Source organism: Candidatus Poriferisodalis sp. (genome assembly GCF_965208925.1).
In the GTDB taxonomy this organism is placed as follows: Bacteria; Actinomycetota; Acidimicrobiia; order Acidimicrobiales; family Poriferisodalaceae; genus Poriferisodalis.
Genome location: NZ_OZ242364.1, coordinates 2757962 through 2814801, shown reverse-complemented (window position 1 = coordinate 2814801; position 56840 = coordinate 2757962). Strand labels below are relative to the sequence as shown.

The window sequence follows — 56840 nt, the reverse complement described above, 5'->3', positions numbered from 1 at the left end:
CGCAGCTCACGCAGCTTCTGGTTCGACAGCGCCTTGGTGGGTGCGGTGTAGGCCACACGCTTGCCGGCTTCCAGGGTCGCCGCGATCCCGTACTCCGCAACGAGCGTCTTGCCCGACGAGGTCGGCGCAGCGACCAGCACCGAGTCGCCTCGATCCAGCGCGGCGAACGCTTCGGTCTGAAAGCCGTCTGGCGAGATGCCGCGCGCACTCAGGAGTTCCGCGAACAGCGGTGGTGCTGTCGGTTCGCTGTAGCTCACGACGTCGGGCCGGCTCGGGCGGCGCCTTGATCGCTGTCGGGCGACGACCGGCGGAATCGGCGCCGCAGCGGTGGCTCGCCGCTGCGGCGTCGAAGAAGCAGGTATCCCACCAGGATCGACAGCTCGTAGAACACGTACAGCGGCACCGACAGGGCCGCGAGCGTGATCGGGTCGCCCGACGGCGTGATGATCGCTGCGCCGGCCACGATGCCGACGATCGCATAGCGGCGGGCCCGATTCAGCTGCCGCGGTTCGACGATGCCGGCGAGCTGGGCGAAGATCAGCACGATCGGGAACTCGAACCCGATGCCGAAGGCCAGCATCATGAATGTCACCAGGCCGAGGTAGGAACCGGGCCCGAGCAGCGGGTCGACCGCGTCGCCGCTGACGGCGATCAGGAAGTCCAGCGCCCGTTCGAACGTGAAGTACGCCAGAACCGCACCGGCCGAGAACAGCACGAAGCCCGCAATCACGAATGGGATCGCCCACCGTTTCTCCCGGCGATCCAGCGCAGGCGTGATGAAGCGCCACAGGTGCCACAGCAGCACCGGCATAGCCAGCACCACGCCCAGGTACGCCGACACCTTGATCCGGGTGCGGAATCCCTCCAGCGGCGCGGTGATCACCAAACTGCACGGGCGGTCGATCTCCTGGGCCTCCAGCACATTGCAGTACGGCGGCAGGAATACCTCGCGCAGCAGCCAGTCATAGGCGATGAGCCCGACGACCATGCCGAGCCCGATGGCCACGATGCTCCAGATGAGTCGGTTCCGCAGCTCGGCGACGTGATCCCAGAAACCCATCACCGCCGGCCGGGGCCGACGGCGCCACCGGAGCCTCACGCAGAGCCGTCGCTGGTCGCGCCCTCGCCAGCCGGGCCGACATCGGGCTGGCGGTTCTGGGTGTCGTCACCCTCCGGCTCAGCCACCGGTACTTCAGCGTCGGTGCGGGCGGGCGGCGATGCGGGTTCGACTGTCGGCGGCGAGATCGTGGCATCCATTTCCTGGCGGACGGTGGTCGAGAAGTCGCGCACCTGCCGGAAGGCGCGACCGATGCCCCGGATGGCGCCCGGCAGCCGTTTGGGGCCGAGCACGATCAAGGCCACGAGCACGATGATCAGCACCTCGTTGGGCTGCAGGCTCACGGCTCGATGGTAGAACCCCGGCCCTGCGTGGCGGTTCTGCTCCGTCTACGCGCAGGCCGATCCGTATGCGGCGATCGTTGCCCCATCAGAAGGGCAGCACCCGGCGAGCGGCCCACCGCACCGCCATGCCGAGCACCCGCTCGGCAGTGGCCTGGCGCAGCGACGGCACGTCGAGGCTGTCGATGGCAGCGCGCGCTCGCATGACGTCGGCGCGCACTGCCGCTGCGGCGTCTGCGATGGACGCCAAGCTTTGCGCTGTCGCCCGCAGCTCCATCGCCAGCCGCCGGATCAAGACGATGCTGACCGCGGCGAGCACGCCAAAGGCAACGATGGGCAGCAGCCATATCGCCGGCACAAGTGGCACGATAGAGGTGTGCCCCCTCAGCCATTGCCGTCACTGCGCACGCCTCCGATCGCGTTCGCGCACCGCGGCGGGCGAGCGCACGGTGCCGACAATGCCCTCGACACGTTCGCCCTGGCCCTGGACATGGGAGCAACCGGCCTCGAGACCGACATCTGGCTGAGCCAGGACGGTCACCCCATGCTCGACCATGACGGCGTCATCTGGCACCGCGGCGTCCGGCGTCCCTTCAGCTCGGTGAGGCGCGAGCGAATCGGTGCCGACATTCCCACGCTCGTGGACATGTACCAGGCGTGCGGCACCGACTTCGAGCTGTCGGTCGATCTCAAAGACCCTGCCGCGGCAGACGCTGTGATCGCTGCCGCCCGCGCCGTCAGTGCCGAGGACCGCCTCTGGCTGTGCCACGGCGACTGGGATGTCCTGGTCGACCTGCGCGGGCGGACTTGTGCCCACGTCGTCGATTCGACTCGTGTGCGGCGCATGAAGGAGGGCCCGGAGCGTCGAGCTGCCGCTATGGCCACCGCCGGTATCGATGCGGTCAACCTTCCGGCCAAGGACTGGACAGGAGGCCTCGCGGCCCTCTTCCACCGATTCGAGCGTCTGTGCTTCGGCTGGGACGTGCAGCACACCCGCCTGGCGACTGCGCTGCGGGACATGGGCCTCGACGGCTTGTATGGCGATCACGTCGACCGCCTGCTTGCAGGCCTCCAATCATCGAAGACACCGGACTGCTCAGCCCCTGCGGGCGATATCTGCGAAACACAGCCCGCCTGAGAGGCTGAGCCGATAGGCGAAGCCGTGGCCCGAGCGGCCCGTGAGCGCAGCGAACATGAGCGGGAAGCAACAGGTGCGACAGCGAGAAGGCTCACCTGTCCGCGCGGCCTTTGAGGTTGATCGGTACCGAACACAGCGCTCGAGAGCTACAAGCCGCCGAGTCGCGTCGGCGGCCAGAAGCGCGCAAATGCCCTGCCGACGATCTCGCTTTCCGGGATGGCGCCGAAGACACGGCTGTCCTGGCTTGAGCGACGGTTGTCCCCCATGACGAACACGTATCCGGCGGGCACCAGCACCGGGCCGAAGTCGCGCGTGTACACGTCTGCGGAGAGGTAATGCTCATCCACAGGCGACCCGTCGATGATGAGCCGGCCGTTCACTGCTTCCACCTGCTGGCCACCGACGGCAACGACTCGCTTGATGAGCTCTGCCGTCTGCGCCGGCTGCATCGAGGACGGGGTCCGGAACACCACGACGTCACCGGGTTCGGGATCCCCGATGCGGTAGCTGAGCTTCGAGACCAGCAATCGGTCCCCGATCTCGAGTACCGGTTCCATCGACTCGGACGGGATGTAGAAGGCGGCGATGAGAAACGTCCGCATCAGCAGCGCGAGCGTCACCGCTGCCAGCAGCACCCAGACCCACGACAGCAGGCCGCGCGTGCGCCGGCTCATGGCCCGTCGGATACGCGGCGGCCGTGCGCGCTCAAGCCCGCTGCCCTCAGGATCCGGGTCGATCGGTTCGCCGAGATGCTCCGCTGGCCTATTGGGGTCCGGACCGCTGGGCTCGGGCTCAGCAGGCCCCGGCTCAGTCGGCTCAGGGGGCAGACTCACGATTCTGCCGCCAGCCACGCCGCCGCCGCGCCAAGCCATCGGCAAGCCTGGCTGTCACGTTCCAGCGGGCGACCCATCGAAGTGACCTGCAGGTTCATCCGAACCAGCGCATCGGCCACGCCGACCGGCTCCTCCCAGACCGCCCGCTCGCCCAGCGAGGTGATCCAACCGGCATCGCCGGGCGCTGCAGCCGCACCGGCGGGCACCGGTACGACCGTGCGCCGCGGCGACAGCGCCACCACTGTCCGGGTGTGATGGCTGACACCTCGGTGGCGTTCCCGGTTGTCGTCCGATGACGCCCGCGCAGCCAGAGCCGTCGCTGCGCCGAGGCCATCCAGCACGGCGGCGTGGCCGGCCAGGTCCAACCCCGAGAAACCGAGCGGGCTCGCTGTGCCGAGATGTCCGGGCCCAGACGACACGATCACCCGGTTGATGCGCCGCGATGCGAGTGCTGCGACGCCTCCCGCAACCGTGACCGCTTCCATGGGCGCGCCGAATGCCTGCCCGGCGCTGACAGCGGTCGCGATCGCGCCTTTCTCCAAACACGCAGCAGCGAGATCGCTGAGCACAAACGGGAGAGCACCCCCGTCAGTCATGACATAGCCCGGTGCCTCGCCGGTCACATCATGGGTCGCAGCGGCCAGCGCCAGCGCGTGGCTGTGCAGTACGCACAGGACCACCCGGACCCCTGCCAACGACGGCAGTTCGCCGAGGTTCTCATCGTCGCCTGAGCGTGGGCCAGCTTCCTCATGCGCATCGACCGGAAGCTGCTCTGCCAGGTAGCGAGCCTTCATGACACGTCCCGCGCTCGGAGCACCCCCATGCGGCGAACTGAGATTGGTATGCACCACGTGGGCTCCGCCGGTGCCCAAGCCCAGTTCGACTGCCGTGACGTTCACGAGCAGTTCGTCGCCGGCCTCGATCAGGCCGCACAGATCGGTCAGCGCATATGCCGTGCTTCCATCGTGCAGGGTCATGCGCTGCAGGCCCGGCCGGACATCACGCACCTCGGTGGCTCGCAGGCGCGCGAAGCGCGGCATCCGCTGCCTTCAGCCAGCCGGGAGCCGGCGCAAACGGACCGCCGTGCGCCTCACAGCGACTCGATCAGCTTGTCGACACGCTCGTCGTGAGAACGGAATGGGTCCTTGCACAAGACGGTCCGCTGAGCCTGGTCGTTGAGCTTCAGATGCACCCAGTCCACGGTGTAGTCGCGGCGCCGAGCCTTGGCCTCACGTACGAATGCCCCACGCAGCCGGGCTCTCGTCGTCTGGGGCGCTTCCTCGGTCGCCCGACGCACATCGGCGTCATCGAGGATTCGCTCGACCAAGCCGCGCCGCTGCATCACATAGAAGACGCCTCGCGTCGAATGTACGTGGTGGTACTGCAGATCCAGCAGTGCAATGTGCGGGTCGTCGAAGCCGACCTCGGCGCGGTCGGCGTAGCTGGTGAGCAGCTTGTGCTTGATGACCCAGTCCACCTCGCGGTCGAGCTGCAGCGGGTCGTCGCCGATCGCGGTCATGGCGTACTCCCACATCTGCAGCGCACGTGATTCCTCCGCGGTGAGGTCGTTCGTCTCGGCAAAGCGCAGGGCCCGTTCCAAGTACTCCGACTGGATGTCGAAGGCGCTCACCTCACGTCCGTTGGCCAAGCGCACCTTGCGTCTGCAGGTGATGTCGTGGCTGATCTCGCGGATCGCCCGGATCGGATTCTCCAGCGTCATGTCCCGCAGCACCACGGCGGGATCCTCGAGCATGCGCAGCATGAGCGCAGCCGAGCCGATCTTGAGAAACGATGTGTACTCGCTCATGTTCGAGTCGCCGACGATGACGTGCAGGCGCCTGAAGCGCTCTGCATCGGCGTGTGGCTCGTCGCGGGTGTTGATGATCGGCCGGCTGCGGGTGGTCGCGCTCGACACGCTCTCCCAGATGTGCTCCGCTCGCTGGGTGATGCAATACCGGGCGCCCTTGGCCGTGTTGAGCACCTTGCCTGCGCCGGCGTAGATCTGCCTGGTCACCAGGAACGGGATCAGCACCTCGGCGTAGTTCGAGAAGTCGTCGGCACGGCTGGTCAGGTAGTTCTCGTGGCACCCGTAGCTGTTGCCGGCCGAGTCGGTGTTGTTCTTGAACAGAAAGATCGTGCCGTTGAACGCCTCCTCCGCCAGTCGCTCGGTGGCGCTGGCGACGAGCTGTTCGAGGATCCGCTCGCCCGCACGGTCGTGACACACCACGTCATAGACGGAATCGCATTCCGGCGTGGCGTACTCGGGATGGCTGCCGACATCGAGGTACAGGCGCGCCCCGTTCGCCAGGAACACGTTGCTGGAACGCCCCCACGACACCACCCGGCGGAACAGGTAGCGCGCCACCTCGTCGGGGCTGAGGCGCCGTTGCCCTCGCAGCGTGCACGTGACGCCGTACTCGTTCTCGACACCCATGATGCGCCGCTGCACGGCGCTCACCGTAGTTCCGATCTAGGAATCTTCCTGATCGGAGCTTTCGTCGGGCTGATCTGCGCTGTCGCCCAGAGCGGCTGCCACCTCTTCGTCGGGAAGACGCCGGAAGCACCGGCGACGATGGGTTGCCTCCTCGAAGTTCGACTCGAGCAAGGCCACCTCGAGATCCGGTGCAGCGATCTCACGCTCGGGCCCAGCGAGCGCCGCACGAGCCAGCTGGATGGCAGCGGCGGCGTCGAGTTCAGGGTCGTAGCCTTCGGCCACCCGCTCACGGACCGCGTCGGCATCGCCCCCGATGCAGCAGTAGGCCTCTTCGTCCATGACGGTCCCGTCGTACTGGATCCGGTAGAGCTGGTTGACCTCGTCGCCGATCCCCACCTCCACCACCACGATCTCGACCTCGAGCGGCTTGAGCTCATGGGTGAAGAACTGTCCAAGCATCTGCGCGTACTGGTTGGCGAGACTGCGAGCTTCCACGTCTGAACGTGAGTACTGGTAGCCCTTCAGCTCAGCGTGGCGGACACCAGCGATGCGCAGCTGGTCGAACTCGATGTAGCGGCCGACACCGCCGAAGGCGATCCGGTCGTAGATCTCCGACACCTTGCGCAGGGTCGCGCTGGCGTTCTCTGCTACCAGGGCGATGCCGCCGCCGTATTCCAGCGTTACCAGCGAGCGTCCCCGGGCGATTCCCTTGCGGGCGTAGTCAGCCCGGTCTTGCATGAGCTGTTCGGGACTGACGTACATCCCGGGCATGCTCATGGCAGCACCTCGCTGCGGCTGCCTCCGGCGGGACTGGGATCGCCGCCGGCCGAATCGAATCGGGCCGCTCCTCCGCTCCCGCCGCCGGAGAGCTCGGCGGCCAGATCAGCGAATACTGCTCCTGACTCGGTGTCGCTGAGCTGACGGAAGCCCTCGCTCCCGATGGCCGCCAACACCGGGTAGATGCCGCGCACGGGATCGGGACCGCCGGTGGCGCTGTCCTCGTCGGCGGCGTGCCACAACGCCTGCACGCTGAGCGTCAGTGCCTCCGGCTCGCCCATGTCGTCGCGGAAGCCGAGCTTCAGGACCGTTCCCGCGTGCAGGCTGCCCGAGCCGGCCGTGGCGTAGTCCTGCTCCTCGTAGCGGCCGCCGGTCACGTCGTACTGGAAGAGCCTGCCTCGCCCGTCGGTGGGGTCGAATCCGGCGAAGATCGGCACCACCGGGAGGCCGCGCATCGCCTGGGGCAGGTGTGCTCGCAGCATCTCGGCCAGCTGGTTCGCCTTGCCCTCCAGGCTCAGCGGCTTGCCTTCGATCTTCTCGTAGTACTCGAGCTGCAGCTGGAAGAGGCGAACCATCTGCACGGCAGGGCCTGCAGCCCCGGCGATGGCGACCGCCGAATAGGAATCGGCAGGGAAGACCTTGCGCATGTCGCGGTGACTGATGAGGTTCCCGCTGGTGGCCCGCCGGTCTCCGGCCACGACCACCCCATCGGAGCTGCGCACAGCCAGCACGGTGGTGGCGTGAGAGCCCTCGAGGGCGCCGAAACCTCCCTCAGCGGCGGGAGCCTGCGCGAGCCCGGCAAATGGCTCACTGCCCGTACGCCGCAGCAGTTCCAGGAAGCTCGCCCCCGGATCGTCCCCTGGGGCGAAGAAGGGCATGGGGGTCACTCGCCGCCCTTCTGCACGTAGTTCTTCACGAACTCCTCGGCATTGGTCTCGAGCACATCGTCGATCTCGTCGAGCAGGTCGTCGAGCTCCGCCTTCAATTCGGTCGCGCCTTCAGACGAAGTGTCCTGCGGTGCGGGACTCTCGGTCTCCCTCGGAGCCGACCGTCGCATCTGCTCGCGTTCTGCCATCTCGGGCCTCCTCCGGTGTCGATTGCTTGGGTCTCGAATGCGTGAGAGTTCCGATTGCCGCCTGCGTTCGAAGCCGAACTTGGCGGCTAATTGCCCAGCCGGCGCAGCAACTCGGCTGCGTCCCGGCACTCGTCCAACAAGCTACCCACGTGCGCGCGGGTTCCTCGCAGCGGTTCGAGCATCGGCACGCGCCGCAGCGGATCGGTGCCGATGTCGAACACCATCGAGTCCCAGTTGGCGGCCACGATCTCGTCTCCGAACTTGTCGAGACAGCGGCCCCGGAAGTACGCACGTGTTGTCGGCGGCGGTACCGACACCGCCTCGTCCACCTCATCGTCAGTCGTGATCCGTTCAAGACCGACACGTCGGGCCAGCGACTTCGACGGCCGCAGGTCGTGATACTGCAGGTCCAAGGCGGCGAGCTTCGGATCATCCCAGTCAAGGCCGTGCCGCTCGGCGAAAGCCTCGTACAGGCGCAGCTTGGCAACCCAGTCCAACTGCGTCGCGAGGCTCATCGGATCCGACTCCAGCATGGCAAGGACAGCCTCCCAGCGATCCAGGATGTCATTGCCGATGTCGTCGCCGCCGACGGGATCCAGACCATGGCTCTGCGCATACTTGCGGGCCAACTCCAGATACTCCCATTGGACCTCGAGGGCTCGCATGCGACGGCCGTCGACCATTTCGATCAACCCCGACAGAGCAGTGTCGAAGCTCACTTGGCGCAGCGCCGCGACCGGCACGAGAGGCGTCAAGGGCTCGGGCACGAAGTCGTCGTCGATCATCGCCAGCACCAGCGAGGTCGTGCCCAGCTTGAGATAGGTCTGAAGCTCGCTCATGTTGGCGTCGCCGATGATGACGTGCAGGCGCCGGTACTTGCGCGTGTCGGCGTGCGGCTCGTCGCGGGTATTGACAATGGGTCGCTTGAGCGTGGTCTCGAGCCCGACTTCCTCCTCGAAGAAATCGGCGCGCTGGCTGATCTGGAACGGCCGGTCCCCGAACGGTGCCGGAGAGCGGTCATCCATCGGAACCTCGATGCCCAGCTTGCCGGCGCCGCAGAAGATCTGGCGGGTCACGAAGAACGGCAGGATGTGCGTCACCACCCGGCCAAAGGGCACATCGCGGTCGAGCAGGTAGTTCTCGTGACAGCCGTAGCTGTTGCCCTTGCCGTCGCTGTTGTTCTTGTGGATGACCAACTCTTCGTCGTCCGGCAAGAGGTTGTTGGCAGCCTGCATGGACCGGATCAGGATCTCCTCCGCTGCCCGGTCGTAGACGACGCACTGGCGTGCGTCCGAGCACTCCGGAGTCGACAGCTCGGGATGCGCGTGGTCGACGTAATAGCGGGCGCCGTTGGTCAGCACGGCGTTGACCAGGTGCGTTTCGATCTCAGGCGCCAGCGCGTCGAACTCGTTGAAGCCCCTCGCATCAGCGCCAGGCTGCTCGTCTTCGAAATCCCAGCTGACGCGCTGGCACAAGAAGCCGTTGACGTAGGCATTGATGATCATCGACGACGCAGCCACGGGATTGGAGTCGCCGGTGCAGCGATGGATGATGCCGAACTCAGTCTCGATGCCAACGACCTTGTGAACCGCCACCGCGCGAGACCCTAGCTCTCAAGCCTGCGAACCCCGCAGAGCAGCACCTGGCACCGGTGGAGGGCGCAGTGCTCTACAGGTACTGGCTGGTCTGGACTCGTTCGATGGCTCGGCCGCCCAGCGCGTCGCTCTCGTCGGGATCGACGAGCGTCCGGATGAACACGATCCGCTCGCCCTTCTTGCCGGAGATCTTCGCCCAGTCATCGGGATTCGTCGTGTTGGGCAGGTCTTCGTGCTCACGGAACTCTTGGCGGATCGAGCCCATGAGGTCGTCCAACCGGATGCCGTTGCTGCCGGTGGCAAGCGACCGCTTGATGGCGTTCTTCTTGGACCGGCGCACGATGTTCTCGATCATCGCCCCCGACGCGAAGTCCTTGAAGTACATGACTTCCTTGTCGCCGTTCTGGTAGGTGACCTCGAGGAAGCGGTTGAGGTCATCGGGGCGGTACATCTCGTCGACGGTCCGCTCGATCATGATCCGGACTGCCTTGTGGGGATCGCCGCCGCCCAAGTCGGCAACTTCCATCGGGTCGATCGGCAGCGTCGGCGTGAGGTATGTGCTGAAGATCGACAGCGCCGCCTGCTCGTCTGGCCGGTTGATCTTGATCTTCACATCGAGGCGGCCAGGACGCAGGATTGCCGGGTCGATGAGATCCTCCCGGTTCGAGGCGCCGATCACGATCACATTGCGCAGACCCTCGACGCCGTCGATCTCGGCCAGCAGCTGCGGCACGACTGTCGACTCCATGTCGGAGCTGATACCGCTGCCACGCGTGCGGAACAGCGACTCCATCTCGTCGAAGAACACGATCACCGGCCAGCCTTCGGAAGCTTTCTCCCTGGCCCGCTCGAAGATGCGACGGATCTGGCGCTCGGTTTCGCCCACGTACTTGTTGAGCAGCTCAGGACCCTTGATGTTGATGAAGAAGCTGCGTGCGCCCTGCTGTCCGGAGACTTCCCCCACCTTGGCCGCCAGCGAGTTGGCGACCGCCTTCGCTATCAGCGTCTTGCCGCATCCGGGCGGTCCGTAGAGCAGGATGCCCTTCGGTGCCGGCAGGTCGTAAGTGCGGAACAGGTCCTGGTGGAGGTACGGCAGCTCCACCGCATCGGTGATGAGCTCGATCTGGGTATCCAGCCCGCCGATGTCTTCGTAGGTGACGTCCGGCACTTCTTCGAGCAGCAGATCGTCCACCTCGGGCCGCGGCAGGCGCTCGAGCACGATGTTGGAGCGCACATCGAGCAGCAGGTTGTCGCCTGACCGCAGCGGCTCGTCCCGCAAGTCGCCGGCTAGCTCCACGATGCGTTCCTCGTCGGCGCGGCCCGTGACCAGCGCTCGGAAACCGTCGGCGAGCACCTCGTTCAGCGTCACCACCTCGCCGGACGTCTCAGGCCCGCGAGCCAGCACGATGTTGTACGACTCGTTCAGCACCACCTCGCTGCCTTCGACCAGCTCGGTCTCGGCCAGGTCGGGGTGCAGAGCGACGCGCATCTTGCGCCCGCTGGCGTGCACATCCGCTGTGCCGTCGTCGTTGCGGGACAGGAACGTGCCGTAGGCCGACGGTGGCTGGGTCAGCTTGTCGACCTCTTCGCGCAGGGCCGCGATGTGCTCTCGCGCCTCGCGAAGCGTGTAGGTCAGCTTCTCGTTCTGCGACACCGCGGCCGACAGCTGGCCCTTCGCCTCCAGCAGGCGTTCTTCGAGCGTGCTGACCCGCGCTGGCGTGTCGGCCAGCTTGCGCCGGAGCAGCGCGACCTCTTCCTCGAGCGTGCGCATGCGACTGCGGAGCACGCCCGCATCGGTTGCGCTGGTGCGCTGGGTCTCCTCGTCGCCCTGGTCCATGCGCGGCCGACACTACTCTGACGCTGCTGGCAAGACGCGACGCGCAGCACGGTTACCAGCGCTGCCGCCGGGGAGTGCCATTGGGTGCCGTGCAGGACGCGCGCCGACTCGGTAGATTTCATAGTTGGCTCCGTTCCCCCTTCGGGCCGTCCCAGAGGAAGGGTCGTTACACGATGAAGGTCTGGATCGATCAGGATCTGTGTACCGGTGACGGGCTCTGCGAAGAGATCGCGCCCGATGTCTTCACGCTTCTCGACGACGGGCTTGCCTACGTGAAGGAAGGCGACAAGGTCTTCGCTGAACCGGGCGGTGTCGAAGGTCTTGCAGAGTTTCCCGACTCGCAGCTCGACGCAGTGATCGAGTCCGCAGAGGAATGCCCCGGGGAGTGCATCTTCATCGAGGCGTAAGCCGAGATGAAGCGACAAGCACAGATCGAAGCGTGAGCTTCGGTGAAGCGACAAGCACAGATCAAGGCGTAAGCCTCAGCGCAGCGCGCACGCTCCGTTCGGCACCCGGCGCAGCTTCGCAGGCTGCGCCCTCACCAGCGTGCGACCCAGATAATCGATCCGGGCATCGACCCCCGACGAGGCGAGGAAACCCAACAGCTCTTCGCGGCTGAGCGCGAACCCGATATCTGATGGGCCGCTCGTGGTAGCGAAGGCAACGCCGACAACGCTTCCCTGCGGGTCAACGAGCGGCGCGCCCGACTGTCCGGCGCGCACATTGACGGCGAGCACGTATACCCGTCGCCGCATTCCGTCACCCCAAAGCCCGCTTGCGCTCACGTAGTGTTCGATACGGGCAGGTGACGCCTCGAGTGCGGAGCCTTCGGGGTAGCCCAGTACTGCCGCCACCCCTCCCAGCCGTGCACGTTCAATGCTCAGCGGAGACACCGCGGCATCGGTTCTGAGCAAGGCGAGATCGCGTTCTTCTGAGTATCCGACCACTTCCACCGGATGTGCCGCAGCCGTGACGGCGCCGCTTGAGGACACATCGACCTCGACCTTCGAGGCCCCTGCGATGACGTGGGCCGCCCCCACCAGCAACCCCGGCGCAACGGCGAACGCCGTGCCATTCGATACGGCTCCGCAGCCGATCGCTCGCAACGGCATCACACCTCGAGTGGCCTCGGCGAGGACATCATCATCGAGCGCGGGCGCCGCCGGAGGCGCACCCAGCCACAACGGACCGTCGGTGCCTTCGATGAAGGACACAGGTTCGGGAGGCGCACCTGCTCGTCCGGCATCATCCGGGTCGGGCGCGCACGCCGCTGACGCGCCAGCCAATGCCACCGCACAGAGCACCAACCGCATCGGTGCTGTGACCCGACGTTGCGGTCGCGACTGGTGCCCGCAGGCCGAGCCGCTGAGTGAGGCCCAGGCTCCTGTCACGCCTCGGTCAATCGGGCGTGCGTGAGAAAGCCGGTGTGGGCGACCATGCGGTGATCGGGTCGCACGGATGCCCCCTTGACGTGCCAGCTCCGGTGCATGACCTCGATGGTCTCGATGAGCGCCCACGGTCCGTCGTCCAGCGTCCGACGCAGCTGCTGCACCTGCGTCACTGACGGGTTGTACGCCACCAGGATCCCTCCGCGCCGCATCCGTTCGGGCAAGTGCACCGCGACACGCCAAGGCTCGGGGATGTCGAGTACGGCTCGGTCGTACCAGTGCTCGGAGGAAGCCGTCGCTCCGGCAGCCCCCTTCCCGGCATCGCACTGCGATGGAGTGATGTGCGGCGGATCGACCGAATCGTAGGCATCGCGGAGCTGAACGTCATAGCGAGCCAGCGCCTCGGCGCCGGCAATGCTCTCGACGTTCTGGACAGCTCGCTCAGCAAAGTCCTCCCGCAGCTCGTAGCCGGTGACACAGGCGCCGCAGCGGAGCAGCGTCGCCGACAGGGCACCTGAGCCCACACCGGTTTCGAAGACCGTCATTCCGGCTCGAATGTCAGCCAGCATCCAGATCGCACCGAGATCCTTGGGATAGATCACTTGCGCTCCGCGCGGCATCTTCAGCACCTGATCAGCGAGCGTCGGGCGCAGCGCCACGAAGCGGGCACCCGATCCGCTGCGGAACTCCGAGCCTTCGGGCGTGCCGATGATCTGGTCGTGCGGCACGACGCCAGCATGAGTGTGAAACTCGCCGCCAGCGCGCAGTGCCACGAGATACCGACGCTGCCGACTGTCGACCATCAGCACCGGCTCGCCTGGTTGCAGCTCTCCGGGTTGCAGCTCTCCGGGCTGAAGCTCGCCGTCCTCCAGTTCGTCAGGTTGCTTCACGCCACCTCCGCCGCCGAACTGCCGCCGTCGCCATCCGGTGGCACGTGACGGATCATGATCTGCTCGCCCGGTGCCAACTCGCCGCGATAGACCACTTCGCGCTCGCGCTTGGACCATCGAACAAACAACCGCAACCCGCTTGCCATGATCGCCGCAGCCAGCCATACCCCGTTTCCGGCCCGCGCCCGTCGCCACAGCGCATCGGTGGCTCGGGCCGGCATGCGCCTCAGCCTCTGCGCCATGGGGGTCAGCCCCTTACACCCGGACGATTTCGACAAGCGTGCTGCGTCGACGGCCCCTGCGACGGCCGAACAGGAATGCCGCCAACACGAGGCCGGTACCGACGGCGGCAGCTACTGCCACAGCGGCGCTGGACACCTGCTCGGCTGCGTCACCCGCACCGCCGATGAGCTGCCGCACGCGATCAGAGATGTCCGATGGTGTGATGCGCTCGTCATCTGTGCTCGATCCCGCCCCGATGCCCCTGTTGCTGTCAGCCATCGTCATCCCCTGCCGCATTGTCATCGGCCCGCCGTGCGATCGGATCCGGCGCAGCGGAATCGGTGCGTTTCGGCCGGATAGCGCGGATCAGCAGCGCAATCGCCAGCAGCAGGAAGGCCGCTCCAGCTACATGGGGAACGAATGACCAGTTCGCATTGAAGAGCTCCGTTTCGGCCTGCAGGATGCGCACCACCCCCAAAGCCCCGAAAACCAATCCCAGGCTCACCCCGATGCCGCCGATGAGCCCGAACAGCACATACCTGCCCAGCCCGCGCAGCGGGCCCACCGTCTCTTGGACGACGTAGGACCGCAGCATGCCGGCCAATTCGGAAATCTCGGCTCGCAGTCCGGAGTCTCGTCGAGGCACAGTCACGGCGACGCTACCGTTCGCCCAGCAGTTCTTCCACGCCGTCGAGGATCTCCCCGATGACATGCACCCGGCTGGCGGGGTCCGGAGCGCACAGCAGGCTGTGACGGTCGAACGGGCCGGCGGGCACGAGGGACGCGAGCCGGAACGACCACGCTGATGCCTCAGCGGGCGCTGCTGCGAGCAGCGCGAGCTGATCGTCGATGGCAGCCGACTCGGCCGCAGTCACTCCGAGCGCTCCGATCTCAGATGCCCGAGCGCGCAGACGGCGCAGTCGTGCCACGACCGCCGTGCGCTCGTGGGCGGGCACGTCCGCAGGATCGTCGGGCCAATCGCAGGCCAGCGCCCGGGGATAGGGGTCGTCGACCAGCCACTCGACGATCCTGATCCGCCGATCGCCAGTGGCCAGCATCACCCAGCGTCCGTCAGGCAATTCCTGGTACTGGGCAATGGCGGCCAGGCAACCCACATCGGCGCGCACATCGCCGCCGCCGACCTCGCTGCCGCGCTCGATCATCACGACGCCGAATGGGTCATCGTGACTGGTGCACCGTCGCGCGAGTGCCCGGTACCGAGGCTCAAAGATGTGCAACGGAAGCACGGCGCCAGGCAGCAGCGGCGACCCGAGAGGGAACATGGGCCGAATCTCAGGCGGGGGCACGGGTCAATCCTCGCAGGGCGACGGCGTCACCCACGGGGTACCGCAGAAGCTGCCCGGCCAATGACTCCTGCAGTTCCAGGCCGAGGCGGCCCTCGGGCGGAACGCCGTTCAGCATCTGCGCGAACGTCACCGTCCCGCTGTCGGTCTCAACGAACCCGGCGAGAGCGTTCACACCGGTGAGCAGCCCGGTCTTGGCATGCAGCCGACCGGCTGCGGGATGTTCGGCGAACCGGTGTGACAGCGTCCCCGTGCGTGCCGCCACCGGCAACCCCGCCGCGAAGGCACCCTCGGTGCCGAAATGATCCAGCAGCGCGGCGAGGAAGCTGCACGTGACCATGTTCTGGCGATCCAGCCCCGAACCGTCCACTACTGCGGGCCGGGACTGGTCGGGCAGCAGATCCGACACGATCCGCTCGGCAGCTGCCGCGCCGGCCGGCGTGGAGCCCTCGCCGGCACTCCGCAGACCGATCTCGCGCAGCATCATCTCCGCAGTGGTGTTGTCGCTCTCACGCAGCATCTGCTGGATGATCTCTACCAGCGGGGGCGAGGTGAGGCGAGCAATCTCGCTCATGCCGCTCGGCGCCGTTGACACGTCAATCTCCACGTCCACCGCAACGCCTCGGACACGCAGCAGATCTGCCAACGTGGACACGAACCAGCGCGCCGGGTGCTCGGCTGCGGACAGCGTTGTCGTGAAGCCCGTGATGCCGTCGTTCAAGTTCAGGGCCGACAGCGGGCCGCTGTTGAGCTGCGTGATGTACCGCTGCGGCCACGTCTCGGGAAATCGCGTCGTGTCATAGCGAGACTCATCGGCAATCAGCTTGCCCCGCAGCGTCTTGATGCCGAGCCCGAGGAGGTCATCAGCGAGGCGTTCCATGGGGGTGCGCAGCTGTGGCTGGCGCCGGTGAGAATCTGCGTAGGACTGCGTCATGATCAGCGGATCACCGCCGCCGACGACCCAGACGGTGCCGTCGAGGACGCCGTCGACGATCTCCGCATCGGTCAGCACCTGGGTGACCAGCCGCTCATCGGCGTCGACCACGGCTAACGCTGCCGCGGCAGTGATGAGCTTCTGCACCGATGCGGGTATCACCGGATCGGGGTTGCTGGAGAACACTTCGACGCCATCGATCCAGACAGCGAGGCAGTGCGGTTCCGGCCAATCGGAACTGAACGCGGTCATCTCGTTGCCGATGTGGTGCTGTTGTGCCGCTCGCCACAGCGCGTCGGGAGCGCGCTCGGCCCGGAGCAGTGGCAGCATCAGTGTCTCTGATTCGGTGCCACCGGGGCCGTCCAGCACAGGCTCATCCAGTGTGGAGGCCAAGACGGGAGTACGGAGCGAGGCCGCGTGCGTCGCTGCATCATCGGCTGAGGAGTTCATGCGCACGGCCGCCACGGTGGGCAGCAGGCCAGCCGCTGCTGTCAACAGCACCAGCACGGCCGTGCGCAGCGGTCTCACGTCACCGGGGAGAGGCGCCGCCCAACGCGGCACTGTGACCCTGCGCGCCGCCCAATGCGGCACTGTGACCCTGCGCGCCGCCCAACGCGGCACTGTGACCCTGCGCGCCGCCCAACGCGGCGCCGAGCGCCGCAGAGAGCTCGCCTGCTTTGGAGGGAACGATGCTGGGGCGGGATTCGGCCGATCGGCCGATGAGCAGCGCCGCCATGTGTTTGTCGGTGGTCGGCGCTAGCAGATCCCAGTCCTCGCTGAGTCCTCCGCCGATGACCACCATTTCAGGGTCGGTCAGGATGCACAGATTCGAGATGCCGAGCGCCAGCCAGTACGCGAACTTGTCCAGCAGCTCGAGCGCACCAGCATCACCTTCGCGTGCTGCGGCAGTCACCTCTGGCCCGCGGCATGTCTCGCCGAATCGCTCGACAGCCATCCGATCCAGGGCGGAACCGGATGCGTACGCCTCCCAGCAGCCCCGTCGCCCGCAGGCGCACTGGCGGCCCCCTGCCTCGACGATCATGTGCCCAGGCTCCCCCGCAAGCCCCCCTGAACCGCGCAGCACCTCGCCGTTCAGCATGAACGCTCCCCCGATCCCCGTACCGAGCGACACCATGACGCCATTGCGAACGCCACGCGCAGCACCAGCGGACATCTCCCACCGGGCGGCACAGTTCACCTCGTTGTCAAGGAACACCGGCATGTCCAGCAGGTGGCTGAGGCCCGACCCGATGTCCGCCCCGTCGACATCGACGAGATTGGGCGACACGGTGATGCGACCGTCGAGCGTGATCAAGCCGGCCATGCCGACGCCGACCGAAACTGGGCGCGACCCTGTGCCAAGACGCGCTGTCATGTCCGCCAGGGCATCCATCAGCGGTCCCGCTCCGTCGGGTGTCGGCTCGCGCAGGGTCCGCTGCACGGCGCCGCCGTGATCGGTCACCACGCCGAAGATCTTCGTGCCACCGACGTCGAAGCCGATGTGGGTGGCCGACTTCACTTCACCGGTCGCTTCGTTGTCGCCCGGCTTCTCATCAACGCTGCGACACCCACTCAAAGGCGTCGCAGTCCCAGATTCGTCCGCCGTGGATCAGAGTTTCCCCAGCATGGACGAACAGCTCGAGACGTCGACGCCGCCGCCTTCCTCAACCTCAAGCGCTGTCACCGTGCCGTCGGTGATCACTGCGGCGTACCGGCGCGATCTCATGCCCAGGCCGAACCCCGAGCCGTCCATGACCAAGCCCATCGCCTCGGCAAATTCGCCGTTGCCGTCTGCGGCCATCTCGATGCCCTCTGCACCCTGAGCCTGGGCCCACGCACCCATGGTCCACGCATCGTTCACCGAGACGCAGACGATCTTGTCGACGCCCTTGCCGGCAAGCTCGGAGGCACCTTCGATGTACCCCGGGAGGTGGACATTGCTGCAGCCCGGGGTGAATGCCCCCGGCACTCCGAACAGCACCACCTTGCCACTGCCCAGCATCTCGCCCGACTGCACGGGCGCAGGCATGCCGCCCTCGTCCAGTACTCGCAGTGTCACATCGGGAATCTGGTCGCCGACCTCAATCGCCATTGCTTCGCTCCGTCCCTGCTCGTTGTGTGGGGAACATGTGGCTCGCAGCGTATCCGGCGTCCCGGCCCTGAGGCTCAGTGGGCAGTCGGCACCTGCACGCTCTCGATCCAGTGCAGCAGTTCGCTGTAGGTGGACGCCGACGGCAGGTCCGGATTCGCGTCGGCCACCGCCTGGGGACATCGGAACAGGGTCGCCGCGTCAGCCGCCCTCAGCATCGTGAGATCGTTGTAGGAGTCGCCGACAGCGGTCACGTGGTAGTTCAGCGCTCGGTATGCCTCGACGGCACGCCGCTTGGCGTCGTCCACGCGACGTCTCCACCCCGCCAAGCGCCCGCCGTCCACGTCAAGACGGTGGCAGAGCAAATGGGGATACCCCATCAGATCCAGGAAGTGATCGTCGAATTGCTCGAACGTGTCTGACAGCAGCACCACGACCCATCGCTGCCGGAGCTCGTCAAGGAATTGCCGTGCGCCCTCCAGCAGGGGCAGCTCAGCGATCACGGCGCGGATCTGCTCGAGCGACACACCGTGGGCGTTGAGCACGTCGATCCGGTATCGCATCAGCGCGTCGTAGTCCGGCTCGTCCCGAGTCGTGCGCCGCAGCTCGTCGATGCCGGTGCGCTCAGCCACCGCTATCCAGATCTCCGGCGTCAGGACGCCCTCCATGTCCAGCGCGATCACCCTCTGCACGAGCGCCGATTCTGTCACGCACACCGCCGCCACCCGGGAGCATGCCGAGACACTCCCGATACTGTTGAGGCTGAGCGGTCGTCTTCGTCGCTGACGGCCGAACCAGAGAGGTTCTCCCAGAGGGATCATCCCAGAGGAGTTGTCATGGCATCACAAGCCGAGGTTCCGCAGGTTCGACTGCCTACCAAGATGGCTCATTGCGTGTTCCGCACCGACGACATCGGGGCAGTGCGGGACTGGTGGTGCACGGTGCTGGGTGCGCAGGTCGTCCACGAGAGCGAGTTCATCTGTTTCATCTCCTACGACGACGAGCACCACCGGATGGCATTCGTCAACCGCGGCCAGCCGGGCCGCTACGAGTCCCGCAACGGCACCCTGGAGCACATCGCATACACCATGGGCAGCTTCGGCGATCTCATGGACCATTACGAGCGACTGCGGGCCAAGGGCATCCTGCCGGTGCGCACTATCAACCACGGGCCGACCACCTCGATGTACTACGCCGATCCCGACGGCAACGGAGTGGAGTTCCAGGTTGAGAACTTCCCCACCATGGCCGAGTGCATCGACTTCATGAACGGGCCGGTCTTTGCGGAGAACCCCATCGGGGTGCTGTTCGACGCCGATGTGCTGCTCGAGCGATTCCGTCGCGGTGACCCGCTCGCTGAGCTGGTGCAGCAGGGCTCAGCCCCGGCTGCCTGACCCACGGAGCAATCAGTGAGCAACCCGGCCCACCGCAACGTCTACATGACCGACGAATTGCAGGCGATCTACGACCAAACCGCCGCGTTCGTCGCCAATGAGGTCACTCCTTCAGGCGACGCCTGGGAAGAGACGGGCCAGGTCCCCCGCGAGATCTACAAGCGGATGGGCGAGCTGGGGATGTTCTCGCTGCGCGTGCCCGAGCGCTGGGACGGCCTGGGCCTCGGGCCGCTGGCCTCGGCTGCATTTGCCGAGGCATTGGGCACGTCGACCTATGCGGGCTTCGAGGCGAACATCTTGGTGCACACCGACATGGCGCTGCCGCACCTGCTCAATGCAGGCAGCGAGGCGCAGCTCGAACGCTGGCTGCCGTCGATCCAGTCCGGCGACACGATGCTGTCCATCGGTGTCACCGAGCCCGATGCCGGCTCGGACGTGGCAGGCCTGCGCACGACCGCCGTGCGCGACGGTGACGGCTGGCGGCTGAACGGTGCCAAGACGTTCATCACGGGTGCCGTGTACGGCGACATGACGGTGCTGGCTGCCCGTACCGACCCCGACAACCGGTACGGGATCTCGATGTTCCTGGTGCCAGCCCGGACCGAGGGTTTCGAGGTCGCGCGCAAGCTCGACAAGCACGGCTGGCGCTGCTCGGACACAGCCGAGCTGGTGCTGCGTGACGTGTGGCTGCCCGACGACCACCTGCTCGGGGAGCTGCACCGGGGCTTCTACGCCACCATGCAGAACTTCCAGAACGAGCGCATGGTGATCGTGGGAATGGGCATCGGCGCCGCGCAAGTGGCCATCGACCTGACCAACGCCTACACCCAGCAGCGCAAGGCCTTCGACGGCTCGCTGTACGACTTGGGCGCCATTCGCCAGCGCATGGCAATGAATCAGGCCAAGGTGGACGCCGTGCGAGCCTCGATGTACCACGCAGCGTGGCTCAAGGAACAGGGCATCGACGCCATCAAGGAGATGTCCGGCGTCAAAGCGCTCGGCGCCGAGGTCGTGAACCAGGTGATGTACGACTGCATGCAGTTCCACGGTGGCATCGGCTACATGAGCGAGTCGACGATCGAGCGAATGTGCCGCGACGCCCGCATCCTGCCGATCGGCGGCGGCGCCACCGAGGTCATGCTCGAGGAAGTCGCCAAGCGCAGCTACGTCGACGTCTGAGCGGGCCGAGGGGCTGAGGCCCAACAACGCTGGCTTGGGGGAAGCTGACTAACGGGACTCGAGCCAGTCCCGTACGGCGCCCGCGAATCGGGCAGCCGGCGCGCCGTCGAAGGCCCGGTGGTCCCACGTCAGCGACAGCGTGAGCGTCGGGAGTGCAGCCGGAACATCCGCCGACCAATCAGTCTCGTCGCGGATGCGGCCCACACCCAGGATCGCCGTATTGGGCGAGTTGATGATCGGCGTGAAGGCATCGACGCCGAACATGCCCAAGGCCGTCACGGTAAACGTGACGCCCTGGTAGTCGTCGTATCCGAGTGTGCCGTCGCGGGCCCCAGCGGCGAGGCGCGTGGTCTCCGAGGCGATCTCATCGAGACTGAGCCGGTCGGCGTGGCGGACAACCGGCACGAGCAACCCATCGTCAAGCGCGACAGCAAGCCCGACGTGAATGTCGCCCAAGAGCGCAACCGCATCGTCAGTGACCTGAGAATTCACCCGCGGGTGCCTGACGAGCGCAGCCGCCGCCGCAGCGATCACATAATCCGTGTAGCCCGGCACCACCGCTGCGACAGCATCTGCGCCCCCATCACGCTCGTCGGCGTTATCGCCACGAGCGGCTTCGACGAGTGCAGCCCGTTCGGCCACCACGGCGCTCATGTCGACATCCATCGTGAGTGTGAGCTGGGCCATCGAGCGGAGCGACGCACTCATGCGCTCGGCGATCACACCGCGCATCCCCCGCATAGGTATCTCTTCGACCGGGGTCTGCGACAGGGGCGGCGCAGGAGTGGCAGACCTCGTCGATGCGTCTGCCGCGGCCACCGTTGCAACGGTTGCAACCTGGGTCGGAAACGCTCTGGTGGACGAAGCCGAGTCTTCGCCGGCGGCCCGCGAGCTGAGGTCAGCCAGCAACGTGCGGACGTACGCGGCTACATCGGTACGCGAGATGCGTCCATCGATGGCGCTGGCCTGAACGGAGCGAAGGTCCACACCGAGCAGATCGGCGAGCTGACGAGCAGCGAGGGTTGCCGGCGGCTGCGCCAACGCACCTGGCTCGGGTGTCGTGGATCCGGTGATGCGAGCCGGCTCAGCTGCAGGCAGTGCCGCCAGAGCCTCGCTCACGGCTCGCACATCTCGCTCGGTGATGCGGCCCTTGGGCCCGCTTCCGGCAACCGCTGCGATCTCGACGCCGAGCTCTCGGGCCAGCCGCTTGGCCGCCGGCGACGCCAAGATGCGCTCGCCTGGCGCACGCACCGGCACTGTGGGCACAGGCAGCGGGGAGGGCTGAGATGCAGGGACGGCCGTTGCTTGCACCTGCGCCGCGGCTGGCGCGACATCGGCCGGCGCCGGAGGTTCCTCGCCGGTTTCCAGGAACCAGCCGATCCGCACGCCGCAGGGGTATTCCACGCCGATCTCGCCGGTCTGGGCAAGCACACCGCTGCCCGAGGCCTCAATCTCGGTCTCGACCTTGTCGGTCTCCACCAACAGCACTGCCTGCCCTGCGGTGACCTCGGCACCGTCGGGCACGAGCCAGCGCAGGATCGTTCCCGACTCCATCGTCAGGCCCAGCTTCGGCATTGCAAACTCGATGGCCATCGGCGTCCCTTTGCTCAGCGACCCGCAACCGCAGAGCCGAAGGGGTAGCGCCGTTGCTGTGCTGCCGCAACCGCAGCACCCACATCGATCACGTACGGACCATCCGGATTGACGGTGGCATCCGCCCTCTCGCCCCGGCCCAGCACAATCTCGCGTTCTCCGTCGAGGGTCAGCACGCCGGGACCCGACAGAGTGACCGGCTGGCCGAAGCGCAGTCGCTCGCAGTGCGCGATGTCGATGTCGGAGTAGGTGCCGGGCATCACCGCTGCTCGGATGTGCCTGCAGCCCTGTACATCCCGTGCATTCGCGGACGCGCACCCCAAGCCGACATGCACCCCGCCGGATTCCTTCCTGCCCACGGGTGCAACGGCTGCAGCGATGGCGGCGAGTCCAACCGAGTCGGGCTCGGCGATGGCGGCCACGATCTCGCTCACCGACCCCAGATCCCAAATGGCGCGTGCTCCCACGAACGCGCCCCTCACGAGACACACATCAACGAGCGCCATCTCCGCGCGCTGCATTCCCTCCGTCGTGATGTCGATGATCTTCGCCTGCCACGTCACCTCGGCCGCATCGGCGTGGCCGCTCGCCACGGCTCCCGCAGCGAAGCCGGCGACTGTGGCCTCAGTCTGGACTGGGAAGACGTTGTTGGTGCCGACCGCCAGCGGCACCAGCGGTGCTTCGCGCCAACCCGTCGCGACATCACGCTGGGTGCCATCGCCGCCGAGCGCAACGATGGCCCCCACGCCCTCGTCACGAAACTGCGCGGCGGCCATCTGCGAGTCACGCCCGGTGTGCCAGCCATGCGGTTCGGCCACCTCCACCAATCCGGGCACTTCCAATCCCGCCAGCGCACGCTCCCCCAGCCGTGCCCGGTCGCCGCTGATCAGCACACGCTCGGCGCCGCCCTCGATCGCACCCACCACGGCGCGCCGTATCGCGCCGATCTTGACGGCGTCTGATATCGGGGTTGCCCCCGAAGTCAACCGCCTGATGTCATTGCCGGCGAGCGGGTTGGCGACGATTCCGACTACTGGGCCGGCCGCCGAGTCGGCAGCTTGGCTCACGCCGCCGCTAGTGCCCGGATCCGTTCGCCGATCATCTCGGCGTTGGGAACCCATTCCTTCTCGAGCACGGGGCTGAACGGCACCGGGCTGAATGGCGCGCCGACGCGCTCGATCGGAGCATCCAGATAGTCGAAGGCTTCCTCAGCGATCTGGGAAGCGATCTCTCCACCGAGGCCGCCGAACCGCACGGCTTCGTGCACCACGGCGACCCGGCTGGTTCGCTGAGCTGATTGGACCACAGTGTCCATGTCCAGCGGCTGGAGGGTGCGCAGATCGATGACATCGCACTCGATGCCTTCTGCGGCCAGCGCATCTGCCGCCGACGTCGCCTCGTGCACCATGCGGCCGTAGGTCACCACCGTGATGTCGTCGCCCGGTCGCACAACTTGCGCCGTGCCCAAGGGAATCTCATACAGGTCCTCGGGAACGTCGCCCTTCAGTCCCAGCAGGCGCTTGTGCTTCACGAACACGGTGGGGTTGTCATCGCGAATGCACGAGATGAGCAGACCCTTCGCGTCATACGGGTTCGACGGCATCACCACCTTGAGACCCGGGATGTGGCACAGCATCGCCTCGAGGCTCTGGCTGTGCTGGGCCGCCGCTGACAGCCCTGCCCCGGCGCTGGTGGTGATCGTCATCGGCAGCGTTGCCTTGCCGCCGAACATGTACTTCAGCTTTGCCGCCTGATTCACGATCTGGTCCATGGCCACGAGCATGAAGTCCATGAACATCACGTCGACGACCGGGCGCAGGCCGCTCACTGCCGCCCCGGTGCCCAGACCCACGATGGCCTGCTCGCTGATCGGCGTGTCCACCACTCGCATGTCGCCGAAGCGCTCGTTCAGGCCGCGGAACGAACCAAACACTCCCCCGGCTCGGCCCACGTCCTCGCCCGCCACAAAAACGTCCGGATCGGCGTCCATCATCTGCGCCAGCCCCTCGGTGAAGGCGGTTCCGTAGGCGATGCGGCGCTCGTCAGTGTCGGCTGGGGGTGTCATGAGGTGGCTCCTGAGTACGCGGCCGGCGTGTAGACGTCGACCAGCAGGTTGTCGGGATCGGGCAGCGGACTCTCCTCGGCGAACGCGATCGCCGCTTCGATATCTGCCTCCGCTGCGTCGTGCACGGCTTGAGCGCCGTCGGTGTCGAGCACACCGGCAGTTGCCAGCCGATCCTCGAACAGCTCGATCGGGTCTCGCTGCTTCCACTGTTCGAGCTCGTCATCGGAGCGGTACTTCATGCCGAGGGTCTGCACGCCATGGTGGTTGTAGAAGCGGTAGGTCTTGGCCTCGATGAACGAGGGACCCTCACCCCGGCGAGCCCGGCTGACGGCTTCGTGGGCCGCTTCCCATACCGCGACCACGTCCATGCCGTCCACGATCGCTCCGGGCATGCCATACCCGGCTGCGCGGTCGACCACATCGGTGATGGCCATCGTGCGATCACGGGGCGTGAACTCGCCGTACTCGTTGTTCTCGCACACGAACAGCACCGGCAGCGACAGCGCAGCCGCCATGTTCGCAGCTTCATGGAAGGCCCCGATGTTCGAAGCGCCGTCGCCGAAGAACACCACCGAGACTCGGTCGCTGCCCCGGTACTTGTTGGCGAACCCGGCGCCTACGGCGATCGGCACGCCGCCGCCCACGATGCCGTTCGCGCCGAGCATTCCCAAGTCGAGGTCGCAGATGTGCATGGAGCCGCCCTTGCCCCCGCAGTAGCCGGTGGCCTTGCCCATCAGTTCGGCCATCATCCCGCTGTAGTCGCCTCCCTTGGCCACCAGGTGCCCGTGGCCCCGGTGGGTCGAGCTGATCTGGTCGTCATCGTCGAGGTTGGCGCACACCCCGGCGGCCACGGCCTCCTCCCCCACGTACAGGTGCAAGAAACCGGGCAGCCGGTTCTGCTCGGCGAGCGGGCCGGCGGCTTCCTCGAAATGGCGGATCCGCACCATGCGCCGGTGCAGATCCAGCAATGTCTCTGGACTCGGATCCATGCGTGACCCCCTCTGCCGAGCTCTGGCCCGGATCACACTAGTTCTGGGCCGTCGCGCAGGTCCGCGTAGGGTGGCCCGGTGGCACCCGAACCAGATGCACCTCCGACCTCTGAACCCCGTTCGATTCATCCCAGCGGCCCCGATCCCGGCATCGGGCGCGGCGGACTGCGCTCAGCGGCCTGGTTCGACATCGAGGGTGACCCGCTCATGTCGGCGCTGTACCTCGAGCGCTACGCCAACTACGGGTTGACACGCGAGGAGCTCCAGTCGGGCAAGCCGATCATCGGCATCGCCCAAACCGGCTCAGACCTGTCGCCGTGCAACCGCCACCACCTCGAGCTGGCCAAGCGAGTGCGCGAGGGCATCCGGGAGGCCGGCGGCATCGCCTTCGAGTTCGGCGTGCATCCCATCCAGGAGACCGGCAAGCGTCCCACGGCTGCGCTCGACCGCAACCTCGCCTATCTGGGCCTCGTCGAGGTGCTGCAGGGATACCCCCTCGACGGCGTGGTGCTCACGATCGGCTGCGACAAAACCACCCCTGCATGCCTGATGGCGGCCGCGACGGTGAACCTGCCGGCTATCGCCCTGTCGGTCGGTCCGATGCTGAACGGCTGGCACGAGGGCCGCCGTACCGGTTCGGGCACGGTCGTGTGGAAGGCGCGCGAGCTCTATGCCGCCGGCGAGATCGACGATGCGGGGTTCATCGATCTGGTGGCGTCCTCAGCGCCATCAGTGGGCTACTGCTCCACTATGGGTACCGCCACCACGATGAACTCGCTCGCCGAGACGCTGGGCATGCAGCTTCCCGGCGCCGCAGCGATCCCGGCTCCGTACCGCGAGCGAGCGCAGGTGGCGTACCGCACCGGGCTGCGCATCGTCGAGATGGTGCGGGAGGACCTGCGGCCGTCGGACATCATGACTCGCGAGGCGTTCGAGAACGCCATCGTCGTGAACTCGGCGATCGGCGGATCCACCAACGCCCCGATCCATCTCAACGCGATCGCCGCACACCTCGGCGTACCGCTCGACAACGACGACTGGCAGAAACACGGCTACGCAGTGCCGCTGCTGGTGAATCTGATGCCTGCTGGGGACTACCTCGGCGAGGACTATCACCACGCCGGAGGTGTACCGGCCGTGGTCGGCGAGCTGATGCGGGCCGGGCTGCTGCCGCACCCCGAGGCGCTGACCGCCAACGGTCGCAGCATCGGCGAGAACTGCGCGGACGCCGAGATCATGGACACCGATGTGATCCGCGCAGCCGGCGAGCCGCTGCTGGCCGATGCAGGCTTCATCAACCTGTCGGGCAATCTCTTCGACAGCGCCATCATGAAGACCAGCGTCATCTCCGACGAATTCCGCCAGCGCTACCTGTCCAATCCCGACGACCCCGATGCATTCGAGGGCCGTGCCATCGTCTTCGACGGGCCGGAGGAATACCGGGCACGCATCGACGACCCCGATCTGGACATCGACGAGCACTGCATGCTGTTCGTGCGCGGGACGGGCCCGGTCGGCTACCCCGGCGGTGCCGAAGTGGTCAACATGCAACCGCCGGCAGCGCTGCTGGTGCGCGGCGTCCACTCGCTGCCCTGCATCGGCGACGGCCGTCAATCAGGCACGTCTGGGTCGCCGTCAATCCTGAACGCTGCGCCCGAAGCCGCTGTCGGCGGCGGTTTGGCGCTGCTGCGCACCGGCGATCGTGTCCGCATCGACCTGCGACGCGGCAGCGCCGACATGCTGGTTGGCGATGACGAGCTGGCCCGACGCCGCGCCGAGCTGGATGACGCCGGCGGCTACCCGGTGCCGCCGTCCCACACCCCGTGGCAGGAGATCCAGCGATCGATCGTCACCCAGTTCGACGAAGGCATGGTGCTGCGTCCGGCGGTCAAATACCGGGACACTGCCCGCGCCCATGGCACGCCCCGGCACAACCATTAGCAGCCGGTTGACGGCGCTCAACGAGCCCCGGACACCTCAGCGATGATCTGGGCACTGCTGGCGCTGCTGGCAGGATTGGTCCTGCTGGTGGTTGCCGGAGACCATTTCGTGGCGGGTGCGTCGCGCCTGGCGACGGCGTTGCGCATGCGCCCCGCAGTGATCGGCGCAGTGGTGCTGGGATTCGGGACCTCAGCCCCCGAGATGGTCGTGTCCGCGCTGGCCTCGATCAACGACAACCCGGCGCTGGGCGTGGGCAACATCGTGGGCTCGAACGTGGCCAACCTCAGCCTGGGCCTCGGTTTGGCGGCGCTGCTGATGCCAATCCCGTTCTCCAACATCGCACTGCGTCGCGACGTTCCCTGGTCGGTAGCGACCGCCGCCGTCTTCGCCCTGCTCGTGATGGACGACCACCTCAGCCGGCTCGAAGGCGGTCTGCTGGCAGTGCTCATGGTGATCACGCTGGTGTGGCTGATCCGCACGTCGCGTGATGACGAACGGCTGCCTGATGCGGGCGGCGCTCCTGGCTCGACCGCACGTGACGCCGGGACGGCATGGCGCAATCTGGCGCGGGCGGTCTTGGGCCTCGGCGGTGTGATCGTCGGTGCGCAGCTCGCCGTGGAAGGCGCTATCGCCCTGGCCCAGCACTGGAATCTGAGCGGTGGCTTCATCGGCTTCTCGATCGTGGCGCTGGGCACGTCGCTGCCGGAGGTGGCGACGGTGGTGGCCGCTGCCCGCAAGGGCCATACCGAGCTGATCGTGGGCAACCTGTTCGGCTCCAACGTCTTCAACAGCCTGGCTGTGGGCGGGGCGATGGGGCTCGTGGGAGCCGGCGCCATCGACGACCCGTCGCTGACCGGCCTCGGGATCGGGGCGATGATGGCCGTGGTCATGCTGGCCTACCTGGGCGCCTTGGTGGGCAAGCGCGCCGGGCGCATCGACGGCGTCGCCCTGCTCGCCATCTACATCGCCGCGATGATCCTGCTGGGCACGAGTTGAGCGCTGCTCGCACCACTCGGCCGTGACTCGCCAGAGCAACTGGGGGCGCGACCGCGCTTGCTAGCGCTCGCTTGGCGCTAGGCCGCGCTGCCAGATCCACAGCAGCACGATGCCGATAAGCGAGCAGGCGGCTGCCGCATAGAAGGCGCCGACGGTAGCGCCCACCACAGCTGCAGTCACGCCGAGGACGGGCCCGCCGAACCCCGCTGCGAGCTCGAAGAACATTGTGAAGGTGCTCACAGCGCGGGCACGTTCATACGGAGGCACACCATCGACTGCGGCGACCATGAGTGCGGGGTACAGCAGTGACCCGCCGAGTGCCAGGACCACCACGCCGACGTACAAGCCCAGGGGCGTGACGAACGTGCCGATGATCGCCATGCCCAGTGCGGCTCCTGTCAGGGCGAGCGTCGCCGTCCGGCGAGTACCGAGGCGGTCGGGCAGCTTGCGCCCAATCATCCTGACCACCAGCACGAGCACGCCGTACACGGCAAAGACGGGTCCGAAATCGCCGAGATTCTGTTCTTCCGCCAGCTTCGGCAGGTAACCCTGCAGCGCCGGGAAGATGATGATGCCCATCGCGAGCACGGTCCCAGGCCAGATCGCGGAGCGGTAGAACAACCGGCTCATGAGCGTGGCCCCCTGGCCGTGCGGCACGCCAGCCGGCGCCGGGGTCGGCGACTCGTCAGTTCCGATCACCTCGAACACCGTGGGCTGCGCGGCGCTCGGCAGTCGGCGGGCCCGGAAGGAGCCCTCGACGGCGGACGGCGAGATCGCCTGGCCGTTCGGGGGCGGAATCGGCATCAAGAGCGATTCCTCGCGGGGCAGCAGTGTGCCGATTGCCGCCGCAGCCAGCATGAGGGTGCCGGACACCACGAATGCCACGTCGAAGCCGTCCAGCGAGGTCGAGGTGTCTCCCCATTCCCGCGCTGCCTCCCCGACCCATGGGCCGATTGCCATTCCCCCGTAGATCGCCACCGAGAACCAGCTGAGGGCTTCCCCGCGCCGGTGCTCGGGCGCCAAGTCGCTCACCATGGCTGCGCTGCCGACGAAGAAGGCACCCTGAAACGCACCGATGAGCAGGCGCATCGCCAAGATGACGATGTACGTGTCCGCCCAGACGTGCCCGAACGTGGTCAGGGCCGTCAAGAAACAGCCGGACACCACCAAGAATCGTCGGCCCCTCTGATCGCCGAGGATGCCGATTGTCGGCCGGGCGGCAATCGCCGTGACTGCAAACACGCTGATCGCAAAGCCGACTGCCACATCGCCGCCGCCGGTCCGCTCGACCACCAGCAGGGAGATGAGCGGCAGCAGCGTCGAGAACGAGACAGCCGAGAAGAAGGCACTGATGTTCAGGATGAGGAACGCCGGGCTGAACAGGCGCGACGGCTCGCCAAGGGGCGGCGCAGCGACTGGCGTCGCCGGAATCGTCGTCTGGGACATAGGGCGATGGCCTCGATCACGCTCCACCCGCAATTCGATGCGAGCGAGCGGGTTCCGGTACGCCATGCTAGGGGCGATGGCTGAAACGCCGCCGGGAATTCTCGGCCGATGACCGACGCACCGACCGTCGTACGCGGGGCCTGCCATCACGACTGCCCGGACACCTGCGCGTGGGAGGTGACGGTCCGCGACGGCGTCGCAGTGCACCTGCGGGGCGACCCGACTCAGCCCTTCACCGACGGCCAGCTCTGCCCCAAGGTGAACCCCTTCCTGGATCGCGTGTACCACCCCGACCGGCTGTTGCGGCCGTTGCGGCGAGTCGGGCCCAAGGGCGAGGGCCGCTTCGAGCCGATCGACTGGGATGCCGCAATCGCCGAGATTGCTGAACGGATCGGCGCCGCTGTGGCACGGCACGGCGGCGAGGCTGTGCTGCCTTACTCGCTCGACGGCACCCAGGGACTTGTCCAGAAGGGTGTGCTGGCCGATCGGTTCTTCGCAGCGCTGGGCGCAACCCGTCTGAATCGGCACATCTGCGGGGTGACTGCCTGGCATGGCGCTGCCGACGTGCTGGGGGTGCCGCTCGGCGCGGACCCCGCCGAGATCGCCATGGCACAGACCGTTGTCTTGTGGGGCACCAACACGCTGCTCACCAACCGGCACCTGTGGCCCTACATCGAGTCGGCCCGGGCCGGCGGGGCGATGGTCATCGTCGTCGACCCGGTCTCGACGATGACTGCTCAGCGATCCGACTGGCATATTCAGCCGCGCCCTGGCACCGATGTCGCACTCGTGCTGGGCATGATCGGCGTGCTCGACCGCGTCGGCCTCATCGACGAGGAACGTGTGAGCGCAACCGCCTCGGGCTGGCCCGAACTTCGTGCCGAAGCCAGGGCCCTCGGCCTCGAGGGCGCTGCCTCGATCACCGGGCTTGCCGAAGCCGACATCATCTCGCTGGCCCATCGCATTGCGCAGCAGCGGCCTGCTGTGCTGCGTGCGCTGATCGGCATGGAGCACCGTGAACACGGCCAGGACATCCACCGTGCCGTAGCTGCTCTCGCCGTTGTGTCGGGCTCGGGTTACATGCGCTCCACGCAGGTGTACTTCGATACGGCATTTGCCGATCTCGTGCCGCCGCCGGGGCCGCAGCGGACCGTCAACATGTCAGCCCTCGGCGCGACCCTCACCGATGCCAGTCTGCAACCGCCGGTCACTGTGCTGCTGAACTATGGCTGCAACCCCGCCGCCATCACGCCCGACCAGAACCGGGTGCTGGCGGGCCTCGAACGCGACGACCTGTTCACCGTGGTGATCGAGCAGTTCATGACCGACACGGCTCGCTATGCCGACATCGTGCTGCCTACCACGACCCAGATCGAGCATCTCGACCTGATGAACGCATGGGGCCACCTCTACGTATCGCTGAACCTGCCGGCGATCGACCCGCTCGGCGAGTGCCTGCCGAACACGGAGATCTTCCGGCGACTGGCCGGCGCACTGACGCTCGACACATCCGGCCTGGCCGACAGCGACGAACAGGTGGCGCGAGACCTGCTCGCGAGCGGCCACCCGTGGCTCGACGGCATCACCTACGAACGGCTGGAGCGCGACGGCTGGGCGCGGCTGGCAGTGCCGGAAGGCTGGTCCGCGATGACGGAGCGGGCAGTTCCGGTGGCACCCAGGCCGGATTGCGCCGATTCGGCCGGCAGAGCCGATGGTGCCGTCAGCGCCGGGAACGATACGCCCGGCGAGATGCACCGCACAGCAGCTCCAGCCCGTCAGTTGGGTCCGCTGCGCCTCGGTGCACTCCGCTACCGACCCGCAGCAGAATCACCGAGCGGTGACGCTGCGCTGGCCGGGCGCTATCGGTTGGCGCTCATGTCGCTCAAGCAGCACCAGCGATTTCTCAACAGCCACTACGGCGGGTTCGAGCACCACCTTCCCGATCCGCCCCAGCCGCAGCTCGAGGTCGACGCGGCCGACGCAGCGGCACGCGGCATTGCCGACGGCGACCGGGTGCGTGTGTACAACGACCGCGGCGAGCTGTTCACCACGGCCGCTGTCTCCGACCGCCTCCAGCCCGGCCTGGTGACGATGCCCTTCGGCTGGTGGGCGGGCGGCGCCGACGAGCGCACGGTCAACGTGCTGACCAATGCGGCAGTCGGCGGCCACGACCCCGATGTCGGTTCGGCCGCATTCCACGACACCCTCGTCGAAGTGGAACCTGCCCCGGCTACACGGCAAACAGCCAATGACTCATCGTCGTAGCCTGCAACGACGATGAACATCGCCGAGCTGCTCGAGCGCTTCCCGCACGACGACACCGTCGTGCTGATTGATCGCTCAGCCACACCGCCCGAGCATGTCGCTGCATCTGCCTTGCGAGAACGGGCGCTGCGCTGCGGGGCAGGCCTCGCGGCCCGCGGCCTGGCGCCGTTCACTCGCATCGGGCTGCTCGCAGCGAACTGCGGCCAGTACTACGACGTGATGTTCGGCGCCCCAGCGGCAGGGCTCGTGTTCGTGCCGCTCAACACTCGGCTTCCCGCCGAGACGCAGGCGTACATCCTCGACGACGCCGATGTGCAACTGGTCATCTCCGATGCCGAGCACGCGCCGCTGGTGCCGCCGAGCATGCCGCACATCGTCATCGGCACCGCCGAATGGGACGGCCTGGTGGCCCACGAGCCATTGAGCGCGGCAGCCGCCGTGGACGGCGACGACATCGCGGTGCAGATCTACACCTCGGGTTCCACCGGGCGGCCCAAGGGCGTGCTGCTGACCCACCGCAACGTCACCTTTACCGTCCTCGAATACGGCGCGGCGATGCCGGGCGAGGTGATGCTGGTCTCGGCCCCGCTGTATCACAAGAACGCTTCGATGTCGTCCAAGCTGGCGTTCGCGAACGGTGGCACGGTGGTGCTCCTCGGGGGATTCACTGCGTCGGGCTACATCGAGGCGATCACCGAACATCGTGTGACGATGTGCTCGGGCGTGCCGACCATGTTCGCTCTCGTCACCGCCGAGATCGCTTCCCGTGTAGCGGCGGGCCAGCAGGTCCCCGACCTGTCCTCGGTGCAGCGCGCCTTCATCGGATCGGCACCGCTGACCGAAGCGCTCTACGACGACGTGCAGCGGCTGCTGCCCCAGGCGCTCGTCTCCAACGGCTACGGCACCACCGAAGCCGTGCTGGAGTTCGGCCCGCACCCCGAGGGCAACCCGAGGCCGAAGATCTCGGTCGGCCATCAGCACCCGAAGGTTGAGCTACGGCTCGTCGACCCCGACACCGGCGAGGACTCCGATGCCGGCGAGCTGTGGGTGCGCTCGCCCGGCGTCATGACCGGCTACCACAACCTGCCCGACGTCACCGCAGAGCGCCTCACCGACGGCTGGTATCACACCGGCGACCTGATGACCCGTGACGAAGACGGCTGGTACTACTTCGTGGGCCGTGTAGACGACATGTTCGTGTGCGCCGGCGAGAACATCTACCCCGACGCCGTCGAGCAGATGCTCGAAAAGCACCCTGGAGTGCATCAGGCCGTGGTGGTCCCAGTGCCGGACGAGCTGAAAGGCCAGCTGCCGGCTGCCTTCGTGCGTGCCGAGCCCGGCCACACGCTCACGGCCGACGAGGTCAAGCAGCACGCGCTCGCCAACGGCCCCGCATATGCACATCCTCGGCATGTCTGGCTCGTGGACGAGATCCCGCTCGCCTCGACCGCGAAGATCGACCGCAACGGCCTCGTGGCGCGCGCTGCAGAGCTTGCGAAGGCTGACTCCTCCTGAACAGCGAGCACGCTCCGGCAGAAAGCACAGCGGAAAGCACAACGCGGCTCCGCTCGCTGACGCGCAGCGCACTGAACATCGCCAGCGAAGTCCGGCAGGACTGGGGAACCAAGCGCATCGGCGGCCTGTCGGCGGAGATCGCCTTCTTCGCTCTGCTGGGACTGTTCCCGGCCATCATCGTGTTCGCTGCATTGCTGGGATCGCTCGACGTGCTGATCGGCCAGAGCGCCGCATCGGGCACAGAGGATTGGCTGCTCGAGCGGATCAGCGACACCTTCGGCGACCAGAACACGCTCGATGCCACGGTCGCTGACCTGTTCGACCGCTCCGACGCTCGGGTGGTGACCGTTGGTGTGGTCGTGGCTGCCTATGCGTCGTCGCGCGGCTTCATCGCCGTGGTGCGTGCCTTGAACGTCACACGCGGTCACTACGGCGCTCGCAGCTGGCTGTCGACCCGCCTGGTGGGCTTCGCGCTGACGTTCCTGACGCTGGTGGTTGCTGTCGTCGTGGCGACGATGGTGGTGGTCGGGCCCCTGTTCGGCGGGGGTACCGAGCTTGCGGACCGGCTGGGCGCGGGAACGTCGTTCAGCACAGCGTGGGACTGGCTCCGCTGGCCGGTCGTGGTCATCGCCGTTGTCGCCTGGGCGGCCACGGTGTACCGGATCGCGCCACGCCACAAGCTCACCTGGCGACGAGAAGTGCCCGGGGCGCTGCTGGCAACCGGGTGGTGGCTGGCAGTGTCGGGCGGCTTCGGCGCCTACCTGCAGCTCGCCTCCAATGGCGTCAACGCCGTCTTCGGCCTGCTCGGCGGCGCCCTCAGCCTGCTGCTGTGGCTCTACCTGCTGGCCATGGGCCTGCTCGCCGGCGCCGAGCTGAACAGCCTCCTCGACGGCCACCGCCCGCCTCGACGTTCCTCAACCGACTGACGCTGCTGTCACCCGATCGCGGGGCTGCCCCGCTTCGTTCAGTACGGCGGTGCTCGTGGCCCGATTCGGCTGTCGGAGTGCGTATTGGTAGCAGTGATCGCGGTGTCAGGCGGCTGGAGTTCGTAGTGGCCAGGATTCGCGGGTTGGCCAGGTTTGGTGGGCTTGCCTGGATGCCATTGGGCGATGAAGCCTTGTTGGTGGATCTTGTGGTTGTGGCAGTCAGGGCAGACCGTGAGGAGGTTCTCATAATCGGTGGGACCGCCGTGCTGCCAGTGGTCGATGTGGTGATGCTGGCAACGTTCAGGCGGCATGCCACAGCCCACGCAACCCTTGTCGCGCAAGGCGAGCGCCGCACGTTGGAGCTCAGTGGCGGTGCGGCGGCTGCGTCCCATGCGCAGATCGCCGGTGGCGGCTTCGAAGATTGTCGGCAGCACTTCGGCATCGACGGCGAGGCGTGCGATCTCGCCAATGGGCACCGGAGTGCCATCAGCGAGACGACCGTTGGCGAGCTGGTGGTTGACCAGGTCGTAGTCGGCCACCACGATCAGCGACGTCCCCGCAGGACGCTTCGCGTCGGGTTCGAGGATCAGCTGGCAGATCGCGTCCGCTGCACGTTGTGGCGGTGTGCGCCGCGCATCGGCGCCTTCGTTGCTGAACAGGCGCCGCTCCATCGCAGCGACCGCACTGCCGAGCCGCGCACCGGTGACCGAGTCGACCTCGAGATGCAGCACCGTCATGCCGTCGCTGCCCCTGGTCGCGATGGTGCCAGTGCGCGCCTGGCGCTGGCGTTCCAGCACCGACACACCGTCGTTCTCGCTGACCTCGGCCACATGGCGCGCCACGGTGCGGCGGAACTCGTCATAGCCCTCCTCGGTCGCCCGCTGTGCCAAATACCGCTCGTCCACCGGAGCGTCGCCGGCAGCGCGGGCGATTATCTGCGCGTGTCCCACCGGCACCGAACCCGCAGCGAGCCCGTCCCGGGTCGCGTCCAGACCGCCGAGCCGCACCGCGTCGCGCACATCGCTGCGAGCCTTGCGGCCCGACACCGACATCTCGTTGGTCGCAGCATGCGCAGCCGCGCCGTCGCCGCTTCGACGCGCTATCTCACCCAGTGTGTCGGCCTTCATCGCGGCCAGTCGCGATTCCGCCTGTGCGATCTCACGTAACCGATCCCGCAGCCCCGCCCCGCACAGCACGGTTACGTCAGCCGCATCCACACGCACCCCGCCCAACGCCAAGGCGCCGGTCGCGCCGCCGACCGAAACGGCGTTCGTGGCCTGTGCACTGCCCAGAGCCGATTCGCTGCCGATTGCCATAGAACAACCGTACGAAAGGGGTGTGACATCAAAGATCCGTGGCACTGGTTCGCGCCTGGGTGTGACTCAGTGCATCACGGGATTGACGCCGGTCTGCTGAGCTGCGGTTCCGGTGCCGGCGCCGCTGGCTCGCACGACCGATCAGGCGAGCGGCTTATCCCGACGCAGGCTCAGAGGCGGCTGTGCGTTCCGTCGATCTCTTCAGGTGATCGGCAAGGGCGGCGATCTGAGCTTCAATGTCGCTTGGGGTGCCCGAAAGGTCAATGGCGACGGCGTGGAGTTTCGTTCCCGCGTGCCGAACCGTGATTGCTGACCCAGCTAGAGCTGTGACATCGCCATCGTGCCCCGGAGCATCGTCTGCGCCCCGAGGGACTCCAACCGATCCAGCTGGACCGCCAGGTCCGGCGGATGTGTCGCGATCGACATCGGCGCAATAGATGAGGGTGCCTTCGCTCAGCTTGAGTGCCGTGGTGTAGGCCAGCAGTTGGTAGTAGTCGCCGTGCCGTGCAAGCGGCCCGGCAGCGCCCGTGATGCTCGTATCGGCTTCCGCGAGCTTGTACTTGAGGTCGGCGACACCGACGGTTTCGCCGCGGTGACGGAAGGTGAGGTCCGGCTTGATCTGGACTTGGCGCTCGTCATCGAGATAGGGCCGTATCTGCGGTCGCACATCCAACCGCCCGCGCAGCGCTCGCTGGAGCCGGGCCGTCACGAAGTCCTCGAAGAGCTGGTTCATGTCCAGCATGAACGCTGATGCCGCGGTGTCGCCGTGCTGGTCCTGCAGGGTGCAGTTGGCCAGGATCAGGCGTGCTAGCGCCAGCGCCGGTCGGTAGTGCTCGTTCAGCCGGCTGTATTGGATGCGATCAAGACTGTCCAACGCCATCGTCACAGTGGGTTCGGCCACACCATCGAGAGCGGCGAGCAGCCGGCGAAGCCGCCGCCGGTCGTCATGTGGCACTTCGGGCACACGCAGCGCCAGTCGAACTGCGGCTGTCAGGCAGCGGTTCTCGTCGACGTCTGCCGTGAAGTCGTCCCACGAGCACGCCATCGGCACCAGCACCCCGCCCCGACGGAACTGCCGCACGAAGTCGATACGGCCTCGCAGCGCGAGCAGGTCGTCCTCTTCGTGCCGGTAGTGATGGAAGAGTCCGCGCGCGAGCGTGGTTTCCGCCGTGCGTGCGAAGAACGACACCAACGCTGGCAGCAGCTCATCGGTGGTCGCGTAGTCGATGGCCTCGGCCTGCCACGCCTCGGACGGCAGCCCCACTTCCAGCAGGAAGAACAGGTTCTCGGGCTTGATCTTCGGCCGCACGATGATGCGTAGATCGCCCAGCGTGAATCCCCCGACCCACTGCCGAGTTGACACCTTCCACCAGCCGTTCTCCCGGTCAGTCTCCACCGACACCCACGGTGTCTCCCCAAGGCGGCGCGCAGCTTCGCCGCCCAGCCGCAGACGCTTGGTGCTCCACTCCTGAAGCACAATTCGTCTGCCCTCGCCCGCGGCACGATCCATCCCGGGGGCGTCCGGCCTCACCGCAGTGTCGACGAATGTCATCTAGTCGTCGCCGTAGCTCTCGGCGCCTTCATCGCCAGCGGACTGGGGTTCATCGTCATCGCCGGCTCCGTCCGGCGTTCGCGTCTCCGAACCCGACGCAGTCGCTCCGGGCCCGTGACGCTTCCAAACCTCGCGGAACCGGTAACTATCGATGACTTCCTGACGACCGAAGAACTGGTCCTCAATCAGCGGCTCGATGTTGTACTCCCAGATTCGCCGCACACCATCCTTGTCCAGGTTGCTCTTCATGAAGTGGCTCGGCCCAATGAGCATGTGGTCACCTCCGAGATCACTGCGGAGTCGCTCGTTGACGCCATCGAGCAAGTCAGCGATCCATATCTGTCCCTGCTCGTTCTGTTCACACCAGCGCCGCAGCAGTCCCGCCGTCGGCTCACGATCTGGGAAGAACGGCACGAAGTGGAACCGCCGGCGCATCGCCGCGTCTATGAGCGCAATCGACCGGTCGGCCGTGTTCATCGTGCCGATAAACCACAGGTTCTCGGGAAGCAAGAAATCCTCATCCGGTCGGTACTGGGTCTGGATCGCCTCGTTGCGATACTCCAGCAGATACAGCAGTTCACCCAGCACTCTGGGAAGGTTCGCCCGGTTGATCTCGTCGATGACCATGACATGCAGCTCGTCGGGATGTTCCTGCGCACGCCTTGCGAGGCGAACCAGCGGTCCCGGCGTCAGCTCGTAAGTCATCAGCCCGTTGTCATCAACCTGGGGCCGGAACCCCTCAAAGAAATCCTCATACGAATACGCCGGGTGAAACTGCACCAGCGAGTACCCCGGATGCTCGTCGGCATCGTCGTATCTCGTCAGTTCCCACGCGAGTTCATGGGCGAAGAAGGTCTTGCCCGTCCCAGGCGGGCCATAGAGGATCACCTGCCCCTTGTCCTCCAAGAGCGCCACGATGTCTTTGACGAATCCCACATCGCACAGCAGATCCGTCGCCAGCGCCGCTAGGTCACCGTCGTCGATCCATGGTTCGTCCGCCTCTTCGTCGCTCGGGTGCCGCTCCATGAGCCAGTAGAGGAACTTCGACATTCCCCATGTGTCGACATCACCGTCGTCAGCAAAGTATGGGCGCAGCGTTTCGAGCAGTAGGTCGTTGGCCTGCATTACCACTGTTCCCGAATTCAGCTCCGCACCCGAGAGCGAGAGCAGCTCTCGAGCTACCAGTCGAAGGTCATCGCCGATGAGGTCCAGCCGGTCGAGAACCTCGATCATGTCGATGACGCCCGGGTACTTGCGGCTCTTGCGCAATAGGTAGATCGGGATGACGTCGTGCGGCCGACAAATTGCGAGCAGACGCGTCCCGACCACATACCGCACGCCACTCAGGACTCCAGACGCGGCGGCTCGATCAAGTCGTGTGACCTCGTCATCACCGCCGAAACACACCTCGGCCAACTCATCGCGAATCTGCAGCCAGTCCTGCGCCGACGCCTTGTTGACGAGCTTGTTGGCCCCCGCGCCTGCGTACCCCACGCTGCCGTAATCAAACTCAGCCGGATTCCACACCGCCTTGACCGCCTCGCGATCTTCATGAGTGATCTCTGGCAATGACCTCAGAATCTGCTCAAACTCGACTCGCGCTAACTCATGCTGGTGATCGTCATCGCTGGGGTAGCCGCTGGCCCGGAACTCAGCCACAAGCGTGGACAAGTCGAGTTTCTTGCCGTCACTACCCCCGACACGGCCGTCCATTTCCTGGCGCTCCATGACGCGCTCGCTGAGCCAGTACAGAAACGTCCGCATGCCCCATGTGTCCACAGAATCGCCGTCGGTGAAGTGCGGACGGAGAATCTCCAGCAGCAGATCGTTCGACTCGACGACCGCCCGGCCCGACGGCTTGCTGCGCGGGTGCTCCCGCAGCACGGTCTCTGCACGGTGCCGCGTTTCGGAATCAAGCAGCCCCTCGTCTATGAGCAGTTGCAAACAGACGAGCTTGCCCGCCCAGCGCCCTGCGTGATCCAACGAGTAGTTGGGGATTACTCGTTGTGGATCAATGACAGCTACTACGCGGGTCGCGCTGGCCCACCCCAGGCCATAGATTTCGTCGAAGGCTGTTTGCAACCGGTCGGCAAGGTCATCCTCTCCGAAGCAAAGCGCAACCAGTTGCCCGCTTAGTCTCTCCCACTCCGCCTCGCTCGCTCGGTCAATGAACGAGCCGAGCTGAACGATCTGGCCAACGCCGCCGTAGCTGCCTTGCCCCTTCGGACGCCAGACCTCCTTGATCTGCTGCCGCTCAGGATGCGGCATCGTCGGCAGCCGACGCAATATCTCTTCGAAGCGCTCGCGTGCTCGCAGATGTACGTCCTGGTCAGCCAAGGAGTAGCCGCCGACACTCCCACCTTCTGTGGCTACGCCATCTGCTACGGCGATCGCCGAGTCGTTGCCGTGTCTGCGGAACTCGGCGACAAGTCGGGCGAGCCGCTCCGACGGGTCTTGGTCCACGACATCAGCCTCTACTGATATCGGCTGGTTTTGAATCCAATTCCACCACCGCCCGACACGAGAGCGATAATCCCCCTGAGGTCTGACATCGAGAACCAGTACGTTCGTGACCCACTCACTCAGGAGTTCCTCGTTTCGTTCACCAGGATGTGCCTGCCGCTCGAGCGCGTGACCGATCCAGCGGCTCACGACGGTTCGGAGATTCGCAACAGCATTGGTCGGGTCCGTTGCGCTCGTGGTGCTCCTCACGTAGTCGAGGAACTCTTCAAGACGCTGCGCCCAGTACTGCTCTTTGTCCATGACGGCGAAGCTACTGCGAGGGTGCGACACGGCAGCCGGCCCAGTGCACGGTGTGCAGATTTCTCCACGCCAGGAGCCATGGCAATCCCTCGTGCGTGGATGACGGGACCAATGAGGGCCCGCGTACTGTTGTGATCTCGGCACACGAGGCTGCGCTGTTGAGGAACCCCGAGTTGGTGTCACAGATTGAGGCCGATCAGGCGGACCCATCGCGGGCTGTCCGCTCCGAAGGCAGACGTCCACGGAAGGCGTCTGAGACGTAGCCCCGAGTCATGGCGGCGAACACGCTGCGGCGGTGCGGCACAGCGTCCTAGGGTGACGCGCATGTGGATTCGTCTTCGTCAGATTGCCGTGACTACTGCCGACTTGGCCCAGACCTCGGCGGACATTCAGAGCGTTCTGGGCGTCGAGCCGTGCTTTACCGATCCCGGTGTCGGCATCTTCGGCCTCAAGAACGTGCTGTGGCCGGTGGGCACTCAGTTTCTCGAGTGCGTCACGCCAATCCAGCAAGACACAGCCGCCGGCCGGTATCAGCAGCGGCGCGGCGGGGACACCGGCTACATGGTCATCACCCAGGTCAGCGACGTTGCTGCACGCCGCGCCCATGTCGACGAGCTGGGCATCCGGATCGCATTCGAGATGAACTTCCCCGATGAAGGCCACGTCGGCATGCAGCTGCACCCGGCCGACACCGGCGGCGCATTCTTCGAGATGGACCAGATGACCGGGCCGACAGGCGACGAGGTCGGGGGCTCCTGGACGCCTGCGGGCTCCAACTGGGAGCCGTACGTCTGCACCGACCGGGTGAGCAGCATCGCCGCGGCCGAGTTGCAGAGCCCCGATCCGCAGCGGCTGGCCGAGCGCTGGAGCCAGATCGCGCAGATCGACCTGGGCACCGACAGCGACGGCCACCCCACGATCCAGCTCGACAACGCGACGCTGCGCTTTGTGCCTGAAGCCGACGGGCGCGGCGAGGGCCTCGGCGGCATCGATGTCGCGACCGTGGATCGTGAGGCGGTGCTCGCCGCGGCCCGCACGCGGGACTGCTACGTGAACGACAGCCAGGTGGCGCTGGCCGGCCTGCGGGTCAACCTCGTCGACGCGGGCTGACCCCGCCTCGCCGGCGCGAGTCGGCCTACCATCGGCATCCGCCGCAGATCGCCGCCCTGCCTCAAGCGGGAGGGCGCGACCACACAGGGAGGTTCTTGCCGATGAGCGAGATCGTTGACCAGTTCAAGCGCTCCGTCGCGCTCTTCGACTCGGTGGTGGCAAGCGTGCCCGACGACGCCTGGGGCAACGACACCCCGTGCGCCGACTGGAACGCAACCGAACTGCTGCGCCACCAGTGCGGTGTACTCGATGCGCTCGCCGGCATCGCCCGTACCGGCGAGGTGAGCATGCCCCAAATGGCCGACGACGCCGGCGATCCGGCGGCCCAGTGGCAAGCCACCCGCGACGGCGTGCTCGACGCAATAGACGGGGCCGACCTGTCCGCCGAAGACAAGTACTGGTTCGGACCGATGAGCTTCGAGAACTTCGTTGGCATGGTGCAGTGGGATCCGCTGACCCATGCATGGGACCTGGCCCAGTCCACCGGCAACCCCATCGACCTGCCTGACGACCTGTGCGAGGCCACCCTCGCACGGGTGCAAGCACTGGGCGACATTCCCCGGAAGTGGCGATTGATCACCGACGCGATCGATGTGCCCGACGATGCCCCGATGTCGCACCGCTACCTCGGCTACGTCGGGCGCCAGCCGTGAACGCCGGCGCTGAGAGCGAAGCCGGCCAGGCAGACGCCGGCAGCGAGCATGCCGAGCCGCAGCGCTGGCAGATCGGCGAGGTCACCATCACGTCGATCTCGGAAACCGCCACGCCCACATCGCCACGGTTCCTCTATGACGGGGTGAGCAAGGGCGGGGTGCTGGCCCGCGCAGAGGCCGCGCCCTGGCTGCGACCGCATTTCGTCAGCGACGACGGCTACCTGCTGCAGCGCATCCACACCTGCGTGATCTCTGCCGGAGAGCACCGCATCGCGGTGGACACCTGCGTCGGCAACGACAAGCAGCGTTCCAACCCCCTCTGGCATGAGCAGCAGGGCCCGTTCCTCGACGACATGACCGCAGCGGGCTTCCCGCCCGAGGCCATCACTCACGTGGTGTGCACCCACCTCCACGTCGACCACGTGGGCTGGAACACCTGCTTGAGCGCAGACGGCGAATGGGTGCCCACATTCCCCAACGCGGAGTACCTGTTCTGCGCTCCCGAATACGACTACTGGGCCAACCATGAGGACCTGTTCGGCGATGCGGTGTTCGAGGACTCCGTTGCGCCCATCGCCGCCGCGGACCGAGCCAACATGGTCGAGGCAGTCGACAGCATTTGCTCGGAGGTCTCGTTCCAGTCGACACCGGGCCACACACCGGGCCACCTGTCCGTGGTGATCCAAGACGGCGGCAAGCGGGCAATCATCACCGGCGACATGGCGCACACCCCGATGCAGCTCGCGGACCCCGATCTCAGCTCGATGTTCGACACCGACCCCGACGAGGCCCGCCGCACCCGCCACGAGGCCTTCGGCGACTGGGCCGACGGTGAGACGTTGGTAATCGGCACCCACTTCGGGGGACCCACCGCCGGCATCATGGTCCCCCACCAGGGCGCCTACCGCCTCGACTGCGACTGACGCGCCGCCAGTCTTCGCCATGGCCGCCACGGCTATGGGCTCGCGAGCGCTGCGTCGGCAGATTGAGCCGTGACGCAGCAGGCAGAGGCGGGACGGCTCGCTGAGGCCGCTCAGTGGCCGCCGCGCAGGAGCTTCGCGATCCCTGAGGCCACCCGCTCGCGACGATTCGTCCGCAGCTCTCGGTGGTCGGCCACGCCGAGCAGCGCGCGGCTGGCACGCACCCCCAGCCAGCGCAGCGGCTCGGGCTCCCACTGCCGGGAGCTGACGCCCACCCACGGCAAGCTCGTGCGCTCAGTAGCTCGCTCGCAGATCAGCTCGGCCATCGTGCGCCCCGCCAGATTGGACGCCGCAACGCCCTCCCCCACGTAGCCGCCCAGCACGCCCTCGCCCGTCCGCGGGTCGAAGCGGACACCGGGCAGCCAGTTGCGCGGGATGCCGAGCACGCCGCCCCAGCGGTGAGTGATGCGGGCATCGGCGACCTGCGGGAGCATGTCGGTGAGCACACGCCAGATTCGGCGATGCATCCCCATGTGGGACTCGGTTGACGGCACGATGCGCGAACCGAAGCTGTAGGGCACTCCCGTTGCGCCGAACGCGATCCGGTTGTCGGCGGTGCGCTGGCCGTAGGTGACCATGCGGCGGTCGTCGGCGAAGCTCGGACGATTGGCCAAGCCGATCTCGTCGAATGCTGCATCGGGCAGCGGCTCGGTGGCAATCATGCGCGAGTACACCGGCAGGATGTCCCGCCGCAGCCCGCGCAGATCCCGGGTATAGGCCTCAGTGGCGCGCACGATCACAGGTGCCCGGACCTCGCAGCGGCGACGGCTCATCGGCGAGCCGCGAGCACCCGCTGTGCCGATCTGCACGGCGCCGCCCTCGATGGCCGTGGCACGAGTCTGCTCGTAGACCTCCACACCGGAGGCTTTGACCGCGCAGGCGAGCCCCGTCACGAGCTTCGCCGGATCAACCACTGCGGATGGCCCCAGCAACAAGCCGCTGCGTACCTCAGTGGCGTTGAGCTGATCGCGGGCCTCCTCCGCGTCGAGCAGGCGCAGCTCGTCCTCGGTCAACCCGATCTGGCGGGCTTCGGCGATCTCGGCAGCCTGCCGTTCGGCCTGCGGAGCAGTACGCGCCACCCGGATCGTGCCGCCCCTGGCGTAATCGCAATCGATCCCCTCGGCTTGGGTGACGCGCCCGATCTCGTCCACCGCGTCGAAGACGGCTCGCACCAAACGGAGCGACTCGGTCGGACTGGCGCGCCGCGCGTAGTCATCGAAGGAACCCGCCAGCTCCCCTACTGCCCAGCCACCGTTGCGTCCCGAGGCTCCGAAACCGCAGTAGTGGCGCTCCAGCACGGCCACACGCAGCGACGGCTCGAGCCGGCGCAGGTAGTACGCGGTCCACAGGCCGCTGAACCCGCCGCCGACGATGGCGACATCGACGTCGAGGTCGCCCTCGACTGCGGGCCGCGGCGCGATGGGCGGTTCCAGCCGGTCGATCCACAGCGGCGTCGTTGATGCCGTCTCCAGCGACCATGGATCGGAGTCGACGGCGGCAGCCATGTCGCGGACGCTAGTGGTGCGCCTGGCCGCCGATGGGCGCACCAGCCATGCTGTGGCAGATGTGGCTGCGACCGGCCGCTCCGCGGCCCAGCAGTAATGTCTCGCGCGGCAGCTGGGCGTCGCATGCGCCCGTCCGGGGGGTCTGCAATGCGTGAGATCGACGCCGTGTCAGTCGGCGAGCGCTCGGGCCTGCGATACGCCCGCATTCTCCCGGAGTGGGCCGCCGAGCTGGAGGCGTTGGAGCTGGCCTCGCATCCCACGGCCGATCGCAATGATCTCTATGACGCCCAAGGCTTCGAGCAACTGGCGCACGACTTCGCCGAGGGCTGCTTCGCCGGTTTCGACGGCGACGAGCTGGTGGCCATGGGGGTCGGCATTCGCTGCGATTTCGACATGGCGAACCCGATTCACACCATCGCCGACCTCGTCCCCGAAGACCACAGCAGCAGCGGGCATGTCCCCAACGGCCGCTGGTACTACGGCACCAGCATTGCCACCCGGCTCTCCCACCGCCGCCGCGGCATCGGTGCCGAGCTCTACGTGCTGCGCAAGCAGGTCTGCATCGACCTCGGGCTGGACGGGATCGTGGCCGGCGGCGTCATCCCCGGCTACGCCGACCACAAAGCTGACATGACCGCCGACGAGTACATCGCCGAGGTACGGGAAGGCCGGCTGTACGACCGGACCCTGAGCTTTCAGATCGAGAACGGGTTCGAGGCAGTGTGCGGCCTGCCGAACTACATCGCCGATCCGGCCACGGACAGCTGGGCGGCGCTGATCGTGTGGCGTAACCCTGAGCTGCGCGGCCCCTCGGAAGACGGCGCGTGAGCGACAGCGCCGAACCCGCGACGGGCGGCGGGGGCCTGATCGCCGGCTCCGGCGCTGAAGCTCTCGGCGACCAGGCATTCCGCTCGGAGGACCTGCACGGTCGCAAGCCCGAGATGACCTACGGCGGCGCGCTGTCGTTCCTGCGGCGCCGCTACACCCGCGACATCGCCGATGCCGACATCGTCGTGTCGGGCATCCCGTTCGACATGGCGACGTCGAACCGGCCCGGCGCACGCCTGGGCCCCCGCGCCATCCGGGCGGCGTCAACAGGCCTCGCCGAGCTCGACGCCTACCCCTTCGGCTTCGACCCGTTCGCCTACCTCGCCGTGGTCGACTACGGCGATTGCTTCATCGACTACGGCCATCCCACCGAGGCCGTAGAGCGAATCGAAGCCCACTGCGCCGAGATCCTCGCCCACGATGCCCAGATGGTGACCTTCGGCGGCGACCACTTCGTCACCTACCCGATCCTGCGTGCCCACGCGGCCAAGCACGGCCCGCTGGCGCTCATCCACTTCGACGCACACCCCGACACGTGGCCCGACGACGAGGGTCGCCTGGACCACGGCTCGATGTTCCTGCGAGCGCTGCAGGAGGGCATCATCGACCCGTCGGCATCGGTCCAGATCGGCATCCGCACCCACAACGACGACGACTACGGATTCACTGTGCTGGGCGCGCCCTGGGTGCACCGCAACGGGCCCGCGGCAGTGCTCGAGGTCGTGCGTGAGCAGGTCGCGGACCGGCGGGCGTACGTGACCTTCGACATCGACTGCCTCGACCCTGCCTTCGCACCCGGCACGGGCACCCCGGTGGCAGGCGGGCTGACCACGGCACAAGCACTGGAGATCGTGCGCGGCCTCGCGCCCTTCGACATCGTCGGCATGGACGTGGTGGAGGTCGCCCCGGCCTACGACGTCTCTGAGATCACGGCGTTGGCGGCCGCCACCCTCGCCCACGACTTCATCTGCACGCAGGCCGTGCGGGCTGGCGCGCCGGCCAGCCCTCTCGGGCTCACATGAGCGGCGACGGCGCGGTGACCGGGCCGGCAGCCGAACGCGATGACGGAGAGGCGCACGGGCCGGCCGCTGAAGGCCGCACCGGCGTGCCGGCCGTGGAGATGCATGGCATCTCGAAACGCTTCGGCGATGTGGTGGCCGTCGACGAGGTCGATTTGGAGATCGGCGACGGCGAATTCTTCGCCCTGCTGGGGCCATCGGGCTGCGGCAAGACCACCACGCTGCGCATGATCGCCGGCCTGGACATCCCGAGCGAGGGAAGGCTGGCGATCTTCGGCGAGGAAGTCGCCTCGTGGCCGCCCGACCGCCGACCGGTCAACACCGTCTTCCAGGCCTATGCGCTGTTCCCCCACATGACGGTCGCCCAGAACATCGCCTTCGGCCTGCAGATGCGCGGCATCCGGGGCGCTGAGGCCGACCGGCAGGTTGCCGAGGCAACAGCGCTGGTGCGCCTGGAAGGCATGGAGCAGCGCAGGCCCTCGCAGCTCTCAGGCGGCCAGCAGCAGCGTGTCGCCCTGGCCCGAGCGCTCGTGAACCATCCCAAGGTGCTGCTGCTGGACGAGCCGCTGGGTGCACTCGACCTGAAGCTGCGCCAGGAGATGCAAACCGAGCTCAAGGCGCTCCAGCGCGAGGTCGGCATCACCTTCATCTTCGTGACGCACGACCAAGAGGAAGCCTTGGCCATGAGCGACCGGGTGGGCGTGATGTCCGATGGGCGCCTCCTGCAGGTGGGGACACCGACGCAGGTGTACGAGCACCCTGCGAACCGCTTCGTGGCCGACTTCATCGGGCGGACGAACCTGCTCGAAGGCGTCGTGGAGGGCCCCACGGCGATGCGCCTCGACTCCGGCGCGGTCGTCGCCGTCGAGACCGACTTGGCCGCGGGAACTCCGGCGGCGCTCAGCGTGCGGCCCGAGCAGGTGCGACTGCACGGCCGCGGCGAGGCACCCGACGGCGCACCGAGCCTCGGCGGGGTGATCCTCGACGCCACCTATCTCGGTCACGCGTTCGTCTACACGGTCGCGATCGGCCCAGCCGCTGGTGCCGGCACGACGAGCGGCGGCGAGCGAACGGCCACGATCACGGCGAGGGCAGAAACCGGGTCCGCAGCGCTCGCCGCCGGCGAACCCGTCTCAGTCGCCTGGTCGCCTGCGACGACGACGGTGGTCACGGACTGATGCCGTCGCTGCGCCGCGTCAAGCCTGCGGCGGCGCAGCAGACCGCTGCTGGACCCGACGAGCCAGCATCGAAGACGCCGACCGGGCCCGATGCAATGGCGCCGGATTCGCTCACCCCCGCCGAACGCAGCGCACAGCGCAGGGCCCGGCGCACCGGCACGCTCATCGCCACACCCGGTGCGCTGTACCTGCTCATCTTCTTCATGGTCCCCCTTGGGCTCATCACCGTGTACTCGTTCGCGACCCGCACGTCCACCGGCCGCACCTCCCTGAGCGGGTGGAACCTGGACTCCTACGAGCGCATTGCCGACGACGTCATCCTGGGCATCATCGCCCGCTCTGCGTGGCTGGCCTTCCTCACCACGGTGCTGTGCCTCGTCGTGGCGTACCCCTTCGCTTACTACCTGGCCACCCGTCCACCCCGCCTACGCGCAAGGCTGCTCGTGCTGGTGATGATCCCGTTCTGGACCAACGGGCTCGTGCGGGTGTTCGCCATCCGCTTCCTGCTCGGCTCGAACGGCCCCGCCTCTGCGCTCAGCGAAGCCATGGGCTTCGGCACATTCCGCATCCTGTTCACGCCCACGGCCGTGGTGCTGGGCATGGTGTACGGCTTCTTGACCTTCATGGTGCTGCCGCTGTATGTGGCGCTCGAGCGAATGGATTGGCGCCTGGTGGAGGCCGCCCGCGATCTGTATGCCAGCGGGGCGAAGGCCTTCTGGAAGGTGACGGTGCCCCTCACCCGGTCGGGCATCGTGGCGGGCTGCGTGCTGGTGTTCGTGCCCAGCTTCGGCTCGTACGTGGTGCCGGAGATCCTGGGCGGGGCCAAGACGCTGCTCATCGGCTCGTACGTGGCCCGCCAGTTCCAGGCGGCGCGCAACTGGCCGCTCGGTGCATCGCTGAGCGTGCTCATCATCGTGGCAATGCTCGTTGCAGTGGCCGTCAATCAGCGCAACTCGGCCAATGCCGAACGCACCGGGGCCAGTGCGCCATGAGCAGCCTCGGCACTGCCGGCACCAAGGCCTCGGCGAGGCGCCTGCTGAAGGCGAACGCCTGGTTCGTGTTCGCATTCCTGTACGTGCCGATCGTCGTGCTCGTGATCTTCTCGTTCAACGACTCGGAGCGAGTAAATGTGTGGCAGGGCCTCTCGCCGCGCTGGTACGGCGAAGCACTCGGCAACACGCAGATCATCAGCGCGCTGCGGGTGTCGCTGATCGTCGCCATCAGCTCCACGATCGTCGCCACGGTGCTCGGCACCGCAGTGGCGCTCGCCCTCGACCGCTACCGCTTCAAGGGCCGCCGGGCGCTGGACGGCACCGTGTACCTGCCCATCGTCATCCCCGACATCACGATGGCCGTCATGTTGCTGGTCTTCTTCGCCGAGGCGTTCAAGCTCATCGACACCTTCGGGCCACGGCTCACCCTGGGCGTCACCACGGTTGCGCTGAGCCACATCGCGTTCAACATCTCGTTCGTCGCGGTGGTGGTGCGCGCACGGCTGGATCAATTCGATCGCACCCTCGAAGAGGCGGCACGTGATCTGTATGCCACGCCATGGCGTACGTTCAGAAGGGTGACGCTGCCGCTGATCGCACCGGGAATTGCCGCGGGCGCGCTGCTGGCGCTGGCACTGTCGCTCGACGACGTCGTCATCTCCGCCTTCACCGCCGGCCCGGGTGCCACGACGCTGCCGGTGTACGTGTTCAGCACCATCCGCCAGGGCGTGACACCGGAGCTGAACGCCATCTCCACGCTGATGCTGGCCGCCTCGATCACGCTGGTCGTGGCCTCGCTGGCCCTGCAGCGTCCGAGGAGCACGACACCATGAATTCGACTATCTCGACAAGGGGAGAAACAATGTCCATCACATCTCAGACCAGGGGGCGGCTGCGCCGGTACCGATGGCTCGCGCTCGCAGCCACGGCGGCGCTGCTCGTGGCTGCATGCGGCGGCGGGGGCAGCGACAACGCCGCCGATGACTGCGAACCCGGCGAGACCGACGGCGACCTGGCCTTCTACAACTGGGCCGACTACATGGACGAGGAGCTGCTGTTGGCCTTCGAGGAGGAGACCGGCGTCAGCATCGACTACACGGTCTACGAGTCGAACGAGCAGATGCTCAGCCAGGTCGAGTCCGAGGCGGCCATCTACGACTTGGTTGTGCCGTCGGACTACATGGTGGCGCTGATGATCGAAGAGGAACTGCTGCTGCCGCTCAACTACGACGCGCTCCCGAACGTCGCCAACCTCGACGACGCGTGGGACAACCCGCCATTCGACCCCGAGCACCAGTATCACGTGGCGTACCAGTGGGGCACCACCGGCATCGGCATGACCTACGACGCGCTCGATGCGATCGGAGGCGAATCGTCGTGGGCGGTCATCTTCGATGCCGACACCGCAGCGCAGGTGCCCGGAGGCATCTCGATGCTCGACGACGCTCCCGAGGCCGTGTCGGCGGCGCTCAAGTACTTGGGTTACAGCATCACCGAGACCATCGAGTCAGGCAACGAGGACGCGATCCGCGAGGCGGGAGCGCTGCTGAAGGCCACCAACGACCGACTGGTCAAGTACGACTCGGTGACCTACGGCGACGACCTGGTCAACGGCGAGGTCGACGTCGCCCACGGCTGGAGCGGCGGCTTCGCGCAGGCGTTCTTCGAGACCGACGCGTATGAGACGCACGTGTACACGATCCCGGTCGAGGGCGGTGTTCGCTGGGTGGACACCATGGCCATCCCGCACAACGCCGACAACGTGTGCTCGGCCCACGCCATGATCAATTTCCTGCTCGATGCCGAGAACGGCGCAGCGCTCACCAACTACACGTACTACGGCAGCCCGAACGAGGCCGCGACGCCGTACATCCTGGACGAGATCCTGGAGGACCCGGGCATCTACCCGCCGCCGGACGTGTACGAGCGGCTGGAGCTGATCCCCCAGATGGGCGACCTGGGCCTGATCGTGCAGGACATGCTGACCGAGGCCAAGAGCTGACGATGTGACTCGCTGGGTGGGCGTGCCTCAGTTGCGGGGCACGTCCACCCAGGGCACGTCCTTGTCGATGCGGGGCTCGCCCGGCAGGCCGAGCACCTGCTCGCCCAGGATGTTGCGCATGATCTCCGACGTGCCGCCCTCGATGGAGTTGGCACGCACCCGCAGGAAGCCGTGCTGGACCGCGCCGTCGGAGCCGTCTACCGACAGGTCGCCGGGACGGCGGAACGTGTAGTCGTATCCGACGAGGCCGTCAGCGCCCATCATGTCGACAGCGCAGGTCATGAGCGCCTGGTTGAGCTCGGCGAACGCCAGCTTGGCGATCGACATCTCGGGCCCAGGATTGCCCATGCGCCGGTTGGCTCCCGCTCGCATGTTCGTGAGCCGCAGCACCTCGGCGCGGGTCCACAGCTGCGTCAGGCGGTCCTTGGTGACGTCGTCGCGTTCAGCCTCGTCCCGCTGCTCCCACAGCTTCACCAGCACCGAGATAGGTCCGGTGCCCCGCTTGGGCGGGCCCGCGCCGCCTGCTCCGATGGCGTTGCGCTCATTCATGAGGGTTGTCAGCGATACCCGCCAGCCGTCGCCGACGTCGCCGATGCGATGGGCATCAGGCACACGCGCGTCGGTCATGTAGACCTCGTTGAACTCGGCCTCGCCGGTGATCTGGCGCAGCGGGCGCACCTCCACGCCCGGGGACTTCATGTCGAGCGCGAAGTAGGTGAGCCCGCGGTGCTTGGGCACCTCAGGATTGGTGCGGGTCACCAGCATCCCGAAGTCGCCGAGGTGGGCCAGCGTGTTCCAGACTTTCTGGCCGTTCACCACCCACTCGTCGCCGTCGGCAACCGCCCTGGTCGCCAGACCGGCGAAGTCGCTGCCTGCACCGGGCTCGCTGAACAGCTGGCACCACAGCTCCTCGCCGGTGAACATCGGCCGCAGGAAACGCTGCTTGACCTCTTCGCTGCCGTGGGTGTGGATGGTCGGTCCGGCCAGGTGCATGAAGAACGTGACCGGCTTCGTGGGCCGGGCACCGGCCACTCGCAGCCGCTCCTCCACCCGGCGCTGCAGCTTCGGACTGACGCCCAAGCCGCCATGGCCCTCGTCGAAATGCACCCACGCCAAGCCGGCGTCGAACTGGGCGCCGCGGAACTCGGTGTAGCTCAGCTGCTTTGGGTCGTGCGAAGCCAGCAGTCCGTCCATGGCTGCGTCAACCAGCGAAGCAGCGGGATCGACGGCCTCATCGGTCGCCGGTGCGTCAAGCGTGTCGGTCATGGCGCCAGTCTGCCAGCAGTGCGCAGCGCTCAGCGCTGCGCACCATCAGACCCAGCGTGATGATCGGTCAGTAGCGGTTGCCGGGGAACGATGGGTCGGTCTTGGCCAGAAACGCCTCTGCACCATGGGCCATGTTCTGGGGAATGAGCACCGCCTGGTGCCCCATCTCGACATCAAGCTGATCTGAGAGGTCCCGCTGCATCGCACCGTCGATGGCGGATCGGATCCGCGCCATGGCTGCCGGCGAGCTGCGCCGGAGCACGTCGACCACCTGGGCCACGGCGCCATCGAGCTCGGCGTCATCAACCGTCTGCCATACCAGGCCCCATTCGGCGGCCTGATCGGCGGTCACCCGCTCGCCCAACAGAGACATGCCCAGCGCCCGCGCACGGCCGACCCGCATCGGGAGCTGCCAGGTCGTGCCCAAGTCCGGGACGATGCCCAGCCGCGGGCCGAACGTCGCTACGAAGAACGCCGACCGGGCAGCAATCGCGACATCGCATGACAGCGCCAGACCGATGCCGCCGCCTGCGGTGACCCCGTTGATTCGGGCGACGGTCGGCACCGGGCACTCGGCCACGGCGCGGATGGCCGGATGGAACGCGTTGTCCATCGAGTCGGTGGTGGCCTCGCCGGCTGCTGCAGCATCGAACCCTTCGGCGTCTCCGGCGGCGGCGTTGCGCAGATCCGCGCCCGAGCAGAACCCTCGTCCGGCGCCCGTCAGCACAACCGCCCGAATGTTCTCGTCGGCCGCCACCATGGCGAATGCCTCGGTGATGTCGTTCATGAACTCGTCGTTCATCGAGTTCAGCGTCTCGGGGCGGTTGAGCGTGACCGTTGCCACGTCGCCCGCGGTATCCCGCTCGACGCTGTACGCGACCGTCCCGTTCGACGGCTGTGCCGTGCTGCTCATGTCAGTTCCCCTCGCGGATTCGCGCCACCGCTACGGCGGCTGCATGCGGAGCGTAGAACGCCGCGCGGACCGGATGCAGCGCTGGCGAACCGGTCGCCGATGCGCGCGGGGCTACTTGTAGCGGTAGGTGATGCGCCCGCGGCTGAGGTCGTATGCCGAGACTTCCACCTGCACCCGGTCGCCAGGAAGGATCCGGATGTGGTGCTTGCGCATCTTGCCGCTCAGGTGCCCGAGCACCTCGTGACCGTTGTCGAGCTCGATGCGGAAGTGTCCGCCCTTGAGCGCTTCGACGGTCTTTCCTTCGAGCAAGATGGCGTCGTCTTTGACTTTCGGCACGTGGTATCCCTGATCGGCGGGCAGGAGTGGGACTCCACCCCGGTGGAGTCCGCAAGGCATTCCATGGTAGCCGAGCGGCCTTTGAACCGTCAGCGAGACATCCGTTTGTACCCGTCGGAAGTCGGTTCAAGCGGATTCAGTGGCGCTTGACGCCGCCGTATTTCATGCGGGTGTCAGACATGGAGGCGAGCCGAACGTCGTCGTTGTTGATGCCGGCCGCGACCAATTCGCCCATGAACAGCGTGTGGGTGCCCAGGTTCACGCTGTGCCGCACTTCGCAGTCCATCCAGGCAGCCGAATCGACGAACACGGGCGCGCCAGTGGCGGCCTCGTACACCGGCCAGCCGTTGAGGGTGCCGCTGCCGGTGCCATCATCGACGGCTTCGTAGGCCGCTGGCTTGGAGAACTTGACGAACGGCCGGGTGTTCTCGGCGTCCCACAGGTTCACCGTGAACGAGCCCCCGTCGGTGATCAGCCGGTGGGTGACAGCGGTGTTCTCGACGCCGATGCCGATGATGACGGGCTCCATCGAGAGCTGCGTGATCCAGCTCGTCGTCATGGCATTGCGCTCGTCGCCGGCTCTCGATCCCACCAGCGCAAGCGCATTGGGGATCTTCCACGTCACCCGGTTCACCAGCTCGTCGGGCAGGCTCGTCTCGCTCATGGCTGCACCCTAGGCAGACGGAAGTCCCTGCCGGCACCGGTGCACTCAGGGACCGATGCAGGGGGCGCGACTAGCGTGTTCTTCCAGCCTCGGGCAGACCAGCCCGGGGGTGTGCAGCGCGTACGCAGCAGGCATGGGGTGAGCGGCATGGCATATGACCTGAAGATCACGGGCGGGACGATCATCGACGGGACGGGAGCGCCCCGCTACGTCGGCGATGTGGGCATCTCCGACGGCAAGGTCGTGGCGCTCGGCACGGCACCCGCCGACGCCGCCGAGACCATCGACGCCACGGGGCGCATCGTGTGCCCTGGCTTCGTCGACATCCACACCCACTACGACGCCCAGATCATGTGGGACCGGCTGGTGAGCTGCTCGCCCTGGCACGGCGTGACCACCATCGTGATGGGGAACTGCGGCTTCTCGGTGGCGCCCACGCGGCCCGAGCACCGTGACCTCATCATGCGCACGCTCGAGAACGTCGAGGGCATGAGCGTCGACGCGCTGCGAGCCGGTCTGGGCGACTGGGGATTCGAGACGTTCCCCGAGTATCTCGATGCGCTCGAGTCGAACGGTGCGGCGGTCAACATGGCGGCGCTCATCGGCCACACCGCGGCACGCATGTACGTCATGGGCGAAGAGGCCACCGAGCGCGAAGGCACGCCCGAAGAGATCGCCGCCCAGCGAGACCTCGTGGCGGAGGCGCTGCGGGCCGGCGCGCTCGGATTCGCGACCTCCAAGGCGGCCACCCATGTGGGCTACGAAGGGCGTCCGGTCCCCAGCCGGGCCGCGACCACCGACGAGATCGTCGAGATCGCCCAGGCGCTCGGCGACGCGGGCGGCGTCATGCAGGCCACCGTCGGACGGGGCCTCAGCCACGACGAGTTCGCTCGCATCGCCGAGACCACGGGAGCGCATGTGAGTTGGACCGCGTTGCTGGGCTCGGCCCGCGGACCGGGCAGTCACCGTGCCGAGCTGGAGCGGGCTCGCGAGATCGCCGATCGGGGCCTGCCGGTGTTCCCCCAGGTGGCCGTGCAGCCGATCCAGTTCGAGATGAGCTGGAAGGCGCCGTTCATCTACGAGGCGCTGCGCTGCTTCACCCCGGTGTCCCAGAGCGACCTGGAAGGCCGCAAGCAGTACTACGCCGACCCGGACTGGCGTGCCGAGTTCAAGGAGAAGGCCGGCACCGGCGGCAAGATCGGCGACCGCTGGGCACGCACCGAAGTCAGCTGGCTGCCCATCCGCCCCGAGCTCGAGGGCCACAACGTCCAGGAGCTGGCCGACGAGGCCGGCCAGGACCCGGTGGACTGGGTGCTCGATGTGGCGCTCGAAGCCGACTTGGACATGCGCATCGTCCAGGACGTGATCAACCACGACCCCGACGACATCGACGAGCTGCTGCACCACCCGACCACGGTGATCGGGCTTTCCGATGCCGGGGCGCACGCCAGCCAGCTCTGCGACGCCAAGTACTCCACGGAGTTCCTGCAGACCTTCGTGCGAGGCCGGCAGAGCTTCGACCTCGAGACGGCCATTCACATGCTCACCCAGCGGCCGGCCGAAGTGTTCGGCATCACCGACCGGGGAACGCTGGCCGACGGCAAGCCTGCCGACGTCGTGGTGTTCGACGCCGACGAGATCGGCCACCTGGGCAAGCGCCGGGTGTACGACCTGCCCGCCGGGGCCGATCGGCTGATCTCCGATGCGAAGGGCATCGACGCGGTGGTCGTGAACGGCACCGTGATCCGCCGGGACGGCGCCGATGCGGTCGACCCGCACGGTCCGCTTCCCGGCAAGCTGCTGCGCAACGGCAAGGGCTGATCACCGGCTGCTGCTGCCGGCACACGCGCGGTACCCGTCGCCGGTGTGGTGACCGGCAGAACGCATGGCAGGCTTGCGCCCGTGATCGACCTGCGCTCAGACACTGTCTCCAAGCCGACGCCGGAGATGCGCGCCGCCATGGCTGCAGCCGAAGTCGGCGATGACGTCTGGGGCGACGATCCCACGGTCAACGAGCTGGAGCACTGCACCGCCGAACTGCTTGGCAAGACCGCGGCGCTGTACGTACCCAGCGGCACCCAGTCCAACCTGTGCGGGCTGCTGGCGCACTGCGAACGAGGCGACGAGTACATCGTGGGCCATCACGCCCACACCTACATGTACGAGGGCGGCGGCGCAGCAGTGCTGGGCAGCATCCAGCCCCAGCCCGTGCCCACCGACGAGACCGGCATGGTCGACCTCGAAGCGGCTGAAGAGGCAGTGAAGCCCGACAACAGCCACTTCGCCCGCACCAAGCTGTTGTGCCTCGAGAACACCATCGACGGCAAGGTGCTGACGACCCAGCAGCACCAAGCTGCGCGTGACTTCGCCGATCGTCACGGGCTTGGGCTGCACCTCGACGGCGCCCGGCTGTGGAACGCCGCAGTATCGCTGGGCTTGTCCCCCGCCGAGGTCGCCGCGCCATTCGACACTGTTTCGGTGTGCCTGTCCAAGGGCCTCGGCGCCCCGGTGGGTTCAGTGCTGTGCGGCACTGAGGAACTGGTCTCAGCGGCTCGACGCTGGCGCAAGGTGCTCGGGGGCGGCATGCGTCAGGCCGGAATCATCGCCGCGGGTGGCCTGTATGCCCTGCAGCATCACATCGACCGGTTGGCCGACGATCACGCCAACGCTGCGCGCCTCGCGGCCGGTCTCGACGCCGTCGAGGGCATCACCGTCACCGGGTGCAACACCAACATGGTGTTCTCGCAGCTCGACCAGAACGATCCGACACTCGGCAAACGTGTCGAGGGTCGCGGCGTGCTGGCCGACTGGCGTTTCGGCCGCTCGCGCATGGTGGTGCATCTCGACGTCTCCGAAGCCGATGTCGACAAAGCGATCGAGGCGATTGCCGCCGAACTCGCGTCCTAATTCCGGCCCTCATGACATGGACGATTGCTACGATGCACTGTCAGAGGGCGGGGACCGTCGCCAGAGTGGACGATTTTGGCATTTCGACGGCCCCGCCCCTCTGCTGAACGTAGCCGTGCGTCTTAGTGTGACCCCATTGAATTTCGACTGACTTCAATCAGTCGGCGACGAGTTCGCGGTCGGCAGCTCGGGGTTCGCAGACGTAGTCGTCGAGGTCGGCTTCTTTGGTCATGTCGAAGTAGTCGACGTTGCGCCACGGCGAGTTGACCACGATGCGGCCGGCCTCGTTGCGGTAGTAGCTGGTCATGCCCGGATGGGTCCACACCATGTGTTCGTGCGCTTCGTCGACCCGGCCGCGGTATGCATCATGCACGTCCCGGCGCACCTCCACCGAGCCGAGGCCTTCGGCGCACATCTTGGCGATCATGTCCATCACGTAGCGCACCTGCATCTCCACCACGAAGATCAGGCTGCCGCCGTGTCCGGGCTGCAAGTTGGGTCCGTACAGCGTGAAGAAATTGGGAAAGTCCGGGGTGACCGTGCCCAAGTAGGCGCTGGCGTCGTCATCGCCCCACGACTCGCGCAGGCTGCGGCCCGAGCGACCAGTTGCCTCGTAGGTGGTGATGAACCGCA

General features: G+C 67.0%; 56 protein-coding genes (2 of these 56 running past the window's edge). 20 read left to right on the top strand and 36 right to left on the bottom strand.

Annotated features, from left to right (window positions below):
• The 4 genes from ACOGI5_RS12385 to ACOGI5_RS12370 all read right to left on the bottom strand — a co-directional run.
• Window positions 1-257, bottom strand: the 5' portion of a protein-coding gene (locus ACOGI5_RS12385) for a DEAD/DEAH box helicase (protein WP_419864715.1). Its footprint begins 2140 nt before the window's first position; the window shows 257 of its 2397 coding nt (coding positions 1-257); its start codon is at window positions 255-257; its stop codon lies off the left edge, out of view.
• Entirely contained in the window at window positions 254-1099 is an 846-nt protein-coding gene (gene tatC / locus ACOGI5_RS12380) for a twin-arginine translocase subunit TatC (protein ID WP_419864714.1), read from the bottom strand. Before tatC ends, ACOGI5_RS12385 begins: the two co-directional genes overlap by 4 nt.
• Window positions 1096-1401 carry a Sec-independent protein translocase subunit TatA/TatB gene (locus ACOGI5_RS12375; RefSeq protein ID WP_419864713.1) on the bottom strand — a complete coding sequence of 102 codons (306 nt, stop codon included), beginning with the start codon at window positions 1399-1401 and terminating at the stop codon, window positions 1096-1098. Before ACOGI5_RS12375 ends, tatC begins: the two co-directional genes overlap by 4 nt.
• 85 nt (window positions 1402-1486) lie before the next feature.
• Window positions 1487-1765 (bottom strand): hypothetical protein, encoded by a 279-nt coding sequence (locus ACOGI5_RS12370; RefSeq protein ID WP_419864712.1) that lies wholly within the window; start codon window positions 1763-1765, stop codon window positions 1487-1489.
• 9 nt (window positions 1766-1774) lie between these two features.
• Between ACOGI5_RS12370 and ACOGI5_RS12365 the strand changes: the two genes are divergently transcribed.
• Window positions 1775-2536 carry a glycerophosphodiester phosphodiesterase gene (locus ACOGI5_RS12365; RefSeq protein WP_419864711.1) on the top strand — a complete coding sequence of 254 codons (762 nt, stop codon included), beginning with the start codon at window positions 1775-1777 and terminating at the stop codon, window positions 2534-2536.
• Between the two features lie 146 nt (window positions 2537-2682).
• On the opposite strand, the gene lepB is transcribed toward ACOGI5_RS12365, so the two are convergent.
• The 8 genes from lepB to arc form a co-directional block, all read right to left on the bottom strand.
• Complete coding sequence (gene lepB, locus ACOGI5_RS12360; protein ID WP_419864710.1) at window positions 2683-3210, bottom strand: signal peptidase I; 528 nt, start codon at window positions 3208-3210, stop codon at window positions 2683-2685.
• 155 nt (window positions 3211-3365) lie between these two features.
• Entirely contained in the window at window positions 3366-4409 is a 1044-nt protein-coding gene (locus tag ACOGI5_RS12355) for a DUF3866 family protein (protein ID WP_419864709.1), read from the bottom strand.
• A 50-nt stretch (window positions 4410-4459) separates the two neighbouring features.
• Window positions 4460-5818, bottom strand: a complete 1359-nt coding sequence (gene pafA, locus ACOGI5_RS12350) for a Pup--protein ligase (RefSeq protein ID WP_419864708.1) — start codon at window positions 5816-5818, stop codon at window positions 4460-4462.
• 21 nt (window positions 5819-5839) lie between these two features.
• Window positions 5840-6580, bottom strand: coding sequence for a proteasome subunit alpha (prcA, locus tag ACOGI5_RS12345; RefSeq protein ID WP_419864707.1), 741 nt, complete (start codon window positions 6578-6580; stop codon window positions 5840-5842).
• A complete protein-coding gene (gene prcB / locus ACOGI5_RS12340; RefSeq protein ID WP_419865484.1) occupies window positions 6577-7458 on the bottom strand; it encodes a proteasome subunit beta in 882 nt (293 codons plus the stop codon). The genes prcA and prcB overlap by 4 nt, the downstream gene beginning before the upstream one ends.
• Window positions 7459-7463: 5 nt before the next feature.
• The gene (locus ACOGI5_RS12335; protein WP_419853425.1) at window positions 7464-7655 is read right to left on the bottom strand and encodes a ubiquitin-like protein Pup; all 192 of its coding nucleotides are present in this window, start codon (window positions 7653-7655) and stop codon (window positions 7464-7466) included.
• A gap of 86 nt (window positions 7656-7741) precedes the next feature.
• Window positions 7742-9250 (bottom strand): depupylase/deamidase Dop, encoded by a 1509-nt coding sequence (gene dop, locus ACOGI5_RS12330; protein WP_419864706.1) that lies wholly within the window; start codon window positions 9248-9250, stop codon window positions 7742-7744.
• A gap of 73 nt (window positions 9251-9323) precedes the next feature.
• Window positions 9324-11087, bottom strand: a complete 1764-nt coding sequence (gene arc, locus ACOGI5_RS12325) for a proteasome ATPase (RefSeq protein WP_419864705.1) — start codon at window positions 11085-11087, stop codon at window positions 9324-9326.
• Window positions 11088-11260: 173 nt separating this feature from the next.
• Between arc and ACOGI5_RS12320 the strand changes: the two genes are divergently transcribed.
• Window positions 11261-11494, top strand: coding sequence for a ferredoxin (locus ACOGI5_RS12320; RefSeq protein WP_323671282.1), 234 nt, complete (start codon window positions 11261-11263; stop codon window positions 11492-11494).
• Between the two features lie 75 nt (window positions 11495-11569).
• On the opposite strand, the gene ACOGI5_RS12315 is transcribed toward ACOGI5_RS12320, so the two are convergent.
• The 10 genes from ACOGI5_RS12315 to thrH form a co-directional block, all read right to left on the bottom strand.
• Window positions 11570-12301, bottom strand: coding sequence for a S1 family peptidase (locus ACOGI5_RS12315; RefSeq protein ID WP_419864704.1), 732 nt, complete (start codon window positions 12299-12301; stop codon window positions 11570-11572).
• A gap of 173 nt (window positions 12302-12474) precedes the next feature.
• Complete coding sequence (locus tag ACOGI5_RS12310; RefSeq protein WP_419864703.1) at window positions 12475-13365, bottom strand: tRNA (adenine-N1)-methyltransferase; 891 nt, start codon at window positions 13363-13365, stop codon at window positions 12475-12477.
• Entirely contained in the window at window positions 13362-13586 is a 225-nt protein-coding gene (locus ACOGI5_RS12305; protein WP_419864702.1) for a hypothetical protein, read from the bottom strand. Before ACOGI5_RS12305 ends, ACOGI5_RS12310 begins: the two co-directional genes overlap by 4 nt.
• A 34-nt stretch (window positions 13587-13620) precedes the next feature.
• The gene (locus ACOGI5_RS12300; protein ID WP_419864701.1) at window positions 13621-13866 is read right to left on the bottom strand and encodes a hypothetical protein; all 246 of its coding nucleotides are present in this window, start codon (window positions 13864-13866) and stop codon (window positions 13621-13623) included.
• Window positions 13859-14239 (bottom strand): hypothetical protein, encoded by a 381-nt coding sequence (locus ACOGI5_RS12295; protein WP_419864700.1) that lies wholly within the window; start codon window positions 14237-14239, stop codon window positions 13859-13861. The genes ACOGI5_RS12300 and ACOGI5_RS12295 overlap by 8 nt, the downstream gene beginning before the upstream one ends.
• A gap of 7 nt (window positions 14240-14246) precedes the next feature.
• Complete coding sequence (locus ACOGI5_RS12290; RefSeq protein WP_419864699.1) at window positions 14247-14870, bottom strand: LON peptidase substrate-binding domain-containing protein; 624 nt, start codon at window positions 14868-14870, stop codon at window positions 14247-14249.
• Window positions 14871-14880: 10 nt separating this feature from the next.
• A complete protein-coding gene (gene dacB / locus ACOGI5_RS12285) occupies window positions 14881-16353 on the bottom strand; it encodes a D-alanyl-D-alanine carboxypeptidase/D-alanyl-D-alanine-endopeptidase (protein WP_419864698.1) in 1473 nt (490 codons plus the stop codon).
• Window position 16354: 1 nt separating this feature from the next.
• Window positions 16355-17344: an ROK family protein gene (locus tag ACOGI5_RS12280; protein WP_419864697.1), complete on the bottom strand. Its 990-nt coding sequence runs from the start codon at window positions 17342-17344 to the stop codon at window positions 16355-16357.
• Window positions 17345-17434: 90 nt separating this feature from the next.
• Window positions 17435-17917, bottom strand: a complete 483-nt coding sequence (locus ACOGI5_RS12275) for a peroxiredoxin (protein ID WP_419864696.1) — start codon at window positions 17915-17917, stop codon at window positions 17435-17437.
• 74 nt (window positions 17918-17991) lie between these two features.
• Complete coding sequence (gene thrH / locus ACOGI5_RS12270; protein ID WP_419864695.1) at window positions 17992-18624, bottom strand: bifunctional phosphoserine phosphatase/homoserine phosphotransferase ThrH; 633 nt, start codon at window positions 18622-18624, stop codon at window positions 17992-17994.
• A 126-nt stretch (window positions 18625-18750) separates the two neighbouring features.
• On the opposite strand from thrH, the gene ACOGI5_RS12265 reads away from it, so the two are divergent.
• Window positions 18751-19308: a VOC family protein gene (locus tag ACOGI5_RS12265; RefSeq protein ID WP_419864694.1), complete on the top strand. Its 558-nt coding sequence runs from the start codon at window positions 18751-18753 to the stop codon at window positions 19306-19308.
• A 15-nt stretch (window positions 19309-19323) separates the two neighbouring features.
• On the top strand, window positions 19324-20487 hold the full coding sequence (locus ACOGI5_RS12260) for an acyl-CoA dehydrogenase family protein (RefSeq protein ID WP_419864693.1): 1164 nt from the start codon (window positions 19324-19326) through the stop codon (window positions 20485-20487).
• A gap of 48 nt (window positions 20488-20535) precedes the next feature.
• Here ACOGI5_RS12260 and ACOGI5_RS12255 read toward each other — a convergent pair whose 3' ends face one another.
• The 4 genes from ACOGI5_RS12255 to ACOGI5_RS12240 are packed head-to-tail and all read right to left on the bottom strand — an operon-like array spanning window position 20536 to window position 25134.
• Window positions 20536-22080 carry a 2-oxo acid dehydrogenase subunit E2 gene (locus ACOGI5_RS12255; protein WP_419864692.1) on the bottom strand — a complete coding sequence of 515 codons (1545 nt, stop codon included), beginning with the start codon at window positions 22078-22080 and terminating at the stop codon, window positions 20536-20538.
• A gap of 14 nt (window positions 22081-22094) precedes the next feature.
• On the bottom strand, window positions 22095-23147 hold the full coding sequence (locus ACOGI5_RS12250; protein ID WP_419864691.1) for an NAD(+)/NADH kinase: 1053 nt from the start codon (window positions 23145-23147) through the stop codon (window positions 22095-22097).
• Window positions 23144-24145, bottom strand: a complete 1002-nt coding sequence (locus ACOGI5_RS12245; RefSeq protein WP_419864690.1) for an alpha-ketoacid dehydrogenase subunit beta — start codon at window positions 24143-24145, stop codon at window positions 23144-23146. Before ACOGI5_RS12245 ends, ACOGI5_RS12250 begins: the two co-directional genes overlap by 4 nt.
• Window positions 24142-25134 carry a thiamine pyrophosphate-dependent dehydrogenase E1 component subunit alpha gene (locus ACOGI5_RS12240; protein ID WP_419864689.1) on the bottom strand — a complete coding sequence of 331 codons (993 nt, stop codon included), beginning with the start codon at window positions 25132-25134 and terminating at the stop codon, window positions 24142-24144. The genes ACOGI5_RS12245 and ACOGI5_RS12240 overlap by 4 nt, the downstream gene beginning before the upstream one ends.
• Before the next feature lie 150 nt (window positions 25135-25284).
• Between ACOGI5_RS12240 and ACOGI5_RS12235 the strand changes: the two genes are divergently transcribed.
• Window positions 25285-27075, top strand: coding sequence for an IlvD/Edd family dehydratase (locus tag ACOGI5_RS12235; RefSeq protein WP_419865483.1), 1791 nt, complete (start codon window positions 25285-25287; stop codon window positions 27073-27075).
• Window positions 27076-27117: 42 nt separating this feature from the next.
• Window positions 27118-28071: a calcium/sodium antiporter gene (locus ACOGI5_RS12230; RefSeq protein WP_419864688.1), complete on the top strand. Its 954-nt coding sequence runs from the start codon at window positions 27118-27120 to the stop codon at window positions 28069-28071.
• Between the two features lie 60 nt (window positions 28072-28131).
• Here the strand turns inward: ACOGI5_RS12230 and ACOGI5_RS12225 are convergent, their stop codons facing one another.
• Complete coding sequence (locus ACOGI5_RS12225) at window positions 28132-29583, bottom strand: MFS transporter (RefSeq protein WP_419864687.1); 1452 nt, start codon at window positions 29581-29583, stop codon at window positions 28132-28134.
• Window positions 29584-29625: 42 nt separating this feature from the next.
• Between ACOGI5_RS12225 and ACOGI5_RS12220 the strand changes: the two genes are divergently transcribed.
• From ACOGI5_RS12220 to ACOGI5_RS12210, 3 genes are read left to right on the top strand one after another with little or no spacing between them, the layout of a single operon-like run.
• The gene (locus ACOGI5_RS12220; protein WP_419864686.1) at window positions 29626-31782 is read left to right on the top strand and encodes a molybdopterin-containing oxidoreductase family protein; all 2157 of its coding nucleotides are present in this window, start codon (window positions 29626-29628) and stop codon (window positions 31780-31782) included.
• Window positions 31783-31794: 12 nt separating this feature from the next.
• Complete coding sequence (locus tag ACOGI5_RS12215) at window positions 31795-33297, top strand: class I adenylate-forming enzyme family protein (RefSeq protein ID WP_419864685.1); 1503 nt, start codon at window positions 31795-31797, stop codon at window positions 33295-33297.
• Window positions 33294-34223: a YihY/virulence factor BrkB family protein gene (locus tag ACOGI5_RS12210; RefSeq protein WP_419865482.1), complete on the top strand. Its 930-nt coding sequence runs from the start codon at window positions 33294-33296 to the stop codon at window positions 34221-34223. The genes ACOGI5_RS12215 and ACOGI5_RS12210 overlap by 4 nt, the downstream gene beginning before the upstream one ends.
• A 38-nt stretch (window positions 34224-34261) precedes the next feature.
• On the opposite strand, the gene ACOGI5_RS12205 is transcribed toward ACOGI5_RS12210, so the two are convergent.
• From ACOGI5_RS12205 to ACOGI5_RS12195, 3 genes are all read right to left on the bottom strand, one after another.
• Entirely contained in the window at window positions 34262-35539 is a 1278-nt protein-coding gene (locus ACOGI5_RS12205; protein WP_419864684.1) for a DUF222 domain-containing protein, read from the bottom strand.
• A 154-nt stretch (window positions 35540-35693) separates the two neighbouring features.
• Entirely contained in the window at window positions 35694-37091 is a 1398-nt protein-coding gene (locus ACOGI5_RS12200; RefSeq protein WP_419864683.1) for an McrC family protein, read from the bottom strand.
• The gene (locus tag ACOGI5_RS12195) at window positions 37092-39854 is read right to left on the bottom strand and encodes an McrB family protein (RefSeq protein WP_419864682.1); all 2763 of its coding nucleotides are present in this window, start codon (window positions 39852-39854) and stop codon (window positions 37092-37094) included.
• A 324-nt stretch (window positions 39855-40178) separates the two neighbouring features.
• Between ACOGI5_RS12195 and ACOGI5_RS12190 the strand changes: the two genes are divergently transcribed.
• The 3 genes from ACOGI5_RS12190 to ACOGI5_RS12180 all read left to right on the top strand — a co-directional run bounded on the left by ACOGI5_RS12190 (window position 40179) and on the right by ACOGI5_RS12180 (window position 42540).
• Complete coding sequence (locus tag ACOGI5_RS12190; RefSeq protein ID WP_419864681.1) at window positions 40179-40964, top strand: hypothetical protein; 786 nt, start codon at window positions 40179-40181, stop codon at window positions 40962-40964.
• Window positions 40965-41065: 101 nt separating this feature from the next.
• A complete protein-coding gene (locus ACOGI5_RS12185) occupies window positions 41066-41617 on the top strand; it encodes a TIGR03086 family metal-binding protein (RefSeq protein ID WP_419864680.1) in 552 nt (183 codons plus the stop codon).
• Window positions 41614-42540 carry an MBL fold metallo-hydrolase gene (locus ACOGI5_RS12180; protein ID WP_419864679.1) on the top strand — a complete coding sequence of 309 codons (927 nt, stop codon included), beginning with the start codon at window positions 41614-41616 and terminating at the stop codon, window positions 42538-42540. The genes ACOGI5_RS12185 and ACOGI5_RS12180 overlap by 4 nt, the downstream gene beginning before the upstream one ends.
• 110 nt (window positions 42541-42650) lie before the next feature.
• Here ACOGI5_RS12180 and ACOGI5_RS12175 read toward each other — a convergent pair whose 3' ends face one another.
• On the bottom strand, window positions 42651-44102 hold the full coding sequence (locus ACOGI5_RS12175; protein WP_419864678.1) for an NAD(P)/FAD-dependent oxidoreductase: 1452 nt from the start codon (window positions 44100-44102) through the stop codon (window positions 42651-42653).
• A gap of 147 nt (window positions 44103-44249) precedes the next feature.
• On the opposite strand from ACOGI5_RS12175, the gene ACOGI5_RS12170 reads away from it, so the two are divergent.
• Genes ACOGI5_RS12170 through ACOGI5_RS12145 form a run of 6 tightly spaced genes read left to right on the top strand, consistent with a single transcriptional unit; the run spans window position 44250 to window position 50121 of the window.
• The gene (locus ACOGI5_RS12170; RefSeq protein ID WP_419864677.1) at window positions 44250-44930 is read left to right on the top strand and encodes a GNAT family N-acetyltransferase; all 681 of its coding nucleotides are present in this window, start codon (window positions 44250-44252) and stop codon (window positions 44928-44930) included.
• Window positions 44931-44968: 38 nt separating this feature from the next.
• Entirely contained in the window at window positions 44969-45952 is a 984-nt protein-coding gene (speB, locus tag ACOGI5_RS12165) for an agmatinase (protein WP_419865481.1), read from the top strand.
• On the top strand, window positions 45949-47127 hold the full coding sequence (locus tag ACOGI5_RS12160) for an ABC transporter ATP-binding protein (protein WP_419864676.1): 1179 nt from the start codon (window positions 45949-45951) through the stop codon (window positions 47125-47127). Before speB ends, ACOGI5_RS12160 begins: the two co-directional genes overlap by 4 nt.
• Complete coding sequence (locus ACOGI5_RS12155) at window positions 47127-48119, top strand: ABC transporter permease (protein WP_419864675.1); 993 nt, start codon at window positions 47127-47129, stop codon at window positions 48117-48119. Before ACOGI5_RS12160 ends, ACOGI5_RS12155 begins: the two co-directional genes overlap by 1 nt.
• Window positions 48116-48952 carry an ABC transporter permease gene (locus ACOGI5_RS12150; protein ID WP_419864674.1) on the top strand — a complete coding sequence of 279 codons (837 nt, stop codon included), beginning with the start codon at window positions 48116-48118 and terminating at the stop codon, window positions 48950-48952. Before ACOGI5_RS12155 ends, ACOGI5_RS12150 begins: the two co-directional genes overlap by 4 nt.
• A gap of 29 nt (window positions 48953-48981) precedes the next feature.
• Entirely contained in the window at window positions 48982-50121 is a 1140-nt protein-coding gene (locus ACOGI5_RS12145) for a polyamine ABC transporter substrate-binding protein (RefSeq protein WP_419864673.1), read from the top strand.
• A 27-nt stretch (window positions 50122-50148) separates the two neighbouring features.
• Here ACOGI5_RS12145 and ACOGI5_RS12140 read toward each other — a convergent pair whose 3' ends face one another.
• From ACOGI5_RS12140 to ACOGI5_RS12125, 4 genes are all read right to left on the bottom strand, one after another.
• Window positions 50149-51387, bottom strand: coding sequence for an acyl-CoA dehydrogenase family protein (locus ACOGI5_RS12140; RefSeq protein ID WP_419864672.1), 1239 nt, complete (start codon window positions 51385-51387; stop codon window positions 50149-50151).
• Window positions 51388-51454: 67 nt separating this feature from the next.
• Complete coding sequence (locus ACOGI5_RS12135) at window positions 51455-52300, bottom strand: enoyl-CoA hydratase/isomerase family protein (RefSeq protein WP_419864671.1); 846 nt, start codon at window positions 52298-52300, stop codon at window positions 51455-51457.
• A 111-nt stretch (window positions 52301-52411) separates the two neighbouring features.
• Window positions 52412-52636: a translation initiation factor IF-1 gene (infA, locus tag ACOGI5_RS12130; RefSeq protein ID WP_323672860.1), complete on the bottom strand. Its 225-nt coding sequence runs from the start codon at window positions 52634-52636 to the stop codon at window positions 52412-52414.
• A gap of 136 nt (window positions 52637-52772) precedes the next feature.
• The gene (locus ACOGI5_RS12125) at window positions 52773-53300 is read right to left on the bottom strand and encodes a flavin reductase family protein (protein WP_419864670.1); all 528 of its coding nucleotides are present in this window, start codon (window positions 53298-53300) and stop codon (window positions 52773-52775) included.
• Between the two features lie 147 nt (window positions 53301-53447).
• Here ACOGI5_RS12125 and ACOGI5_RS12120 point away from each other — a divergent pair, with 147 nt between their 5' ends.
• The gene (locus ACOGI5_RS12120; RefSeq protein WP_419864669.1) at window positions 53448-55121 is read left to right on the top strand and encodes an N-acyl-D-amino-acid deacylase family protein; all 1674 of its coding nucleotides are present in this window, start codon (window positions 53448-53450) and stop codon (window positions 55119-55121) included.
• 81 nt (window positions 55122-55202) lie between these two features.
• Window positions 55203-56207 (top strand): low-specificity L-threonine aldolase, encoded by a 1005-nt coding sequence (ltaE, locus tag ACOGI5_RS12115; RefSeq protein WP_419864668.1) that lies wholly within the window; start codon window positions 55203-55205, stop codon window positions 56205-56207.
• Between the two features lie 157 nt (window positions 56208-56364).
• On the opposite strand, the gene ACOGI5_RS12110 is transcribed toward ltaE, so the two are convergent.
• Window positions 56365-56840, bottom strand: the end of a protein-coding gene (locus tag ACOGI5_RS12110) for a flavin-containing monooxygenase (RefSeq protein ID WP_419864667.1). Its footprint extends 1612 nt past the window's final position; the window shows 476 of its 2088 coding nt (coding positions 1613-2088); its start codon lies beyond the right edge, outside the window — the gene reads right to left on this strand; its stop codon occupies window positions 56365-56367.

Bases quoted from the DNA above. Each gene is read 5' to 3' on its own strand.
- ACOGI5_RS12225 (WP_419864687.1), bottom strand. From the start codon at position 29,583: ATGGCGTACCGGAACCCGCTCGCTCGCATCGAATTGCGGGTGGAGCGT.
- ACOGI5_RS12230 (WP_419864688.1), top strand. From the start codon at position 27,118: ATGATCTGGGCACTGCTGGCGCTGCTGGCAGGATTGGTCCTGCTGGTG.
- ACOGI5_RS12300 (WP_419864701.1), bottom strand. From the start codon at position 13,866: ATGGCTGACAGCAACAGGGGCATCGGGGCGGGATCGAGCACAGATGAC.
- ACOGI5_RS12265 (WP_419864694.1), top strand. From the start codon at position 18,751: ATGGCATCACAAGCCGAGGTTCCGCAGGTTCGACTGCCTACCAAGATG.
- ACOGI5_RS12155 (WP_419864675.1), top strand. From the start codon at position 47,127: ATGCCGTCGCTGCGCCGCGTCAAGCCTGCGGCGGCGCAGCAGACCGCT.
- ACOGI5_RS12150 (WP_419864674.1), top strand. From the start codon at position 48,116: ATGAGCAGCCTCGGCACTGCCGGCACCAAGGCCTCGGCGAGGCGCCTG.
- ACOGI5_RS12335 (WP_419853425.1), bottom strand. From the start codon at position 7,655: ATGGCAGAACGCGAGCAGATGCGACGGTCGGCTCCGAGGGAGACCGAG.
- ACOGI5_RS12195 (WP_419864682.1), bottom strand. From the start codon at position 39,854: ATGGACAAAGAGCAGTACTGGGCGCAGCGTCTTGAAGAGTTCCTCGAC.
- prcA (WP_419864707.1), bottom strand. From the start codon at position 6,580: ATGAGCATGCCCGGGATGTACGTCAGTCCCGAACAGCTCATGCAAGAC.
- ACOGI5_RS12160 (WP_419864676.1), top strand. From the start codon at position 45,949: ATGAGCGGCGACGGCGCGGTGACCGGGCCGGCAGCCGAACGCGATGAC.
- ACOGI5_RS12320 (WP_323671282.1), top strand. From the start codon at position 11,261: ATGAAGGTCTGGATCGATCAGGATCTGTGTACCGGTGACGGGCTCTGC.
- ACOGI5_RS12255 (WP_419864692.1), bottom strand. From the start codon at position 22,080: ATGGCCATCGAGTTTGCAATGCCGAAGCTGGGCCTGACGATGGAGTCG.
- ACOGI5_RS12135 (WP_419864671.1), bottom strand. From the start codon at position 52,300: ATGAGCAGCACGGCACAGCCGTCGAACGGGACGGTCGCGTACAGCGTC.
- ACOGI5_RS12215 (WP_419864685.1), top strand. From the start codon at position 31,795: ATGAACATCGCCGAGCTGCTCGAGCGCTTCCCGCACGACGACACCGTC.
- ACOGI5_RS12205 (WP_419864684.1), bottom strand. From the start codon at position 35,539: ATGGCAATCGGCAGCGAATCGGCTCTGGGCAGTGCACAGGCCACGAAC.
- ACOGI5_RS12170 (WP_419864677.1), top strand. From the start codon at position 44,250: ATGCGTGAGATCGACGCCGTGTCAGTCGGCGAGCGCTCGGGCCTGCGA.
- ACOGI5_RS12140 (WP_419864672.1), bottom strand. From the start codon at position 51,387: ATGACCGACACGCTTGACGCACCGGCGACCGATGAGGCCGTCGATCCC.
- ACOGI5_RS12290 (WP_419864699.1), bottom strand. From the start codon at position 14,870: ATGTTCCCTCTCGGGTCGCCGCTGCTGCCTGGCGCCGTGCTTCCGTTG.
- ACOGI5_RS12185 (WP_419864680.1), top strand. From the start codon at position 41,066: ATGAGCGAGATCGTTGACCAGTTCAAGCGCTCCGTCGCGCTCTTCGAC.
- ACOGI5_RS12120 (WP_419864669.1), top strand. From the start codon at position 53,448: ATGGCATATGACCTGAAGATCACGGGCGGGACGATCATCGACGGGACG.
- ACOGI5_RS12190 (WP_419864681.1), top strand. From the start codon at position 40,179: ATGTGGATTCGTCTTCGTCAGATTGCCGTGACTACTGCCGACTTGGCC.
- ACOGI5_RS12240 (WP_419864689.1), bottom strand. From the start codon at position 25,134: ATGGATCCGAGTCCAGAGACATTGCTGGATCTGCACCGGCGCATGGTG.
- ACOGI5_RS12305 (WP_419864702.1), bottom strand. From the start codon at position 13,586: ATGCCGGCCCGAGCCACCGATGCGCTGTGGCGACGGGCGCGGGCCGGA.
- ACOGI5_RS12200 (WP_419864683.1), bottom strand. From the start codon at position 37,091: ATGACATTCGTCGACACTGCGGTGAGGCCGGACGCCCCCGGGATGGAT.
- ACOGI5_RS12355 (WP_419864709.1), bottom strand. From the start codon at position 4,409: ATGCCGCGCTTCGCGCGCCTGCGAGCCACCGAGGTGCGTGATGTCCGG.
- ACOGI5_RS12220 (WP_419864686.1), top strand. From the start codon at position 29,626: ATGACCGACGCACCGACCGTCGTACGCGGGGCCTGCCATCACGACTGC.
- ACOGI5_RS12145 (WP_419864673.1), top strand. From the start codon at position 48,982: ATGTCCATCACATCTCAGACCAGGGGGCGGCTGCGCCGGTACCGATGG.
- arc (WP_419864705.1), bottom strand. From the start codon at position 11,087: ATGGACCAGGGCGACGAGGAGACCCAGCGCACCAGCGCAACCGATGCG.
- prcB (WP_419865484.1), bottom strand. From the start codon at position 7,458: ATGCCCTTCTTCGCCCCAGGGGACGATCCGGGGGCGAGCTTCCTGGAA.
- ACOGI5_RS12125 (WP_419864670.1), bottom strand. From the start codon at position 53,300: ATGAGCGAGACGAGCCTGCCCGACGAGCTGGTGAACCGGGTGACGTGG.
- ACOGI5_RS12245 (WP_419864690.1), bottom strand. From the start codon at position 24,145: ATGACACCCCCAGCCGACACTGACGAGCGCCGCATCGCCTACGGAACC.
- ACOGI5_RS12175 (WP_419864678.1), bottom strand. From the start codon at position 44,102: ATGGCTGCCGCCGTCGACTCCGATCCATGGTCGCTGGAGACGGCATCA.
- lepB (WP_419864710.1), bottom strand. From the start codon at position 3,210: ATGAGCCGGCGCACGCGCGGCCTGCTGTCGTGGGTCTGGGTGCTGCTG.
- ACOGI5_RS12275 (WP_419864696.1), bottom strand. From the start codon at position 17,917: ATGGCGATTGAGGTCGGCGACCAGATTCCCGATGTGACACTGCGAGTA.